At 36.6% G+C, this 48008-nt stretch carries 51 protein-coding genes, 12 tRNA genes, 1 rRNA gene and 2 pseudogenes; 15 read left to right on the top strand and 51 right to left on the bottom strand.

Going from position 1 to position 48008, the window contains the following annotated elements; all coding sequences use genetic code 11:
* From ACFFIX_RS24345 to ACFFIX_RS24280, 14 genes are all read right to left on the bottom strand, one after another.
* Positions 1 to 61 (bottom strand): 16S ribosomal RNA (locus tag ACFFIX_RS24345); the annotation flags it as partial.
* Positions 62 to 174: 113 nt separating this feature from the next.
* Positions 175 to 248 (bottom strand) — tRNA-Gly (locus tag ACFFIX_RS24340).
* Between the two features lie 13 nt (positions 249 to 261).
* Positions 262 to 338, bottom strand: a tRNA-Pro gene (locus tag ACFFIX_RS24335).
* A 4-nt stretch (positions 339 to 342) separates the two neighbouring features.
* Positions 343 to 419, bottom strand: a tRNA-Arg gene (locus ACFFIX_RS24330).
* A 101-nt stretch (positions 420 to 520) separates the two neighbouring features.
* Positions 521 to 606, bottom strand: a tRNA-Leu gene (locus ACFFIX_RS24325).
* Positions 607 to 625: 19 nt separating this feature from the next.
* Positions 626 to 708: transfer RNA gene (locus ACFFIX_RS24320), tRNA-Leu, on the bottom strand.
* A 10-nt stretch (positions 709 to 718) separates the two neighbouring features.
* Positions 719 to 794 (bottom strand) — tRNA-Lys (locus tag ACFFIX_RS24315).
* A gap of 171 nt (positions 795 to 965) precedes the next feature.
* Positions 966 to 1040: transfer RNA gene (locus ACFFIX_RS24310), tRNA-Gln, on the bottom strand.
* Between the two features lie 250 nt (positions 1041 to 1290).
* Positions 1291 to 1366, bottom strand: a tRNA-Asp gene (locus ACFFIX_RS24305).
* 197 nt (positions 1367 to 1563) lie between these two features.
* Positions 1564 to 1640: transfer RNA gene (locus tag ACFFIX_RS24300), tRNA-Met, on the bottom strand.
* A 236-nt stretch (positions 1641 to 1876) separates the two neighbouring features.
* Positions 1877 to 1948 (bottom strand) — tRNA-Glu (locus ACFFIX_RS24295).
* A 14-nt stretch (positions 1949 to 1962) separates the two neighbouring features.
* Positions 1963 to 2053: transfer RNA gene (locus ACFFIX_RS24290), tRNA-Ser, on the bottom strand.
* Between the two features lie 4 nt (positions 2054 to 2057).
* A tRNA-Asn gene (locus ACFFIX_RS24285) sits at positions 2058 to 2132 on the bottom strand.
* A 118-nt stretch (positions 2133 to 2250) separates the two neighbouring features.
* Positions 2251 to 2706, bottom strand: a complete 456-nt coding sequence (locus tag ACFFIX_RS24280; RefSeq protein WP_378938704.1) for a SprT family protein — start codon at positions 2704 to 2706, stop codon at positions 2251 to 2253.
* A gap of 102 nt (positions 2707 to 2808) precedes the next feature.
* Here ACFFIX_RS24280 and cmpA point away from each other — a divergent pair, with 102 nt between their 5' ends.
* On the top strand, positions 2809 to 2922 hold the full coding sequence (gene cmpA / locus ACFFIX_RS24275; RefSeq protein ID WP_378938702.1) for a cortex morphogenetic protein CmpA: 114 nt from the start codon (positions 2809 to 2811) through the stop codon (positions 2920 to 2922).
* Positions 2923 to 2929: 7 nt separating this feature from the next.
* Here the strand turns inward: cmpA and ACFFIX_RS24270 are convergent, their stop codons facing one another.
* The 14 genes from ACFFIX_RS24270 to acpS form a co-directional block, all read right to left on the bottom strand.
* Entirely contained in the window at positions 2930 to 5092 is a 2163-nt protein-coding gene (locus ACFFIX_RS24270; RefSeq protein ID WP_378938700.1) for a Tex family protein, read from the bottom strand.
* Positions 5093 to 5207: 115 nt separating this feature from the next.
* On the bottom strand, positions 5208 to 5807 hold the full coding sequence (locus tag ACFFIX_RS24265) for a PP2C family serine/threonine-protein phosphatase (protein WP_378938698.1): 600 nt from the start codon (positions 5805 to 5807) through the stop codon (positions 5208 to 5210).
* A complete protein-coding gene (gene sigB, locus ACFFIX_RS24260) occupies positions 5804 to 6595 on the bottom strand; it encodes an RNA polymerase sigma factor SigB (RefSeq protein WP_378938696.1) in 792 nt (263 codons plus the stop codon). The genes ACFFIX_RS24265 and sigB overlap by 4 nt, the downstream gene beginning before the upstream one ends.
* The gene (gene rsbW / locus ACFFIX_RS24255) at positions 6561 to 7043 is read right to left on the bottom strand and encodes an anti-sigma B factor RsbW (protein ID WP_378938694.1); all 483 of its coding nucleotides are present in this window, start codon (positions 7041 to 7043) and stop codon (positions 6561 to 6563) included. Before rsbW ends, sigB begins: the two co-directional genes overlap by 35 nt.
* The gene (locus ACFFIX_RS24250) at positions 7040 to 7372 is read right to left on the bottom strand and encodes an anti-sigma factor antagonist (RefSeq protein ID WP_378938692.1); all 333 of its coding nucleotides are present in this window, start codon (positions 7370 to 7372) and stop codon (positions 7040 to 7042) included. Before ACFFIX_RS24250 ends, rsbW begins: the two co-directional genes overlap by 4 nt.
* 57 nt (positions 7373 to 7429) lie before the next feature.
* A complete protein-coding gene (locus ACFFIX_RS24245) occupies positions 7430 to 8437 on the bottom strand; it encodes a PP2C family protein-serine/threonine phosphatase (protein ID WP_378938690.1) in 1008 nt (335 codons plus the stop codon).
* A 12-nt stretch (positions 8438 to 8449) separates the two neighbouring features.
* Positions 8450 to 8851, bottom strand: a complete 402-nt coding sequence (locus tag ACFFIX_RS24240; protein ID WP_378938688.1) for an anti-sigma regulatory factor — start codon at positions 8849 to 8851, stop codon at positions 8450 to 8452.
* A 3-nt stretch (positions 8852 to 8854) separates the two neighbouring features.
* Positions 8855 to 9217, bottom strand: coding sequence for an STAS domain-containing protein (rsbS, locus tag ACFFIX_RS24235; protein ID WP_378938686.1), 363 nt, complete (start codon positions 9215 to 9217; stop codon positions 8855 to 8857).
* A 3-nt stretch (positions 9218 to 9220) separates the two neighbouring features.
* Entirely contained in the window at positions 9221 to 10051 is an 831-nt protein-coding gene (gene rsbRA, locus ACFFIX_RS24230) for an RsbT co-antagonist protein RsbRA (RefSeq protein ID WP_378938684.1), read from the bottom strand.
* A 178-nt stretch (positions 10052 to 10229) separates the two neighbouring features.
* A complete protein-coding gene (gene ndoA / locus ACFFIX_RS24225) occupies positions 10230 to 10580 on the bottom strand; it encodes a type II toxin-antitoxin system endoribonuclease NdoA (RefSeq protein ID WP_378938682.1) in 351 nt (116 codons plus the stop codon).
* A 4-nt stretch (positions 10581 to 10584) separates the two neighbouring features.
* The gene (locus tag ACFFIX_RS24220) at positions 10585 to 10866 is read right to left on the bottom strand and encodes a CopG family ribbon-helix-helix protein (RefSeq protein WP_378938680.1); all 282 of its coding nucleotides are present in this window, start codon (positions 10864 to 10866) and stop codon (positions 10585 to 10587) included.
* 227 nt (positions 10867 to 11093) lie between these two features.
* Positions 11094 to 12266 (bottom strand): alanine racemase, encoded by a 1173-nt coding sequence (gene alr, locus ACFFIX_RS24215; protein ID WP_378938678.1) that lies wholly within the window; start codon positions 12264 to 12266, stop codon positions 11094 to 11096.
* 169 nt (positions 12267 to 12435) lie between these two features.
* Positions 12436 to 13455 carry a LolA family protein gene (locus tag ACFFIX_RS24210; protein ID WP_378938676.1) on the bottom strand — a complete coding sequence of 340 codons (1020 nt, stop codon included), beginning with the start codon at positions 13453 to 13455 and terminating at the stop codon, positions 12436 to 12438.
* Between the two features lie 211 nt (positions 13456 to 13666).
* Positions 13667 to 14029: a holo-ACP synthase gene (gene acpS, locus ACFFIX_RS24205; protein ID WP_378938708.1), complete on the bottom strand. Its 363-nt coding sequence runs from the start codon at positions 14027 to 14029 to the stop codon at positions 13667 to 13669.
* A gap of 154 nt (positions 14030 to 14183) precedes the next feature.
* Between acpS and ACFFIX_RS24200 the strand changes: the two genes are divergently transcribed.
* On the top strand, positions 14184 to 14906 hold the full coding sequence (locus ACFFIX_RS24200; RefSeq protein WP_378938674.1) for a rhomboid family intramembrane serine protease: 723 nt from the start codon (positions 14184 to 14186) through the stop codon (positions 14904 to 14906).
* 251 nt (positions 14907 to 15157) lie between these two features.
* Here the strand turns inward: ACFFIX_RS24200 and ACFFIX_RS24195 are convergent, their stop codons facing one another.
* The 8 genes and pseudogenes from ACFFIX_RS24195 to ACFFIX_RS24165 form a co-directional block, all read right to left on the bottom strand.
* Positions 15158 to 16594: a PH domain-containing protein gene (locus ACFFIX_RS24195; protein ID WP_378938671.1), complete on the bottom strand. Its 1437-nt coding sequence runs from the start codon at positions 16592 to 16594 to the stop codon at positions 15158 to 15160.
* The gene (locus ACFFIX_RS24190) at positions 16584 to 17063 is read right to left on the bottom strand and encodes a PH domain-containing protein (RefSeq protein ID WP_378938669.1); all 480 of its coding nucleotides are present in this window, start codon (positions 17061 to 17063) and stop codon (positions 16584 to 16586) included. The genes ACFFIX_RS24195 and ACFFIX_RS24190 overlap by 11 nt, the downstream gene beginning before the upstream one ends.
* Positions 17064 to 17172: 109 nt before the next feature.
* On the bottom strand, positions 17173 to 17280 hold the full coding sequence (locus ACFFIX_RS28015) for a hypothetical protein (protein ID WP_512700176.1): 108 nt from the start codon (positions 17278 to 17280) through the stop codon (positions 17173 to 17175).
* Between the two features lie 22 nt (positions 17281 to 17302).
* A pseudogene (locus ACFFIX_RS24185) lies at positions 17303 to 17536 on the bottom strand (UV DNA damage repair endonuclease UvsE); the annotation flags it as partial.
* Between the two features lie 236 nt (positions 17537 to 17772).
* The gene (cshA, locus tag ACFFIX_RS24180; protein WP_378938667.1) at positions 17773 to 19257 is read right to left on the bottom strand and encodes a degradosome RNA helicase CshA; all 1485 of its coding nucleotides are present in this window, start codon (positions 19255 to 19257) and stop codon (positions 17773 to 17775) included.
* Between the two features lie 428 nt (positions 19258 to 19685).
* Positions 19686 to 20372, bottom strand: a complete 687-nt coding sequence (locus ACFFIX_RS24175) for an alpha/beta hydrolase (RefSeq protein ID WP_378938665.1) — start codon at positions 20370 to 20372, stop codon at positions 19686 to 19688.
* A gap of 355 nt (positions 20373 to 20727) precedes the next feature.
* Positions 20728 to 22089, bottom strand: a complete 1362-nt coding sequence (locus ACFFIX_RS24170) for a UDP-N-acetylmuramoyl-tripeptide--D-alanyl-D-alanine ligase (RefSeq protein ID WP_378938664.1) — start codon at positions 22087 to 22089, stop codon at positions 20728 to 20730.
* 101 nt (positions 22090 to 22190) lie between these two features.
* The gene (locus ACFFIX_RS24165; RefSeq protein WP_378938662.1) at positions 22191 to 23273 is read right to left on the bottom strand and encodes a D-alanine--D-alanine ligase; all 1083 of its coding nucleotides are present in this window, start codon (positions 23271 to 23273) and stop codon (positions 22191 to 22193) included.
* Between the two features lie 183 nt (positions 23274 to 23456).
* Between ACFFIX_RS24165 and ACFFIX_RS24160 the strand changes: the two genes are divergently transcribed.
* The gene (locus ACFFIX_RS24160) at positions 23457 to 23777 is read left to right on the top strand and encodes a thioredoxin family protein (RefSeq protein WP_378938660.1); all 321 of its coding nucleotides are present in this window, start codon (positions 23457 to 23459) and stop codon (positions 23775 to 23777) included.
* Positions 23778 to 24263: 486 nt separating this feature from the next.
* Here ACFFIX_RS24160 and ACFFIX_RS24155 read toward each other — a convergent pair whose 3' ends face one another.
* Both ACFFIX_RS24155 and ACFFIX_RS24150 read right to left on the bottom strand, forming a co-directional pair.
* Positions 24264 to 25031, bottom strand: a complete 768-nt coding sequence (locus tag ACFFIX_RS24155) for a class I SAM-dependent methyltransferase (RefSeq protein ID WP_378938658.1) — start codon at positions 25029 to 25031, stop codon at positions 24264 to 24266.
* Between the two features lie 72 nt (positions 25032 to 25103).
* The gene (locus ACFFIX_RS24150; RefSeq protein ID WP_378938656.1) at positions 25104 to 26027 is read right to left on the bottom strand and encodes an alpha/beta hydrolase; all 924 of its coding nucleotides are present in this window, start codon (positions 26025 to 26027) and stop codon (positions 25104 to 25106) included.
* 228 nt (positions 26028 to 26255) lie between these two features.
* Here ACFFIX_RS24150 and ACFFIX_RS24145 point away from each other — a divergent pair, with 228 nt between their 5' ends.
* Complete coding sequence (locus tag ACFFIX_RS24145; protein WP_378938654.1) at positions 26256 to 26780, top strand: RNA polymerase sigma factor; 525 nt, start codon at positions 26256 to 26258, stop codon at positions 26778 to 26780.
* Positions 26781 to 27644 (top strand): hypothetical protein, encoded by an 864-nt coding sequence (locus ACFFIX_RS24140; RefSeq protein WP_378938652.1) that lies wholly within the window; start codon positions 26781 to 26783, stop codon positions 27642 to 27644.
* A gap of 48 nt (positions 27645 to 27692) precedes the next feature.
* Here ACFFIX_RS24140 and ACFFIX_RS24135 read toward each other — a convergent pair whose 3' ends face one another.
* Positions 27693 to 28256 carry a peptidoglycan-binding domain-containing protein gene (locus ACFFIX_RS24135; protein ID WP_378938651.1) on the bottom strand — a complete coding sequence of 188 codons (564 nt, stop codon included), beginning with the start codon at positions 28254 to 28256 and terminating at the stop codon, positions 27693 to 27695.
* Positions 28257 to 28372: 116 nt separating this feature from the next.
* Here ACFFIX_RS24135 and ACFFIX_RS24130 point away from each other — a divergent pair, with 116 nt between their 5' ends.
* Positions 28373 to 28624, top strand: a complete 252-nt coding sequence (locus ACFFIX_RS24130; protein ID WP_378938649.1) for a glycerol-3-phosphate acyltransferase — start codon at positions 28373 to 28375, stop codon at positions 28622 to 28624.
* A gap of 132 nt (positions 28625 to 28756) precedes the next feature.
* Here ACFFIX_RS24130 and ACFFIX_RS24125 read toward each other — a convergent pair whose 3' ends face one another.
* The 3 genes from ACFFIX_RS24125 to ACFFIX_RS24115 form a co-directional block, all read right to left on the bottom strand.
* The gene (locus ACFFIX_RS24125) at positions 28757 to 29521 is read right to left on the bottom strand and encodes an ABC transporter permease (protein ID WP_378938646.1); all 765 of its coding nucleotides are present in this window, start codon (positions 29519 to 29521) and stop codon (positions 28757 to 28759) included.
* On the bottom strand, positions 29518 to 30429 hold the full coding sequence (locus ACFFIX_RS24120) for an ABC transporter ATP-binding protein (RefSeq protein ID WP_378938644.1): 912 nt from the start codon (positions 30427 to 30429) through the stop codon (positions 29518 to 29520). The genes ACFFIX_RS24125 and ACFFIX_RS24120 overlap by 4 nt, the downstream gene beginning before the upstream one ends.
* Positions 30430 to 30524: 95 nt before the next feature.
* Complete coding sequence (locus ACFFIX_RS24115; RefSeq protein ID WP_378938642.1) at positions 30525 to 31592, bottom strand: AI-2E family transporter; 1068 nt, start codon at positions 31590 to 31592, stop codon at positions 30525 to 30527.
* Between the two features lie 188 nt (positions 31593 to 31780).
* Here ACFFIX_RS24115 and ACFFIX_RS24110 point away from each other — a divergent pair, with 188 nt between their 5' ends.
* The 3 genes from ACFFIX_RS24110 (at position 31781) to ACFFIX_RS24100 (ending at position 34180) form a co-directional block, all read left to right on the top strand.
* Positions 31781 to 31927 (top strand): lmo0937 family membrane protein, encoded by a 147-nt coding sequence (locus ACFFIX_RS24110; protein WP_378938640.1) that lies wholly within the window; start codon positions 31781 to 31783, stop codon positions 31925 to 31927.
* Positions 31928 to 32026: 99 nt separating this feature from the next.
* On the top strand, positions 32027 to 33532 hold the full coding sequence (gene cls, locus ACFFIX_RS24105; protein WP_378938638.1) for a cardiolipin synthase: 1506 nt from the start codon (positions 32027 to 32029) through the stop codon (positions 33530 to 33532).
* A gap of 189 nt (positions 33533 to 33721) precedes the next feature.
* Positions 33722 to 34180, top strand: a complete 459-nt coding sequence (locus ACFFIX_RS24100; protein WP_378938636.1) for a divergent PAP2 family protein — start codon at positions 33722 to 33724, stop codon at positions 34178 to 34180.
* Between the two features lie 30 nt (positions 34181 to 34210).
* Here ACFFIX_RS24100 and ACFFIX_RS24095 read toward each other — a convergent pair whose 3' ends face one another.
* From ACFFIX_RS24095 to ACFFIX_RS24070, 6 genes are all read right to left on the bottom strand, one after another.
* The gene (locus ACFFIX_RS24095; RefSeq protein ID WP_378938633.1) at positions 34211 to 34819 is read right to left on the bottom strand and encodes a class I SAM-dependent methyltransferase; all 609 of its coding nucleotides are present in this window, start codon (positions 34817 to 34819) and stop codon (positions 34211 to 34213) included.
* Between the two features lie 92 nt (positions 34820 to 34911).
* Positions 34912 to 35478, bottom strand: a complete 567-nt coding sequence (locus ACFFIX_RS24090; protein ID WP_378938631.1) for a PepSY domain-containing protein — start codon at positions 35476 to 35478, stop codon at positions 34912 to 34914.
* Between the two features lie 108 nt (positions 35479 to 35586).
* Positions 35587 to 36312: a PepSY domain-containing protein gene (locus ACFFIX_RS24085; protein ID WP_378938629.1), complete on the bottom strand. Its 726-nt coding sequence runs from the start codon at positions 36310 to 36312 to the stop codon at positions 35587 to 35589.
* Positions 36313 to 36352: 40 nt separating this feature from the next.
* Positions 36353 to 37732, bottom strand: coding sequence for a sensor histidine kinase (locus ACFFIX_RS24080; RefSeq protein ID WP_378938627.1), 1380 nt, complete (start codon positions 37730 to 37732; stop codon positions 36353 to 36355).
* Positions 37729 to 38430 (bottom strand): response regulator transcription factor, encoded by a 702-nt coding sequence (locus tag ACFFIX_RS24075; protein WP_378938625.1) that lies wholly within the window; start codon positions 38428 to 38430, stop codon positions 37729 to 37731. Before ACFFIX_RS24075 ends, ACFFIX_RS24080 begins: the two co-directional genes overlap by 4 nt.
* Positions 38431 to 38562: 132 nt before the next feature.
* Positions 38563 to 39189: a LysE family transporter gene (locus ACFFIX_RS24070; RefSeq protein ID WP_378938624.1), complete on the bottom strand. Its 627-nt coding sequence runs from the start codon at positions 39187 to 39189 to the stop codon at positions 38563 to 38565.
* Positions 39190 to 39477: 288 nt separating this feature from the next.
* On the opposite strand from ACFFIX_RS24070, the gene ACFFIX_RS24065 reads away from it, so the two are divergent.
* The 3 genes from ACFFIX_RS24065 to ACFFIX_RS24055 all read left to right on the top strand — a co-directional run bounded on the left by ACFFIX_RS24065 (position 39478) and on the right by ACFFIX_RS24055 (position 41167).
* Positions 39478 to 39801 (top strand): cyclic-phosphate processing receiver domain-containing protein, encoded by a 324-nt coding sequence (locus ACFFIX_RS24065; protein WP_378938622.1) that lies wholly within the window; start codon positions 39478 to 39480, stop codon positions 39799 to 39801.
* A 145-nt stretch (positions 39802 to 39946) separates the two neighbouring features.
* Positions 39947 to 40144, top strand: a complete 198-nt coding sequence (locus ACFFIX_RS24060) for an IDEAL domain-containing protein (protein ID WP_378938619.1) — start codon at positions 39947 to 39949, stop codon at positions 40142 to 40144.
* 303 nt (positions 40145 to 40447) lie between these two features.
* Positions 40448 to 41167 (top strand): YebC/PmpR family DNA-binding transcriptional regulator, encoded by a 720-nt coding sequence (locus tag ACFFIX_RS24055; RefSeq protein ID WP_378938617.1) that lies wholly within the window; start codon positions 40448 to 40450, stop codon positions 41165 to 41167.
* Positions 41168 to 41220: 53 nt separating this feature from the next.
* Here ACFFIX_RS24055 and ACFFIX_RS24050 read toward each other — a convergent pair whose 3' ends face one another.
* The gene (locus ACFFIX_RS24050) at positions 41221 to 41982 is read right to left on the bottom strand and encodes a MerR family transcriptional regulator (RefSeq protein ID WP_378938614.1); all 762 of its coding nucleotides are present in this window, start codon (positions 41980 to 41982) and stop codon (positions 41221 to 41223) included.
* Positions 41983 to 42504: 522 nt separating this feature from the next.
* Positions 42505 to 42867: pseudogene (locus tag ACFFIX_RS24045) on the bottom strand (GNAT family N-acetyltransferase); the annotation flags it as partial.
* A gap of 262 nt (positions 42868 to 43129) precedes the next feature.
* Between ACFFIX_RS24045 and ACFFIX_RS24040 the strand changes: the two are divergent.
* Entirely contained in the window at positions 43130 to 43705 is a 576-nt protein-coding gene (locus tag ACFFIX_RS24040; RefSeq protein ID WP_378938612.1) for a YkoP family protein, read from the top strand.
* 475 nt (positions 43706 to 44180) lie between these two features.
* Here ACFFIX_RS24040 and ACFFIX_RS24035 read toward each other — a convergent pair whose 3' ends face one another.
* A complete protein-coding gene (locus tag ACFFIX_RS24035) occupies positions 44181 to 45287 on the bottom strand; it encodes an MGDG synthase family glycosyltransferase (RefSeq protein ID WP_378938611.1) in 1107 nt (368 codons plus the stop codon).
* 138 nt (positions 45288 to 45425) lie between these two features.
* Here ACFFIX_RS24035 and ACFFIX_RS24030 point away from each other — a divergent pair, with 138 nt between their 5' ends.
* Together ACFFIX_RS24030 and ACFFIX_RS24025 are read left to right on the top strand one after the other, a co-directional pair.
* Complete coding sequence (locus ACFFIX_RS24030; protein WP_378938706.1) at positions 45426 to 46241, top strand: metallophosphoesterase; 816 nt, start codon at positions 45426 to 45428, stop codon at positions 46239 to 46241.
* A 985-nt stretch (positions 46242 to 47226) separates the two neighbouring features.
* Positions 47227 to 47877, top strand: a complete 651-nt coding sequence (locus ACFFIX_RS24025; RefSeq protein ID WP_378938608.1) for a TVP38/TMEM64 family protein — start codon at positions 47227 to 47229, stop codon at positions 47875 to 47877.
* The last annotated feature ends 131 nt before the right edge of the window (positions 47878 to 48008 follow it).

Below are 48008 nucleotides of genomic sequence, written 5' to 3'. Positions count from 1 at the left end.
CTTGCATGTATTAGGCACGCCGCCAGCGTTCGTCCTGAGCCAGGATCAAACTCTCCAATAAGATTGTTTGACTAGCTCTTCTTTTGCACACGAATGTACGAAAAAAATTTTGTTGCTTTGTTGATTAAATCAACGTTGGCACGCTTGGTTTTGTTTAGTTTTCAAAGATCATATTGGAGCGGGTGAAGGGAATCGAACCCTCATCATCAGCTTGGAAGGCTGAGGTTTTACCACTAAACTACACCCGCGAAGTGACAGATCTGGTCGGGAAGACAGGATTCGAACCTGCGACCCCTTGGTCCCAAACCAAGTGCTCTACCAAGCTGAGCTACTTCCCGTCAATGGCGCGCCCGAGAGGAGTCGAACCCCTAACCTTTTGATCCGTAGTCAAACGCTCTATCCAATTGAGCTACGGGCGCAACTTTTTATTTTTTTATTGCCGTTTCTTTTATTAAGGCGACTTAACTATAGTATCATTTTACAAGATAATATGTCAATACTTTTTTTAAAAACTTTTAATTGGTGCGGCCGAGAGGATTTGAACCTCCACGGGGTTGCCCCCACTAGGCCCTCAACCTAGCGCGTCTGCCGTTCCGCCACGACCGCGAGTCCCAAAATAAATAAGTGCGGATGAAGGGACTTGAACCCCCACATCACAAGGATACTAGATCCTAAGTCTAGCGCGTCTGCCAATTCCGCCACATCCGCAAATGAAAAATGGTGAGCCATGAAGGATTCGAACCTTCGACCCTCTGATTAAAAGTCAGATGCTCTACCAACTGAGCTAATGGCTCATTTTAAAGTTTATAGTTAAAATGAATAGTAATTCTTGTTTCGTGACACCCAAATCTCAGAAAGCTTTTTCAAGTAGCTGCTCAATTTGTGCGCTGACATAAAGCTTCGCAGCTTATTCGATCGCGCTCTACCAACTGAGCTAATGGTTCATCTTAAAAGTAAAAAAAGAATGGCTGGGCTAGCTGGATTCGAACCAACGCATGTCGCAGTCAAAGTGCGATGCCTTACCGCTTGGCTATAGCCCATTGATTAAGCTTCAAGAAATACTTCCTTGAATATGCTTCATGAATAATCACCGCAGGTATAATAACTTAATAAGCTAGAACTTAATGTCATCTCTTAGCTAGTAAATTATCGTAAAAAACAAGTATCCTTAATCACTTACTATTAAAAGTGGTTGGAGCTAGCTTGATCAATACTCATAACTTTCTAACGAAGATATTCATTATAAAGCTAATTTACGTTTTACACAAGAGGAATTATTAAACAAATTTATGGCGGTCCCGACGGGAATCGAACCCGCGATCTCCTGCGTGACAGGCAGGCATGTTAACCGCTACACCACGGAACCGTAAATTTACGATAAGCTTCGAATCTCTTCGTCAGCTTCACTCATTCAGATCCTCACACGTACCAAGAACAAAATGATCTTGGACTAAGTCCCGCACGTCCTGTGCGAACGTCCAAGTCACCACATCCTGTGGTAGTCCGGTCTTCACTCGCTTTGCTTCCTCGACCTTCTCGCTTCTCCTAAATTTTCATTTTAATTGGTTGCGGGGGCAGGATTTGAACCTGCGACCTTCGGGTTATGAGCCCGACGAGCTACCGAACTGCTCCACCCCGCGATAATAGTAATTATTAAGTAATTCTATGCTCTTTGTCTTTACTTGTGAAAAACCATCCTGCTTTCAGGCAGATTATTCAAGGTGTGTCTCAAGCAGTACGCTGAAGCTTCTCGAGGAAGTTTATTCGAGCGTGCTCCACCCCGCGATAATAATAACTAATTCTGTATTCCTACCGTTCTTAGTATCTCTATTTAATAAACCGTTCTGCTTTCAGGTTAATTATTCAAGAACCCGTATGACCCATACGGGATTCGAACCCGTGTTACCGCCGTGAAAGGGCGGTGTCTTAACCGCTTGACCAATGGGCCATGAATAGAAATAATGGCGGAGAAGGAGGGATTTGAACCCTCGCGCCGCTTACACGACCTACACCCTTAGCAGGGGCGCCTCTTCAGCCACTTGAGTACTTCCCCATTATGGCTCCGCAGGCAGGACTCGAACCTGCGACCGATCGGTTAACAGCCGATAGCTCTACCACTGAGCTACTGCGGAAAAATTTTAGACTTCTTTAAGTATATGGAGGATAACATGTCCTGTCAAGCATCTAATTCATATTATCAAAAGCCTTCAACGACAGCTTATATAATTTAACATAGCATCAATTCGTTCGTCAACCCTCTTCGATAAGTTGGATCTTGCCTCCACATTTTCCACATAGATAACGTGTGGTATTTACTCTTTTACGCCTTGTATATTTCTGCGAACAACTCTTACAACAATAAACGAGGATCTTTCTTGGCACTTTTTCTAGCTTTAATGGCGAACAAAATCTTGGCGCGCCCACTTTTGCTAATAATTCTTTAAAGTCTCGATCTCGGTGCTGATAGCCTTTTCCTTCAAGGTGAAGATGATAATGACAAAGCTCATGCTTAATGATTCCTATAAGTTCCTCTAGACCAAACTCTTCATAGTATCTTTGATTGATATCGATATTATGACTTCTTAATAAATACCTTCCACCAGTCGTTCGTAATCTTTTATTAAAGGAAGCTTGATGTCTAAATCGCTTTCCGAAGCTTTTCATAGATATATCTTCTACTAATTTCTGAAGTTGGTTGTTATCCACTATGTGCCCTCCCTTTCCTAATTTTTATCGAACAGGACATCATCTCTGGGCATACATTGTAAATACCCATACTCCATTATAAAGATTAAGGAGGTATGATCAATGCCCTCATGGTTGCAAAGTCAAATTCAGCGAGCCTTTTTTGAAAAAGACCACTACCAGATTAAGCTGTTAAATCAATGTTGGTTTTTCTACAGAAAAAAACACTGCTCATAGGCAGTGTTTAATCTTTTAACATTGTCAATGCGACCCTACCCTTTTTAAAGTCGACATTGTCGACCCAAACTGTAACAACGTTGCCAACCGAGACAACATCTAAAGGGTGTTTTACAAATGTTTTACTTAGCTTAGATATATGTACTAAACCGTCTTGTTTTACACCAACATCAATAAACGCACCAAAGTCGACGACATTACGGACTGTTCCTTGTAACTCCATTCCCTCTTTAAGATCTTCAAGTTGAAGAACATCTTTCTTGAGTAGGGGTTTTGCTACTTCATCCCTTGGATCGCGTTCAGGGCGTATTAGCGCATCACAAATATCCTTAAGTGTTAGTTCTCCAATTGATAGAAGTTCAGCAGTTTCTTTGTTGTCTAAGGTTGTTACCTTATTTTTTAGCGCTTCGCTACCAAGGTCATTTTCAGATGAATTTAATTGTTTTAAAAGCTTATTTACTTCTTTGTAACTCTCTGGATGGATGCTTGTACGATCAAGCGGTTGGTTACCATCTATTATTCTTAAGAAGCCAATACATTGTTCATACGTTTTTGCTCCTAGTCTTGGAATATCTTTGAGTTGTTTTCGATTTGTAAATCTTCCAAGCTCTTCTCTTTTTGTAACAATGTTATTTGCTACTGTCTTACTTAATCCAGCGACGTATTGCAATAAAGATGATGAAGCAGTATTTACATTAACCCCAACCCGGTTAACGACTGTTTCTACAACGAAAGTTAAAGAGTCGTTTAATTTTTTCTGAGAAACATCATGCTGATATTGCCCAACACCAACAGATTTTGTGTCGATTTTAACCAATTCTGCTAACGGATCTTGAAGTCTTCGAGCGATGGAGATAGCACTTCTTTCTTCCACCTGCAACTGAGGGAATTCTTCTCTCGCTAAGTCTGATGCAGAATAAACACTCGCTCCGGCTTCATTAACAATAAGATAGGAAACCTCTTTGTCTAGCTCTTTTAGAATTTCAGCTATGAATTGCTCTGTTTCTCTAGATGCTGTTCCATTTCCAATTGCGATGACCTCAACTTCAAAATTCTTAATTATTTCTTGAACTTTTTGCTTAGCGTCTTGTCGCTTATTCACGGGTGGATGAGGATAGATCACACCAATATCCATAACTTTACCAGTCTCGGTTACTACTGCTAGTTTACACCCTGTTCGGTATGCAGGATCTACACCTAAAACCATCCGCCCCTTTAAAGGGGGTTGAAGCAACAGGTTTCGGAGATTCTCAGAAAATATGTGAATCGCACGGTCTTCTGCTTTTTCTGTGAGTTCTTTTCGAATTTCCCGCTCAATTGATGGCTGAATAAGTCGCTTGTATGCATCCTCAATCGTTTCATTCAATAGCACTTTTACAAGAGTAAAGGAATCCTTGATTTCTTGTTTTTGCATGTAGGCTATAATTTGCTCAGCTGGAGGGTTAATCGAAACTCGTAAAATTTCTTCTTTTTCTCCACGGTTTAATGCTAGGACTCGATGAGGGACAACCTTTTTCAATGGTTCCTCATACTCATAGTACATTTCGTAAACATTCTTTTCATCTTTTTCTTCGTCTTTTGACGAAGAAGAAATTGAGCCTTTGTTAAAAGTAAGCTCTCGAATCCATTGGCGGTATTGAGGTTTGTCTGATATTAGCTCTGCAATGATATCTTTTGCACCTTGAATCGCCTCATCTTCTGTTGTAACTTCCTTTTCCTCACTTAGAAATTCTTTTGCTTTATCAGTAATTGATCCAGACTTCGGCAGGCTTTGTATCCATTCTGCAAATGGCTCAAGACCTTTTTCCTTCGCAACCGTAGCTTTCGTTCTTCTTTTTTGTTTGTATGGACGATATAAGTCTTCTACTTGTTGTAGTTTATTTGATTGTGTTATGTTCTTTTTTAATTCTTCCGTTAGTTTCCCTTGCTCTTCTATTGTACGAATAACTTCTTCTTTTCGATTTTCAAGATTTTGCATGTATGTCCATTTTTCTGAAATATCACGGATTTGCACTTCATCAAGAGCCCCCGTTTGTTCTTTACGATATCTCGCAATAAATGGTACCGTGTTTCCATCTTCTAAAAGGTCAATTACATTATTGACTTGTTTATATGTAATGGCTAATTCTCCACTTATGTTCCGCATTATCTTTTCTTGTTTTTCAATCATGAGTAGCCTCCAAAAAAATCTATATGACAACATATTACCAAAAGTATCCGATTTATTAAAACCTTTCCCACTTATTAAACAAAAATAAATAGTCAATCAACTTCTTAAAATCGCCTTAAGATAGTTGACCGACTATGTAAGTTAAATCATCAATTCTTAATTTTGTATAACTTTCTAAGTGATTCGAAATTTCTTCAACAGATCCATGATCCCTTAATAAGGATTTAATGGCCGGAAGAACTAATCCATCTGTATGAATCATAAATCTCGATCCTCGTTCGTACGGAAACGTATCTGTGCGGTATTTCTGTGGTTTTCCTGACAAGTAACCTAGAATTGGCAATGGGTAGATAAACTTACCTGATGGTGAGTAAAGAACAAAGCGGATGTTTCCGACAGAACTATAGGTGAATTCTCTTTTTTCATAGTTTACTTTAAAAACAGAAACTGTTGCACCCCGTTTATCTTTCAAGACGTGGTTACACCGGTCGATTAAATGATCTACCTCTTCATGATGGTAACGCTCGACAACTTCACTAATTGCCGAAGAAGAATCATTTGCTCGCTCACCACTCCCAAGTCCGTCTGCTACAGCACAAATAAAATATTCAGCTGTTGCTTTCATAAAGAAGCTGTCCCCACAAACCAACTTGCCCTCTTTTTGAACTTGATAGGCTAATGCGTGTACATAATTATTGGTTTCGATTTCAATCATTGATTTAACTCCGTTGGCATATCTGCAGCAAGCGCTTCTCTTAATTTATGAATAGCTCTCCTTTGCAGACGCGAGACATGCATTTGTGAAATTCCTAAGAGTTCACCAGTTTCCTTTTGACTCTTGTTCGCAATAAATGTGCAGTCTATGATTTCTTTTTCCCGATCTGAAAGAACATGAAGAACACTTTGGAACATTAACTTTTGATTAACTCTCTCATAGCCTTCCTCTTTGGAACCGACAACGTCTAAGATCGTCACTGTGCTCCCATCTGCGTCAGCTTCTATTGAATGGTCAACAGATAAAGCTTGATAGCTTTTACCCATTTCCATAGTCTCTAATACTTCTTCCTCTGTTACTTCTAAGTAATCTGCAATTTCCTTCACAAGTGGTGACCGTTGATATTGGTATGTTAGCTCATCTACTGCCGCTTTAATTTGTGGTCCTAACTCTTTAATGCGCCTCGGTACGTGCACACTCCAAGTCTTGTCTCGAAGGAAACGTTTGATTTCTCCAATGATCGTTGGAATTGCAAAAGCTTCAAAGGATTTTCCAAATGAGGCATCATACCTTCTAATTGCTCCAAGTAGCCCAATCATCCCTACTTGGCTCAAATCTTCATGGAAGCTTTTCCCTCTTGAATACTTTCTAGCTAATGATTCTACAAGGCCTGTAAAATGATCAACAAGTATAGATTGTGCTTCATCACTCTCTGTTTGTTGATATTTATAGATAAGTTCATTTACTTCTTCTTTAGTTCGCTTCATAGTTCGAGATGGTTGTACCATGATCTATTCGCTCCCCATTTAAATACTTTGTCATGAAGACCGTTACTCCGGAATTCAATAGAACTCGGACTTCATCCATGAGCGTTTCCATCAAAAATAGACCCAACCCTCCTTCTGATACCTCATCTAAATCACTTGAAGCGGAATAAGGGCCTAATTCACTTTTCGTTTGCTCAAAATTAAAGCTTTTACCGCTATCAGCAACCATAACTTCTAAACGATCTTCATATAATCCAAAGCCGACGACTACTTCTCCGCCCTCAGTCTTTTTATAAGCATGTTGGACCGCATTTGTGCAAGCTTCACTTGTTGCAATCTTTAAATCTTCAATTTCATCATACGCGTAGCCCATTCTACTTGCGATTCCAGACAATGTTAACCGAATAATGCCTACATATTCCGGCTTAGCAGGTATCTTCATCTCAATGTAATCGACTAATTGTTTCATTGTACCCCACCCTCTGATTTTGAAGAAATATCAATGATGTCATTTAAACCCGTAATACTAAATAATCGTTCCAAACGATCAGACAGCTCAACCAACTTTAATTCTCCGTTGTTTTTTCTAATAACCTTTAGCAAACCGACAAACACACCTAACCCTGTACTATCCATATAATCAACATTTCTCAAATTGATCGTTAATCTAGGATTAGCTTCTTCTGCAAATGCTATGAGTTCTTCTCTTAGCTTTGGCGCTGTGTAAGCATCTATTTCTCCAGCTACATAGATAACTGTTTGATCAACGATACGGTTTACTTCTATTTTAAAATTCATCCGCTTTCACCTCAGGAATTAATAAGTTACTAGGTTAATACCCGTCTCAGACCCACTCTAAACATTTCGTCTTAAAATGATTAGTGTAAAATCATCCCTTAATTGGAAATCTTGCATTTTTTCAAAATCACGGTAAATGTTTTCAACAATTTGTTGAGAGGCTAGGTCTTTATACTTGCGGATATAGTCAGTAATAACGGACCGTTCGATGAATCCTTCTTCCGTTCGTGATTCTGTTACACCATCTGATAAAAGAACGATCATGTCTCCATGCTCAATCTGCTTTTCGTATTGATAATATTTAATATTTTGATCAACACCTAGAACTAAACCCTTTGTGATAAGATCCTCAAATGAATCAGTGGATGAGCGATAATAAAAACCCGGTTCATGGCCGGCAGATGCATATGAGAAGCTGTTCTTCTCGGTATGATAAATACCATAAAACATCGTGATAAACATGCTTGCATCAACATTTTGTTCAACTACTCGATTTAAATTCTCAAGTACTTGATTTGGACTTCTTCTCGCTTCAGGCAAACTGTCCATCGCATACTTAATCATCGACATACAAAGCGCCGCAGGTATTCCTTTTCCTATGACATCTGCAATCGCGATACTTATACTTTCATCATCTTGAACAAATCGGTGATAATCTCCATTCATTTGCCTTGCAGGAACACTAATAGCTCCTATGTCTAATGAACTTAGCTTAGGAATAGACGTTTCCAAAAGTGTTTGTTGAACATTTGCAGCAATTTGAATTTCAGATTTAATTTCAAATTGCTGATCGCGAAGACTTTGATGCTCTTGATAAGCTAAACCATATCCCATCATCACTTCTAATAAAAAATCAAGCGATGTTAAGACATCTCTCTGGATATCTGGAAATAATTCTTGCAGAACTTTTCTGTGCATACTGATGATTTCTTCGGGTGGAATTTGCTGTTCAATTGATTTTCTACTAAACTTTTGCCCCTGATAGAGGGCCGTTTCAGTTAATTCATTAAGGTAATTATTTAGTATTTCTCTATATTTTGCTTCTAACGTGTCCAAAAGCTCCATACTAGCATCCTCCTACCGAAGCCACTTCACCGCTTGGATATCCGTGCCCTCACCAACTGCAGAGGTAATATCAAAATTATCCATTAATCTTCTGACTCCCGGTAAACCAGCACCTAAACCACCTGATGTAGAAAATCCATCTTCCATTACTTTTCGAATGTCTGGAATTCCTGGTCCCTTATCAATCGAGGTAATTTTCAGGCCCAATTTACCCATTTCATGTATACGTTCAATACGCATTTCACCTTGACCTGCATATAAATAAATATTTCGTGCAAGCTCGGAAATAGCAGTTGTTATTCTCGCCTGGTCCACGGTACCAAACCCAAGCTCTTTCGCCACATTTCTGCCAAGCTGTCTGGCTGCAACGATGTCCCATTCGGTGGCAATTTTAACACAGGATTGGTTTTCCATACTTTACTCCCCCAACTCCTGCTGTAATCTTTCAAGTCCCTTTTCTAAATCTAATGCAGTCTGAACATTATCAAGATGAATCCCTAGTTCAATTAATGTAATAGCAACCGCGGGTTGAATTCCTGTTAGTACAACCTTCGCCCCCATTAACCTCGACATGCTAATTACATCTCCAATTACTTTTGCAATAAAAGAGTCAATCACATCAACTGAAGTTAAGTCAATAACAACTCCATTTGCTCCAGTTTCGTGAATTTTATTAAGCAGATCTTCTTGAAATTGAAGAGCAGTTTGATCATCCAGCTCCCACTGAATGGATATGAGTAAGCAATTATATAGCTTTAATATCGGTATTCTCGGATTCACTTGCTATTCCCCCATCAAGACAATTTTACGATTTGTCATTTCTAACGCAGCTTCAATCCCTTTTTGTAGACTATTCTTTGTAATGACTTGATTTAAATTAATCCCCAAGTTTACAATTGTTTGAGCAATTTCTGGACGAATGCCAACAAGTAAACATTGAGCCCCAACTAAACGGACTGCTTCAGACGCTTGAATAATATGATGTGCCACCATCGTATCAACAACAGGAACTCCCGTAATATCGATTAAAACGACTTGTGAACGATGCTGTACAACACCATTCAATAAATTTTCCATAATACGCTTTGCTCTTTCTGTGTCAATCGTTCCAACCAATGGCATCACAGTAATGTTCTCGAAAATCGGAATAAGTGGTGCGGACAATTCTTGCAGTGCAATCTTTTGTAAAGAGACTGTATGTTCCCATGATGAAGCATATTGATTAAGAACTTCTCTATTTACTGGTGAAATCCATTTATCGAATTGCCAAACAAGCTGCATCTTTTCTTCTTCAGAAGAGTTTTCAGTCATCTTCTCAAAAAGAATTTTATTTAATTCATTTAGTCCAGTAGATATAAAACTAAGTGACCAGCCTAATTGAACAATCTTATGAGAAAAATCACCGATTTTATTTGAAACATCTTCATTAGAGATTAATAAATTGTCTAATAGTATATTAAGGTATTCATTGCAGATATTTGTATAGGCTTGATCTGAAATCACACTCGAAACCTTTTGATCATCCATGCTTTTCATTTTTTCAGGCCACTCTTTTAATAGCTCTTCTCGGTGCGTTTGAATAAATTTGATAAAAGGATTTATTGCTTGAGTCATTCTGCTGTTTTCCCCCTCAAATATCTGAGTTTTTCTTTACGGACAAGCTCTCCAATCCTTATTATACTGATTTATGCATTTAATAAAAAGACATATACTAACTTGCCTATACTATCCTTTTACAAACGCAAAAAAGCTGCTCAGCTGAGCAACCTATCGGCATGTTCGTATGATATTTTTAAAAATCAATAAGTCCTAGGCTTATTTGCAGACCTTCATCCACTTTATCCATCATCTCGTCGTCAAGATGAGTAATCTTATCTGTTAGTCGCTGTTTGTCAATTGTTCGAATTTGTTCTAATAAGATGACCGAATCCCGTTCAAATCCATAACGCTTTGCATCAATTTCAACGTGAGTAGGTAGCTTCGCTTTTTGAATTTGGGCTGTTATTGCCGCAACAATGACTGTGGGGCTAAAGCGGTTTCCGATATCGTTTTGGATAATTAAAACTGGACGAACGCCTCCTTGCTCTGAGCCTACAACAGGGGACAAGTCAGCAAAATAAACGTCGCCGCGTTTGACAATCAAGAGATTAACCCCCGCTTACTAAGCGTTCAACGGTATGATCAGCCTCAGACTCTGCAAGGAAAGCTTCTGATGCAATGTTTAAGTTTATTTTTGCCATCTCCATGTAACCACGTCTCATGGCCTCGCGAATTTGGCGTTTCTTCCGCTCACGAATGTACATTTTAGTTGCCTGATAAATAAGCTCACTTCGGTTTCCGTTCTCTTGTTTAACCAGCCCGTCTAACTCAGAGACTAAGCTTTGTGGTAAACGAATTAAGATTTCTGTTGTTGCGCTGGACTCAGACACAAACATACACCTCCACACAAACTTTCCACCGTATAACTATTCCATATTCAATAATAACATCTACGAATCAAGATGCAAAGCCATTTTAGTGAATTGGCCCATTTATATATTTTGTTAATAGATAACAATACTGTTCCTTGCGAATATCACAACATCTTCTATTATCGGCTTGACAATTGCTGTTTTATTCATGTTTTCGTCAAGTTTACTGTTTTAAGAGGTGTTGCTTACTTAAAGGATCCTCTTAATAGCTCATTCCTGACCTCAACAACACCCTGATTTCTTAGAAATACCCTTGGTACTCTAGAAGTAATTATACAAGGCACCTCGTAGTTGATTGTATCAAGCCTGCTTGCTACCTCATCAACTGTAATTTTTTCTTTATCCTGCGAGCCTATAAGTGTCACTTTCGTCCCAATTGCTTTCTCGTTAGGAAGCTTGATCATCAATTGATCCATACAAATCCGTCCAATAATCGGGACTCTCTTTCCATCTACAAGCACTTCAGATTCGCGCAAACGCCTGATCCATCCATCTGCATAACCAATTGGTAAGGTCCCAATCCATTGATCCTCATCTGCCACATATGTTGCACCATAGCTTACCTTTGCACCTTTTGGTATCCGTTTTACATGAACGAGTTTAGAATGCAAGGAGAACGCCTCCTTTAATTGAAAAGGAAGTTGATTGATTATTTCTAGAGATGGCGCGAGACCATACATTGAGATTCCGAAGCGAACAGCATTAAAAACGTTTTCCGGAAAGCGAAGGCCTGTTGCACTGTTTGCACAATGAATCATGATTTTTTCTATGTCAATATTTTTTACAAATAAGGTGAATTTGTGTAGCTGTTCTTCAAAGTAATGGGTATCGAGTTCATCTGCAGTCGCAAAGTGTGTATAAACGCCCTCAAGATTAAAAAAAGTACTTTCACGAATAAATTGTAAAACATCCTTGAATTCTTGTTCTTCTCTAATTCCTAGTCTGCCCATTCCTGTATCTACTTTTAAATGAATGGACACCCTTTTGTCTTTAGCCTCTTCTTGATTAACAGCTTCTTTCAGCCATTTTAAAGAAAACACCGTTAAAGCTAGATCATATTCCAAGGCGATTTTTACATCCGTTTGGCGAGAGGCTCCCATAACTAATATTGGGACGGTAATACCCGCATGACGTAATGAAATTGCTTCATCTAAAAAAGCAACAGCCAACTGCTCCGCCCCTGTTTCAATTGCCGCTTTTGCAACTTGAACGTCACCATGACCATATGCATTTGCTTTCACAACTGCAATGAGTTTTACATGAGAGCCAAGATGCGTTTTCATCGATGAGACATTAGAGGTAATTGCATCTAAATCAATTTCCGCCCAAGTATCTCTATAAAAACCTAACTTCTCCATCCTTACACAACCTCTTTTCACACAATTCATTATCAAGATTATCACGCTTAGAAGACAGATATGTCAAACATTGAATGGAGGGGAAATCAGGAGAACATTTAAGAAGAGGTTCAAAGAAAGGGTGATAGGGTGGTGGGAAAAATTCGGGTGGACATCGCCACCCGATTTATCACTTAGCAGATTGACCTTGAATGGACTTCGCAACCATTAACATTTCCTCTTCTGATAAATCTTCAGAGGCTAACATGTAATCAACACCCTCATGTGTCCATGTTAATGATGTCTCCGTTAGAGCACCTACGGTAAATCCTAAGTCCGCAGGATCACCACTTACATATGTGGAAGTTGAAGCAGATGCAGGAGTTGCAATTTCCGCACTTTCCTGAATGAGTGTAAATGATTTTTCCTCCCCCTCAAAAGAGAGAATAACTCGCTTCCCATTCTCAGTTTCTATCTCTTTTTCTTCAACCAATTCTACGCCAGCTGGCTGTTCAAGTGGATATTTAACTGCAAACGGTTCTCTGTTCCCCATCGCTAAAGTCGGTACTTCAATTTGAGCGTGCGACATATTCTTTTCTACATCAAATGCATTTTTATCAAAAGATGAGTTAAATTCAAATTTTGAAAACTCGACAACAACAAGTGGATTGCGGTCTGTGTCCAACACTTTTACAATAGAAGGGGACATATCGTTATTAAAGGTAATTTCTTGGGAAGGGAGCATTTTGTTATTTTGATAATTTGTTTTTGTTTCAAAAACATATTTACCTTCAGTTGCTTTAAATTTCGCAGCAGAGTCCTTTAAAATATCCTTTACAAGTGACTCGTAAAGATATGCCTGACTACTATTTTGCGGCCAATCACTTTGAAAGCGGAAACTCTTGTTTAATGCAGGTGTTAACACGAACACACCTTCATCGTTTCGCAAAATCATTTGACTTTGATCTTTCTGGGCATTTTTTAAATTGACACGGTAGTACGTTGGGTCTTTATACCAAATTTCCACATCATATACTTGTGGTTCACTACCTGTTTGAAGCGTCATTTTGGCTTCAGCTTTATACCCAGTCATTTCTGTTACCTTCTTATTCAACCCTTTAACAACATCAGCTTGTGATTTTTCGCCACATCCAGCTAGCAATAAGACGGCGAATAATCCCACTACTAAAAAAAGAAAGCTTTTTCTCACCTTTTTTCAACCCCTTTGTCTCGAATGAATTAAAAAGGAAGAAATCACTTGTTAGACTTCATCAGTGCTTACGAAAAGCATTTTAGCAATGCTTCCCTCTAATGAAAGCCTCAAACAACTTGTCTCCCCATCGCATTACCAAATATATGAGACAAGGTATAACAATATGCGAAAGAAATAAGACTAGCTTCAAACAATTTACTTGTTAAGGTTAAGACAAATGTTCAATGATGACTTGAGCTGCTGCGTATTCACGACTGTGCGTAATCGAAATATGTATGGTTTGCACTTTTTCACTTTGGACACTTATGTAGGGCTTTCCACTCTTTTCATTTTTGACTTCAATATCTTGAAAGCTTAAATCTTCCCCGATACCAGTTCCTCGCGCTTTTGCATAGGCCTCTTTAGCTGCAAATCTTCCCGCTAGGTATTCTACTTTTCGCTCTCTAGTCAGGGTCATAAATGTCTCAATTTCATTTATAGTTAAGATACGCTTAATAAAACCAGGCTGACGATCGACAATTCTTCTTATTCGATCGAGTTCTATAATATCTAAACCAATTCCAAGGATCATATGCGTCACCTTTCCATTCTTATTATTGGTGTATACAACTTTTGGACTGACGAAGCAAGTCTTGCATGTACTAAACTCCTCTTCACAAACATATTCGTGATAATATAAAGTTATCTACTGTTTATGTCATTTGGAAGCAAAGGAGATTTAGACTATGTTCACTCGCTCAGAAAGTTTACGAACATTTATTCAATTGTATCCTGTTGTGTCCTTTATCGTTGCCATTCAAGTCGTTTTTTGGCTATTATTTTCTATTCCACTTTCACCATTAGTCTTACTATTTAACTTAATGGATGGATATAACGCTGCGATAGCAGACGGTGAATATTGGCGACTTCTAACACCCATTATTCTTCATGCAGGCTTAGGTCACGTTTTTTTTAACACGATCTCGCTCATTTTGTTTGCACCTGCATTAGAAAAAATACTAAAAAAAAGCAAATTCATCATTGTCTACTTAGGAACAGGAATTTTTGCTAATATTGCAACCTACCTGTTTGAACCTCTACAATATTCACACGTAGGTGCTTCGGGAGCAATATTCGGGTTATTCGGTGTTTATCTTTATATGGTTTTATTTCGAAAAGAATACATTGATCAAGCAAACTCACAGGTTGTTATCAGTATTTTAGTCATTGGAGTGATTATGACCTTCTTAAATAGCAATATTAATATTATTGCCCATCTTTTCGGTCTCATAGGTGGTTTTCTGATTGCACCACTTGTTTTAGGCAAAAAAGAACGCTTTATGCATCAAACCTTTTATAACACTCAATCACGAACCAGGGCAGTTAAACAGTGGAAGCCTAAACATCTTCTATGGGTTATCTTAGGGTTTCTAATAATTGTTGGTGCACTTTCTCAATTAGCTCGATAAAAAAAGCGCAAGCGCCTTGGTCAGTCCCGACAAGCATAAGGCGCTCTGAAATTGAAGGCGCTCTTGCCTTCAATTTCAGAGCGCCTTATGACCTCGAGGAACGAGACGTCAATCGCCATGACTGCACTAGTATGTCCTGTGCGTCGGGGCTAGGCGCTGGGGCTGGACTTGCGAAACGCTTACTGTGTCTTAGAATTATATAAATTCGATAGTATAAAAAAGACGCTTTTGAGGCGTCTTTTTTATTTTCTTCACTCATTTTTTTCATATGAAAACCAATTATAGATCTTCTCACTGTCTTTTTGGTCGATATCTTTTAAAGAAAAGTGTTTTCCCATTAGTCCAGATTTAATAGATGTTATGACCGTTTTTAATGCTAATCGCTTTTGTAGAATTGACGTACTATTTTTCAACACTTGCATCCTCTTTTTATGAATTAAAACGGTTGTCTTTGTAATAAATCGAAACGATAAAGACAACTGTAGCTCATGTATTTTCCAACCAGCATCTTTAAACGTAAGAACTCCATAAAGAATTCCTATTGGAATAAGTAAGAGTGAGAAAAAGCCCCATGGTCGTAAAAAAATACAAGCTAAAGCCCCTACTATCACAAATGGTAAGGTATAACGAAAGATTGATCGTTTTAGCGCCCTTTTAGGCAGAGGGTGAAATTCTTTTATATGCTGGAAATCTGGGGTGAACTCAGTTAAAAATTCTGTAATTTGATCTTTTTTAATTAATGGAAAAAGAATGGTTGAAACGCCATCATCACCAGCGCTACCACTGGCACTTTCAATAAAAACAGTTGCATAACCCAGTGGTTGACGAATGAGATTCTCCGAGATTCTTATCGCTTGAATCCGATCATTCGGAATCGTAAGCTGATGCTTTTCAAATATTCCTCTCGAGATCATTAGTTCCTTTTCACCTTTTTTCACTGTGAAGAACGCATACTTAAGAAGCACGCCCACAATACTGAATATCCAAGCAATGAAAAAAGCAATAAAAGCTAATACAGCATAAACAGTTATACTCGCATTTGCCAAAAATTCAAATCTATCGACAATTCGATCATAAGGTATAAGTTCATCAAACTGAGATAGAAAGGCAAACGAAGCCGATAAAACAACTCCTATCCCACTTGAAGTAGAGGCCGCAACGACTAATTCCTTCATTCCCATTTTATACACTTTACTAGATGAGGTCTCTTCATCTACAATCTCTTCTTTATTAGGTGTTAGGGTTTGCTTATGAAGTGCAAGTGCTTCACGTATTCGGTCTGCTTCCTTTTTTGAAATTGCCGTCAGTTCTGCTTCAGCTTGAAGGTCTCCCCCAGCAGTTTCTATTTGCAGTTTTACTAAGCCAAACAACTGCTGAATGATCCCAGCACTACTGTTGATTGTTTGTATTCTCTCAATCGGGATATAACGTTTCTTTTTGACGAATAATCCATGCTCAATTCTTAATTCTCCACTTTCAATTCGGTATGTAAATTTCCACCAGCTTATAATACTACTAAGGATTAATGCAATAATAATAACACCAAAACCCAGTATTGCATAAAACCTATAAACCCCATCATCTCCAATAAATACGAATAAAAGAGCAGGAAAGATTAAGTCCTTAAGATGTTTAATAAAATTTAAAATTGCTCCAGCCGGATGCATTCGTTTTGGTTCAGAGATCATCATCCGTCACCCTTGCTAACTTCGATATATAATCACGCAAAACATCTGCTTCTTCTACATTAAGCGCTGGAATTTCGTGGGTAGTCGCAGCGGTTGAAACGGAAACACTTGATAAATTATATTTTCGTAATAAAGGACCTTGGTGTGTGTCCACATGTTGCACCCGAACCATCGGTACAAGCACTCTTTTAACAATAAAAATCCCATATTGCAGATCAATCTCATGCTCATGAACCTCATAGCGCCAAAGTCTATGTCTAATTTTCGGCATCACTAAAATCGTAATAACCCCATATATAACCCATATGGTTAAGCCAATCGCAGTCGTCCATAACGGTAATTCTAGAAAATAAACCCCTACAGATAAACCAACCACGATAAGTAAAAAAATAAGCGAGCCGATACATGCACTTATCTTCCATACTGTAAGAGCCTTTTCACTAATCTTATTCTTAGGTATCTCTCTCATGTCCCTCACTCCCCAATACAACATATGGTTTTCTAGATTATTTTTTTCATTTTTTAAGAAATTCTTTCCATTTTCAAGTATAACAGAAAAGCTAAAGCTGTAAGTAAAGTTAATGTATTTTGAAAGATGCACGATCTAAGAGCTCAATTTCATCATAGTTTTTTAACTGATTAATCAAGTGAAAAAGCGCATTATCCTTCTGTTTCGCTTCAATCATACAATCAATTTGTTTGACACTTGGCTAGCGGAATTAGTTTAGAGCTAAACCGAAAAAAATGAACATCATGTGCAAGATTATGCTTTAACAGCCTTAAGCAATTTTCAAGATTAGTTTGAGCAATTCTTTCAAGCTTCACTATCGCCGCATCGCGGTTTTTAATTTTTTGAAATTGAGCAAATGTCATTGTTTTTGAAGGAGAGCAATTATGGAGATTCATACTCATTGCGACATATCCTAATCGTACGATGGTCAATTAGAAACTCCGCCCTTTCTTATTTAAGAAGGTTATATGGGTTAGTTTGCCCAAAGGATTTGAGGATTTATGAATGGGTGAAAAAGACATAAATTAATTGAAACTCCTACTTAGGAGCTTGTTTCCAGGCTCTTTTTGGTCATGTCGTGCGTTTATCCACACTATTTTTGCCTTTATAATTCACACCATAAAAAAAAGACCTAATGAATAAGTCATTCAATAGGTCTTACCTCTAATTACTTAGAATTGTTTGAGTAACGGCGCTTTGTGCTACTTTTACCTTTAGAGTCTCTGTCTCTTTGTGAAGAGTGAGATCGATTGTTTTTCATTGTACTGCTACCACCACGTCCAGAATCTCTGCGTCTTGAATTAGACGAAGAAGAAGAACGGTTCTTCGAACGCATTGGAGCTTCATCTGTTAATTTAACCTCAACAGCGCTAGTATCTTTTGTCGTTAATTTAATTGCAGCGGCTACTACAGTTTGAGCATCAAACTCTTCTAGTAGTTCTTCAGAAGTACGCTTGAATACTTCCAAGTTTCCAGCTTCAATTGTAGAGCGAAGTTTCTCAATCGTCATTTGTTGTTGACTTTCAATTGCTTCATCTAGAGTTGGTGGATTCATACGATCCATTTTGCGGTTTGTTGTACGCTCAATGTTCTTGATTATGTCTATTTCTCTAGGAGTTACGAATGTTAATGCCATACCATGTTTTCCTGCACGACCTGTACGTCCAATACGGTGAACATAGCTCTCAGGATCTTGAGGTACATCAAAGTTATAAACATGTGTAACACCGGAAATGTCAAGACCACGTGCAGCAACGTCTGTCGCAACTAAAATTTCAACATTACCCTCTTTGAATTTACGAAGAGTAGACATACGTTTTGCTTGTGTTAAGTCACCATGAATCCCTTCGGCTGCATACCCTCTTAATGTCAAGGCTTCAGAAAGCTCATCAACACGTCGCTTTGTACGACCAAAGATAATTGCTAATTCTGGTGAGTGAATATCTAATAGTCGAGTCAGTACATCGAATTTCTTTCTTTCGTGTACATCAACATAGAATTGTTGAATATTTGGCACAGTCATTTCTTTTGCTTTTACTTTAACTAATGAAGGGTCATGCATGAATTTTTCTGCAATACGACGAATCGGATCCGGCATAGTCGCTGAGAATAAAAGCGTTTGTCTTTCTTTTGGAACGTTCGATAGAATTGACTCGATATCCTCAATAAAGCCCATATTTAACATTTCATCTGCTTCATCTAGAACAACTGTGTGAACAGATGAAAGACGGATTGTTTTACGGTTAATATGGTCAATTAAACGTCCTGGTGTTCCAACGATAATATGTGGATTTTTCTTCAATGATCTCATTTGTCGGTTAATGTCTTGCCCACCGTAAATTGGAAGAACACGAGCACGCTTGTGATAGCCAATTTTGTATAATTCTTCTGATACTTGAATGGCAAGCTCACGTGTTGGTGCAACAACAATCGCTTGGATTGTGTCGTTATTTAATTGAATTTTCTCGATAAGTGGGATACCAAATGCAGCTGTTTTACCTGTACCTGTTTGTGCTTGGCCGATAACATCTTTGTTCTGTAGGCCTAACGGAATTGTTTCAGCCTGGATCGGTGATGGTTCTTCGAAACCTAATTTGTTAATTGATTGCATGAGCTCTGAGCTTAAACCGAAATCTTCAAACTTTATTGTCAATGTTTTCATACTCCTTTTGTACTTTTGCTGTAATAAATATTTACAAGCTTTATAGGTAACTTTGATGGTCCAAGTTGCATGCACAGGTAGTCCCTGTTACGCTGTTATTTTTCCCAGTTGTGCGAAAGAAAAACAGGAATTATCTATACGAGTATATTTTAATACGCTCATTTTCTTGGGCCAAAATTTGCCCTCCACTACTATATATGAAAGGACGTCCATTTTTGATCAACGATTATGCTAATGTCAGATGTAATGATTAATCTGAATGTTAAGCAACAAAAAATACCCTGTTTCAAAAACAAAGGGCAGCAGTTTACCTTATTTAAAGCCCGCAAACACTTTAAATCTTATCATACCACTACCGTCTAATTATTTCAACTAGAGCCGTTGCTCATTAAAAACTTTATAGGATTACAATAGCGATTTTATCCGATTAAAAATTGTTCCACCCGCTTCGTTAATTCTTTAAAATCCTCGCCATAACAAACCTGATGCTTGGAGCTTGGTAAAAAACAAAGCTCTTTTTGCTCTGAAGATACTGTTTCGTATAAAAAATGAGCACTTTTAACCGGGACAATTCCATCACATTCCCCTTGAATGATCAGAACAGGTATTCCGACTTCTCTAAGATATGGGCGAACTATCTTTACTAATTTACGGAACTCCAAGGTTGCACGTATTGGTGTATCCCCTATTTTCTTTTTATAGCGTAAGAATAACTCATTTTCTTTAATGTTCCCCTTAATTGAATCTTTTATCATCGTGCCAACATCTAGAAATAATTGTTTTGGATTAACATAGTACACAGCAGCACTTAAAAGGACCAGTTTCTTAACGGGATATTTAACTGACAGGTACGTCGCAATTAATCCACCCATGGAAAAACCGATAACATAAACTTCGTCCACTTCTTTAAGAAGTTCTTTTAATTCCTCTTCCGCATGATTGATCCACTCCTGATAAGTTAGCCCTGATAATGAAAGATCTTCACCATGACCTGGGAGCGTAGGAGTTCTTACTTCCCAGCCAGTAAGCTTCCTCAGATGCTCTGCTAAAGGCTCAACTTCATAAGGCGCTCCGGTAAAACCATGAATACACAAACAGCCAATCACGTAAATTCCTCCCTTTCTTCATTGTTCTCTTTTTACATAGTTTTAAATTCCCGCAACTGGGTAAATAAAAACTACCAGGCAAAATAAATCTAAGGAGAGGATAAAAGTGAATGTACTAGGCAATAGCATGAAAGAAATCGCAACGGAATTAACACCTTATTCTCTTGGAGTTGGATTGATTGTATTATGTATTTCACCTTTTATTTTTTAGATCAAACGAAAAAAAGCTGTCTTCTTAGGTATTAGATCTCTTATCCAACCAGAGAGAGTCCTGTCACCAAAACATGACTCCTTGCAGGAAAGAGACTTATTGCTTATGAGGCAGCTTTTTGTGTCGAAGAGAGCGTATTCACCTCTAAATAAAGACGTTGACTACTTCCTCGAGCTTCATACCGCGTGAAGCTTTAACTAGAATAATATCACCAGCTTTTGCAACTTCTTTTACTCGTTGGATTAACTCACTTTTATCCACAAAATGGTGTACTCTTTCTTCTGGGAGATTTTCCTTTGCACCCTTTGCAATTTCTGCCCCTAGTTTTCCATATGTGAGAACATGTGAAATTTCTTGTTCGAGGATGGTTTTCCCAACTTGTTGGTGGAATAAAATTTCTTGATCACCGAGTTCTAGCATGTCTCCTAGTACAACAATTTTCTGTTTATACCCTTTTAAATCCTCTAAAAGTTGGATTGCTGCAATCATTGACGTCGGACTTGCATTGTATGCATCGTTAATAATAGAAATATCATCTTCTGATTTTAAAAGCTCTAACCGCATCCCGGTTATTTCGATTTCTTGAAGGCCTTTCTTAATTGCTTCATCATTCACTCCGAAGTATTGTCCAATTGAATAGGCAGCAAGAGCATTGTATACGTTATGCTTTCCGAGAACTGGTATGAAATAGTGATTGTTCTTTAGTATAAAAGAAGTCCCATTAGACTCTTGAGTAATAGAGGTTGGAAAATAATCATTCTGGCTTTGTTCTCCGAAAGTCTTAGTGAGGAATTGAAAGCTCTTCAAACGATCTTGAAGAAGTGGCTCATCACCGAAGTAGGTAAAGTATCCTTTTTCTTTTAATCCTGCGACAATTTCTAGCTTTGCCTCGGCTATCCCTTCCCTTGAACCTAAATCAAGTAAGTGGGATTCACCAATGTTTGTGATTACAGCTGCGTCTGGTTGAGCAATTTCTGATAAAAGCTGAATTTCTCCTTTCCCACTCATCCCCATTTCTAAAACGGCAATTTCAGTTTCTTCAGACATACTTAAAAGAGTTAATGGTAAACCAATGTGGTTATTAAAGTTCCCCTTCGTTTTATGTACTGAAAATGTTGTGGCAAGAACAGAAGAAATCATATCCTTTGTTGTTGTTTTTCCGTTACTCCCTGTTACTCCAACGACTTTTACATCTACCTGCTCTCGGTAAGCTTTAGCTAATTGTTGGAGTGCCTTCAAAGTATCCTCAACAAAAATAACAGGTATATTTTCTGGCGGGTTTTCTTCATTTATATCCCACACAATTGCTGTTGCACCAAGTTCTAGCGCTTTTCGTGCAAATTGATGCCCATTAAAATTTTCACCCACAAGTGGAAAAAATAGATTCTTCGGTTGAACCTGCCTAGAATCAGTTGTGACTCCTTTAATACCAATTAATTCACTCTCTGCTTTTAATCCAGTTCCATTCAACATTGTTTGAACTTCCTTCAATGTTCGTTGAATCATGTTAAACGCTCCTTTTTCCTTACTATAGTATGTATCCTTAACTTTACCGTTTATTTTAAAAGAAAGGGGCTGACCATTTATTGTCAGTCCCCTCTTTTCAATTAAAATGTGTGTTTAATTTGTTGTTTTACTTCATGACGATCAAGTGCTAACTGTACTAGTTGTTCGATTAGGGCAGGATACTCAACCCCGGTGTGCTTCCAAAGCAATGGAAACATGCTGAAAGGAGTAAATCCAGGCATTGTATTCACTTCATTAATCAACGCGTTGCCATCCTTCGTTAAAAAGAAGTCTGCTCGTACTAAACCTGATCCATCAATGGCTTTAAACGCTTTAATCGCCATCTCACGAATTTGCTCGTACTCTTCCTCTGTCACTTCTGCAGGAATAATTAGGTCCGTGTCTCCATCTTCATATTTTGCTTTGTAATCATAAAATTCTTTTTTTGGTGCAATTTCACCCACTACCGAGCATATTGGCTCATCGTTTCCTATCACACCAATTTCAATTTCACGACCAACAATTGCTTCTTCAATTATAATTTTTCGATCATATTCAAAAGCCTCTACGAAGGCCTTAATTAAGCTATCTCGATCATTACATTTGCTGATCCCTACACTAGACCCTAGGTTAGCCGGCTTAACAAAGCAAGGATATCCCAATGTATCTTCAACTTTTTGAAAGCTAGCTTCAGCTGCTTTTTCCCAATCAGACTTAATGAAAGATACATAATTTGCTTGTGCCAATCCCGCTTGAGCAAACAAGCTTTTCATAACAATTTTATCCATCCCTGCAGCAGAAGCTAACACACCATTTCCAACATACGGTATATTTAATAGCTCTAACATGCCCTGAATAGTCCCGTCTTCTCCATTAGGACCATGCAAAAGAGGAAAAACAACATCAATTTTATCATCATCTTGAGATTTTGCAGGAAATAACTCCTGGTTTAACGATACTGGCGAAATAGCGGTGCCCTCACCATTTAATTGAAGGGCTTTCACATCTTCAACCGGTCCTTCTAACTGATTACCACGGATCCATTCGCCTTGATCTGTGATATAGATTGGATGTATAGCAAACTTACTCATATCTAATGCTTTAATGACCGCAAGTGCCGTCTGTAAGGAAACTTTATGTTCAGCAGATTTCCCTCCATAAACGAGGCCTAATTTTATTGTCATCTGGTTTTCCCCCTCAGTTTCATTCATCCTTCTCATTTTATCACTTTCATAATAACTGGTATAGTAGCCCGTACCCCCCAGCCCTTATTCAGGTAAATTATTCGTAATCCATTCTTATTTATTGAGCAGACTAAGGGTAAGTTTGATTATTTTATATTAAAATAGAGGTAAGGAGGGTTACACATGAATTCAATTACTTCAGAACAACAATTTCAAGAGCTTATTAACGGTGACCAAGCAGTACTGGTGAAATTTTTTGCTGGTTGGTGCCCTGATTGTACAAGAATGAACATGTTTATTGATGAAATTATTGAGGAGTATAGTCATTACCAATGGTTTGAATTAAACAAGGATGAACTCCCTGAAATCGCTGAGAACCATCAGGTAATGGGAATCCCGAGTATTTTAATATTTAAAAATGGCAAAAAGCTCGCTCACCTTCATAGTGCACATGCAAAAACTGCCGATCAGGTGAGAGAATTTCTCCAAGACGTTACATTTTAACAACAATCAAATTATTGACATTTTACGCGAACACCTTATGATCATACTAAATTCAAACAATTCAAAACCCTTCTCTTCTCTAATGAGGAGAAGGGTTTTTAAAACCTTTAATCCGAGTAAACCAGTGGGATAAATATATTAAATTCAAAATGAACTCATATGATAAAAATTATGATAGAGAAGTGATCTGCAATGAAATTTGGCTTCTGGTTACCTATTTTTGCTGGTTGGCTACGGAATGTAGAGAATGAAAACATGCCAGCAACATTTGATTATGCAAAAAAGTAATACTCTGCTGAAAAGTGGGGCTATGACACAACCTTAATTGCAGAATTGTAAGGACCAGAACAAGATTCCCTTGAAGCTTGAAGAGATGGAGCGATATGCGAAGGAAGTTATGCATTTAGTTAAGTAAAAAAAGTCTTTTATAATCAGTAGGTGCTATAGATGATAACTTCTCCAACTACCACGTTGGAGAAGTACACCTTAACGAATCGGTCTTTGAGCCTCAAATGTGAATATCTGACTCGCATTACTTGGTTTTTCGCCATAACGATAGTCAGCAGAAACAACTACTTCGGCAAATCCAATTCGCTCAAGTATCAATTTAAATTCTTTTAGGCCGTACCACCGTTCTGTTAAGTGATAAATCTCACTGCTAACTAATTTGCCTTTTTGAAATTTTTCATAGGTTTTTCGTGAAACTACATATTGATTTAATAGATCAGTCTCAATCAGTTTTTTTTCTTCGATAATCGTTATTCCTTCTGCTCCTTTTTTCCAGGTCTGATAGGTAGTTTTGTTTAAATGGATTGGCGGTAGTGATAATTCGATGAAGACTGTTCCACCAGCTCTAAGTTGATTAAAAACTGCTTTTAAAGCTTGAATGGATTGCATTCTGTCATCTGCATGCAAATAATACTCCTTTGAAACGATGATTGTTTCATACAAATGATTAATTTTATCTACCTTTAGATCTTTTTCATATAAAATAGCTTCCAAATCTCTTTCCTCACAACGATCTCCACATTTTGCTAGTCTTTCGCTAGAAACCTCTACTGCTTCTATCTTTAATCCACTCTCTAGAAGGCTTGAATAAATATTTCCGCTCCCAACACCTACCTGCAAAATGCGACCTTTAGAGGATATAAGGCGCTCGTTGAAGTAGGACATTGCTGCATTGACTTTTGACGAATTATCTAATTGTTCAATATCCTCAATTTCTGCCAATAATTCACTATAATTAGGATTCATCTTGCCCTTCCTCCCTAAGTTTCTATTATTAGCTTTTCACTTAGGTGAAAAATATATGTAAAATAAACCATTTTAGTGCAAGTGTCTATTTATCCAGTTGACTACATCCTCATATACCTCTAACTTATTCAATTCATTCAGCATTTCATGTCTTCCCTCTTTATAAATTTTAAATTCGACATCTTCAATTCCTACCTTTTTGTAAGAATGATAAACTTCTAATACACCTTTTGATTGATTTCCGACCGGATCCTTTTCACCAGAGAATAAATAGATTGGAAGGTCTTTTGGTATCTTTTCTAAGTTGGCTTTTTGATGAATATTTCCTATTCCCTCGAGTAGATCTTGGAAAAAGCCTGCTGTAAATATTCCGCCACAGTGTTCATCTGCAATATAACGATCCACTACTTCTTCATCTCTAGATAACCAGTCAAAAGAAGTTCGATTCGGTTTAAAGGATTTGTTATAGTTTCCAAAGGTTAATTTATCAAGAAGTGGACTCTCTGCTCTTCTACCTTTTTTCTTTACTTCATTTCTAGCAAGAGCCAGCCCGATCTTACCGATAAAACCAGGGTCACCACCAGTTCCAGATAGAATGACACCGTGCAATCTGTTACCCTCTATTTGAATATAACGTCTTGCAAGGAAAGAGCCCATACTATGACCGAATAATATAACCGGGACATTCGGATGTTCGTTTTCAATGATATTTGTTAACGAAAGCAGGTCATACACAATAGTAGTAAATCCATTTTCATCAGCAAAATAACCCCGTTCATCTTCTGTTTTAGCTGTCATACCATGGCCCCGATGATCATTTCCATAAACAAAGAAATCCTGCTTTAGGAGGAAACTTGCAAACTCCTCATACCGCTCAATATGTTCAGCCATTCCATGGGAAAACTGAATAATCGCTTTGGGTTTTCGATCACTATCCACCCACTTTTTAGCATGAATTACTTGTTCTCCAACCGTATATGTAAATGCTTCACTCACAATAATACCTCCCTTATTTGTCGTGCTTTAATGAAAAATGAATAATTCCTTCCAGCTACCTAAAAGCTTATAGTAAACTTATATTATATTCACGAATATCTATGACATTCATCCAGCTCTAGACATGGGCTGGATGTTTTTATTATTTTTTTTTACCTTTTTTGTCGAATTAGAAACAACTGCGCTTCTGGAGCGTCTTAAATATGAAGCTTGGGAGGGAAAAGAAGGATGGAAAACCCAAACATAACAATTATCATCGAAAATCATCGTACTAGAATCGAAAAAACAATCAAAAAAATGATCAAGAATCCTTCTTTAGTTGATGACATTGTTCAGGATGCCACAATTAAAGTTTATACCTATTTTCAAGATCATACCCATGAAGTCCCTCAGAACCTTGAAGCTTGGGTTACCACGATATCTAAAAACACGGCTTACGATCACTTAAGAAAATTGAAAAGAAACCAAAACATCCTCTCAACTGCACAAGAATCTTTTAAACAAAATCTCACCCAACCTCATTCAGATGATCCTGAAAGGGCAATGATTTCAAAAGAGATGATTAGTGAAGTAAAAGAGGTCTTTCATATCCTTGATCAAGAAACGAAGGACATCTTTATCTTAAGGAACCAAGGGCTATCCTACCAGGAAATTGCCAAGTTGAAAAAACTTTCTCTTGGCAAGGTAAAAACCAAGATATTCAGGGGCCGTAAAAAAATGATGGACTACCTTTTAGAGAAAGGGGTGCTATAAATGAGTTGCGCTAGCTACAAAGACCAAATCCTCAAATTTGATCTTCTTTCACAAAAAGAACAAGATCACTTGTTAGACCACATCGAAACCTGTGATGAATGTCAACATGCCTTCGATCATTATCTAACTTTAGAAGAAGCGTTGGATGCTGTATTGCAGGATGAAACAATTGATCTCTTTACATTGAGAAAGCAATCAAGAAGACAAACCTGGCAACGTGCTTTACTCGTTTGTGCTTCCCTTTTACTCTTAACTGTTGGTGCATGGTATACTCCCCCGGTGAAAGCTGTGATTGAGAAGACACTTAATTTAATACTGGCCGACACATTTACTGAAATGACCGAGCCTTTAGATCAAGAAGAAGATTCGGAAACTATTAAGATAATATATGGTGAGGAAATGAATCTAGACGGAGAGTTAACGAAAATATATATTTCTGGCCAAGAGATTAGGCAGGAATATGAAAATGGTAACTTTTCAGTTTCTAACCCCAAATTAAGCGGTAGATATTATAAGGAAGAAAATATTTTTCATATTATAACTAATGACCAACCTGTACCCTACTCCATTGAATATTTCAGAAAAATGGATCCTTCTAGAATTGAAAATTTAGGTGAAAAAGAGTACTTAAACCGCACTGCAGATGTGTATCTTATTGATGAATCAGAAAGTCGAGACTCTTTTATTGAACTTTGGTTTGATACTGAAACAAAGCTCTTAGTGAGGGAAATACAAATTATTAATAATCAAAGAATCGAACGAAGTGAACTAATGAAATTCGAAGTCATCGACATAAAAAGAGATCATACCTTATTTGATCTTACACCGCCAAAAGGAGCAAGGGTCTTAGATCGTTCAACTTAATGCCTGTCCCCCGCTCTTTAAAGGAAGTGTTGGGGGACAGACATTAGGTCAGTATGTAGAAAAAGATAAATAGTGGTAGGTTTGTTTGCCGACAATGCCATCAGCACTAATTCCCTTTCTTTGTTGAAAAGCTTTTACTGCAGCTTCTGTTTGTGCACCAAATACACCATCTATACCGCCGACACTATAACCTAAACAAGATAAAGTGGATTGAACTCCTGTAACGTAAGAACGATTGTTGCCGGAGTTTCCTTTCTTTAATAGGTATCCATGATCAAAGTCGATAATTTTATCCTTTAATACAACACCAAGAGTAGCACCACCAGGACCTCCATCCTGGATATATCCCTTTACACCAGTTCGTACAATCCAATTGTATCCTTCACTTTCAAAGGTAGAATTTAAGGTCCAAGAACTTTTCCCATTACATGAAAAGGCTCTTGCATAACCTCTTGATAAACTCAGCAATTCCATCCTTTGCTCAGGCTTTTCTTCGTCTATGTAGGATGCGGATGGTACATCTTTTGGACCCTCTGCAGATGCAGTTACAACTAAAAGTCCTTGAACCAAAAACATCACGATGCAAATTAAACCAACCAGGAATTTTTTCACGTTGTTGCCCCCTATTTTTTCTTGATAGGTTCAATACGATTACCCTATGAGAAAAGTTGCGTAAATTTTCAAAAAAAAGGAGATTTTTCTTATCACTCGTTTCTCCCCATGATAAAATGACTTCATTTAAGGGGTTTTTAACAATTATTATTATACTCTCACTCTCTTATTTAATTGGCTCTATTTTATTCGGATACATCGTTAGTTCTACACTTGGAAATCTAGATCTTCGCACTGAGGGCAGTGGAAATGTTGGAGCTAGAAATGCTGGAAGGTTGTTAGGAAAGAAAGGTTTAACATATAAAATTGCAGCAACACAAGAAAAAGAGAAAATCCACAAAAAAAGATTAACCTCTCATCCAGGTTAATCTTTTTTATTACTATCTATTTTAATTTCAATTCCAAATAAACACGTTCATCTTTTGAGTAGTTATACGTTGGATAATACCTTTTTTTCCTGTGTAAAACATTTGCTGCTTTCGCTTGATTACTAGCCTAAATTATATTGATACATCTCTTCTCACAAAAACCATCCACGCTGATCCCAAAAATAACATTAGGTACATCAGCAGCATTACAATTGAAAAACCTAAGCTACTTCCCTCAAACAGCGGGCGTCCATCAACATATTGACCTAGGTTTGTATTGGCAAACAATACATACCTACCCCACTGAAAATCAAAGTGAGCTAATACTTGCACAAATGTTTTTCCTGTTAAGAGTAGTAAAATCGAGATTCCTGTTGCGAGTGCACTGTTTCGAAAGATCGTTGAAATGGAAAATGCTAGCGTTGAAATCATGATGACCTCAATAGCACAAATTAAGTAACTCATTAGAATTTCTGAAAGCACTCGTGAATCTTGGTTAACCCCTTCAAATCCGAAGAGTAAAAACCCTAGTAGTACAGACACTAAAAAGAAAACGACAATAAAATAGACGCTAAATAATAAAACAGTTATGTATTTTGAAAGTAAAATTTTCGACCGTTTTGCTGGTCGTATTAACAGAAACTTAATTGTTCCCCAATTGTACTCATTAGAGACAATCGATCCTGCAATAGCGATCACGAAAAATGGGAGTATCATTAAAAATCCTGTGCTAAACGATACATATCCTAAAAAGTTCTCTCCAATTCCAGCACTATCTAATAATTTCCGAGTAGCTAAAGCAATTACAAAGAGGACGCTAAGATAGGTTAGAAACAAAACGAGATTGCTTCTTTTATAGTAGATTTTCATATGTTCATTTTTAATGAATGAGATCATTTGCGACTCCCCTCCGTCCACTCTAAAAATGAATCTTCTAATGTTTTATAAATTGGATTAATTGCATAAACCCCAACCTCTTGTTCGACTAGTTGCTTAGTAACTAACGGGATTTGTTCATAAGGGATTATTAATTCAATACTATTGTCGATTACAATAGGTTCATATCCGTGTCCTCTTAAAATATTTTGGGCAACCTGACTCGAATCAACTGTGAAGTGAACTTTTATGTTACTGTCATCCACACTATGCCCCAAATCTCTCACAGTGAGAATCTTCCCAGCTTTAATGATTGCGACGCGATCACATAGGTCTTCAATTTCCTTTAATAGATGGCTCGCAATGATGACTGCTACGTTTTCCTCTCTGGATAATCTTAGCAGATAAGTACGTAACTCTTTTATTCCAGCTGGGTCTAAGCCATTTGTAGGTTCATCTAGGATGAGCAGGTTTGGCTTGTGTAGAATGGCTTGAGCAATGCCTAAACGCTGCCTCATTCCTAATGAATAGGTAGCAACCTTTGTATGAATTGCCGATTGCAAATTTACTAGCTGTACTACTTCATCGATCCGCTCTTTTGTTACTTTTTTATTCATGTTGGCATATTGAGTAAGATTTTGATAGCCCGTTAAAAATGGGTAAAATTCGGGATTCTCAACAATAGCTCCGACATGATGTAACGCTTTTTCAAAGTGTGTTTTTATCGATAACCCATCAATCTGTATTTCACCTGAGCTTGCTGTCACTAGACCTACAACAGCTCTAATTAACGTGGTTTTTCCGGAACCATTCGGTCCTAATAGTCCAAACATTTCTCCTTGCATAACCTCTATGGAAACGTCCGAAAGAATTTCCTTATTGTTGATTTTCTTATGTAAATGGCTAACTACTAATATAGGTTTCTTCATCAGATCCTTCACCTCACATATTCCATACTAAATGAAAAAACTTTGTTAACACAATAAAAACCCTCAAAAAAAAGTGAGGGTCATGACTTTTTTTCTTAAGCATTACGAAGCATATAAAACCCGTAAAAATTCTTTATCGTTACCTTTAATACGGAATAGGCAGGAATGGCAATAAGAATACCAATAAAACCGTAAAGGCTTCCTGCAACTAATAGCAGTAGCATGACTGTTAAAGGGTGAATTTCCAGTTTGTTCCCAATCACTAAAGGTGAGACTAGACTTCCTTCTGTTTCTTGCACAATGATGAGAAGAATCAGTATCTTCACTACTATAAAAGGTTCCATCATAAGTCCAACAAGGATCGCGGGTAAGACTCCTAGCGCTGGACCTAGAATTGGAACAACGGCTGTAAGTACTACAAAAAAAGCCAAGAGTAGGGCATAATCTAATCCAATTATAAGATAGCCGATATACATTAATACGCCATTTACTAATGCCACAATCATTTGTCCGACAATATACATTGAAAGTGTTCGGTCAATATCACTAAGTATCCGTTCTCCTTCGCCTTTATGTTGATCTGGAAGAAGTTTTAATAAAAATGGCGAGAACCGACGATCATCTTTTAATAAATAAAACAAAATAAATGGAACGATTAATAAAACCGTCGCAATACTTGTTATTGTAGAAATGATATTCATTATGTTATTTCCAAAGTTTTGCCCGACATTGCTCAAATAAGTGATTACATTGTTTTTGACTTCGCCATACGACAGAAAACCAAAGTTATTTTCTGAGATTATCCTCGCCGTTTCGCCTTCAGCATCTTCCAGTTGTGATGGCAAATCTTCCATCAGTGAATTAACTTGCTTTTCAACGGTTCCCCCGAGAGTCATTCCTACAAATGAAGCCCCACCAATGATCACGAGAAAAACCAAAAGAATTGCGACTGTACGCGGAATATATTTTGACTTTGATAAGAAATGAACAACGGGTTTTAGTAGATAATATAAGAACCCAGAAATTAATAGTGGAAAAAACAAAGTCGTAATAAAACTTCTGATAGGATCTACAATAAAATCCACTTCACTTAATAAATGAAGAGCTAGTAATACTAAAATGAAAGCTGTTAAATACTTAAAAAAGGGGTGTTTAATCCACATAATGTCCTCCAGAGTTCATTTTTTGATTGATTCCTTTAGACTTTATTCCCTTTCATGACTAGAATCAATCGTTTGCTTTATTACTTTCTATTCAATGGAGGTGTTTTAGGTAAAGTTTACTCCCTACCATTATGGGTAAATAACTAGTAGGACGTTAACGAACTTATTTTTAAAAGGAGGACTTTACCATGCTTTGGACAATTATTTTGGTATTACTAGCACTTTGGCTAATAGGTGCTGTAGCAGGGTTCTTAGGCAATATTATTCATATCTTACTGGCAGTGGTATTAATTTTAGTTATTGTACGACTCGTACAAGGAAAGAAAATCGTTTAGCAAGGTAATATCCTATTAAACCAAAGGCAGTAGAAAGCACCAGTATCAACCTGGTGCTTTTTCTATAGCCTTAAATAATAAATGAATAGAGGAATTTAGATGAAGCGTTCTCGGCAGTTTATTCTTTTTATTTTACTGGTAATTTCTTTATATCTTACTGTTTTTCCAGGCTACTCAAGCCTCGTGAAAGTGATAGCATTTATTGTTTATCTGACTATCCTGTTTTCTATTTCGTATGTATTGATGCTAGAAAACCGATCACCTTATAAAACACTTCTTTGGATATATGCTCTTTTCTTCTTTCCGATTGTTGGTTATATCTTTTATATCTACTCAGGTCAGCTAGAAGTAAAGGGCCACCTCTTCCGAAATAAGCGTGAGCAAGCTGCTGAAATGTTGGAAAATAAGTTCTCATTTAAGCCCTCTCCACATTGGAATAACCTCACTGAGACTCAACAAAGCTTTTCACAGCTAATTGAGAAGTTTAGTAGAAACCAAATTAGTTTTCATACATCTTCAAAAATTTTAAAAAATGGCGATGAAGCCTTTCCTGCAATCAAAGAGGCAATTGGACAGGCTAAAGATTATATTCACTTAGAATATTACACATTTAAATCCGATCAAATTGGCCAAGAAATTATTGATATGCTGTGTGATAAAGCAAAGGACGGAATCGAAATTCGATTTATTTACGATGCAGTGGGAAGTTTGTCATTATCTACGAAATCCATCCGTCAAATGAAGGATGCGGGGATTGAAGTTCATTGTTTTCTTCCAGTTAAGCTAGGATTCATCAATCAAAAACTAAACTTTCGTAACCATCGAAAAATCATCATTGTTGATGGTGAGGTTGGGTTTGTTGGTGGATTAAATGTAGGTGACGAGTATTTAGGAAGAAATCCTCGGTTTGGATTTTGGCGAGACACTCACCTTGTTTTAAAAGGAGAAGCCATCAAGACATTACAAACTACTTTCTCATTCGACTGGGCTTTCGTTTCCGGAGAAACATTACTAAATCCAAAGTATCTTGCCACAAAATATATTGACGGTGATCAAGGTGGAGTTCAAATTGTTTCAAGTGGTCCAGATTCGACCATTCAAGGGATAATGGGTGATATATATTATGCTCTATTAACTTCCGCGAAAAAATCAATCCTAATTGCAACTCCCTATTTTGTTCCGAATAAAGCAATTCGTACTGCATTATCAATGGCAGCTTCAAAAGGCATTGATGTAAAGATCTTAGTACCTGAGATAAATGACGGCTTTTTAACTCAATATGCAACAAGGTCTTACTTCTCCGAAATGCTCTACCATGATATTGAAGTCTATATGTATAAAAAAGGATTTCTACATGAAAAAGTTATTATTATTGACGAGCAATTTGCCTCTGTTGGAACGGCCAATCTCGATTTAAGAAGTTTGCATTTGAATTTCGAGGTGAATGCTTTTCTTTTTGACACAGAAAGTGTGAAAGACCTTGTTCAGCATTATAAAGAAGATCTATCGGATAGTATCAAAGTTGATAAGACTTCTTATAAAAACCGTGGGCTCGTTTTACGAACAAAGGAATCATTTGCGCGACTTTTTTCACCTGTTTTATAAATTTTTAAATTAACTGATTATTCTATGGGAAATATCGATCTTTTCCCTTGGAAAATCACGTTTTCTATCATTTTATTTCAAATTATTTCCTAAAGTGTCCGAAGCTTTCCTTTATTTCTCTTTAAAAATCCCTTCACACATTGCATAGACAGTGGACTTTGATGAAAACTACTACTAGAGGTGAGATAGATGAATCGTGGAATTTGGACAGCATTATCTGGAATAGGAATTGCTCAAGGGTTGAAGGTATTTACTTATAAAGGTCTGACTGGAAAGTGGGATTGGAAACCGATATTTCAGACTGGTGGGATGCCAAGCTCTCACTCTGCAGGGGTTTCCGCATTGGCTACCTACGTTGCGGCTAAAAAAGGATTGGACTCAACAGACACGGCACTTGCTGTTATATTTGGAATCATAGTCATGTATGATGCTCAGGGAATACGCCGTCACACTGGAGAAATTGCAAAAATAGTAAACGATATTGATGCAGATATTGAAGTTTTATCTGGTCATATGCCTGGTCTTTTTCATGTTAAGCAGGAAAAGGAACTGAACGAGCTATTAGGCCATCAACCAGCTGAGGTTGCAGGTGGGGCATTGTTAGGTATTATAATTGGACTTGTTAGTTCGTGGTTAGATCCAGATTGAAAAAGCAGACCATCCTCGGTCTGCTTTTCGTTAGTTAGTTGGTTTCACAGCTGTAATACAGACCGTTAATTCTGGACGGACATTTTTAAAATCCATTTTAATCTCATGAAACCCACATGCAACTAGATCATCATGAATTTGTTTTCCAAACATTCTAGTCTTACCTGAACTTGCATTTTCTTCTCTCGGTTGCATGGTAATTGCAACTTTACCACCTGGTTTTAATGACTTCATTAAAACTTCAAGACCTCTGCGTGGGTAATTCCAAATGGTGTAGTTATTAACGGAGAGAATTTTGTGATAATGTTCTTGCTTTAATTGCGCTTTTTCAATATCACTTACATAAAGTTCAACAGTGCCTTCAATCATTTCTTTTTCAAGTTTACTCTCCGCTAAGTTTTTCATTGCTTCTGAAACGTCAATCCCATCAATTTGCACATCCTGATATGTGTTTAGAATGAATACCATACTATAAGCAGGTCCGAACCCCACTTCTAGGATGTTGTCACCTCTTTGAATGTGTAATTGTGCAATCGTCCATTTGTTAATCGTTTGGTTTTCCCATGCCATAATCTTACCTGCAACGATTCCTAAAAAACCTTTAGGCTTGCTGAAGCTTTTTTTGAATTTTTTTAACATACGTTTTTCCCTTCGAAATAAGTGATATATAATAGTACTATCACCTTTGACCTAACTGTAAACATTTATTAGGATTTCCTTCAGGGAATTTCTTAGTCTTCGAAGTCTATTTCTTCCACTTCCCCCGTTGAGGCATCAATCTCGACTTCTGCTTCACCACGATCGGTCTTCAATTTTATCTCATATGTTATGCGACCATCATCTTCGTCTTTTTCAACTTCTGTCATCTTACCTTTTGTTGCATTTTCAGCAATGGCTACTGCTTTTTCCTTAGAAATTAATTTAGCATCGTTAGTGCTGACGTCTGACATTTTATCTTGGTCATCATTATCATCACTCGAGTCATCATCATATACATCGTCGTTAAGTGATTGAACCTCTCCAGTAGCTGCATTTACATAGATATCATAATCCTCATTATTCTTTTCAACTTCTACTTCATAAAAAACCTGTTCACCATTTCTTTCGCGATCAATCCCTTCAACCTTACCGTCTTGTACTGTTAGAGCAATCTTTTTTGCCTCATCCGCCGTCATTAATTGTTCTGAAGGCTTACTTAACTTTTCTGTTGAACTCTCCTTGTTAACTGCTCCGACAGCTAACGCTCCACCTAACAGGACGCTGGTAGTCAATACACCGATTAAAATATTTTTTTTCATTTTGAATTCCTCCTTAAGCAATTTTCTTCTACACCTTCACTATAGCCAGTGAATATGAGAACAAGGAGATAGGAACATTAGAATTTGCTGAGAGTCACCTCTATTACGTTAATCTGTCTCATTTTCATCCCATGTAACAGACTTTACTTCTCCCGTAATCGCATGGATTTGGATTGTAGCCTCTCGCTCATCATCGGTTTCAATTTCGACAAGGTAATACGCTGTATTATTAATATTTTCCAATTCTATATCTTCTATTTCACCTTTTACTTGCTTTGATGCAATATCAGTTGCTTGTTGTTCTGTTAGTCTTTTTGAAGGTTCTATTACTTCATTCATTACTTTAGAAAGAATTTTTCCGGACTTGGCATCGACTTTTATCGTTGTACGTTGATTTTCCTCTTTCACTATCGCCGTGTATGTGATGCTTTTATTCTCTTCCTGCCGCTTCAGGGTTTCTACAGTTCCACTTACCGAAGACAAAACAATCCCTTCAATCTCCTCTTCACTCATTTCTTTTTGACTGATAATGTCTCGATTATCCGCTTCATTTTCTTTCATTCGCTTCAAGGATACGATCTCTCCATTTTTAGCATCCACTCTAATCTCATACAAACCTGATGGTCTATCTAGCTCAATTTTAAAAAGATCTTCATTTCGTTGAACTTCTGTAATATTTCCTGAGTATTTCGAAACGATCATCTCTCTTACTTCTTGCTCCGATAAAAGTTCAGTTGTTGAAACAGGTTTTAACACAAACTGTTGAATAATAAAAAGGATGAATAGCACCACGCATATCCCACCTGCAAGCGATAGCATAAGCCTCTTTTTCATCTCTTCACCTCACTAAATCAATGTATCTCCATTTTTCCATTTAAATATGAGAATTTGGTGAGAACCCAGTATCATCGTTAGAAAAACTCATTGTAACTGTTGTTCCTAAGCCTTCAAGGCTATCAAGATGAATATGTACACCTATTGCATCAGCAATTTCCTTTGCTAAAGAAAGGCCCAATCCGGTTCCTCCGCGCTCCCTGCTTCTAGAGGTATCAACACGGTAGAAGCGATCAAACACTTTAGGTAGATCTTGTTTAGGAATTCCTATCCCTTTATCTATTATTCGTACCTTCACAGCTTCTCTATCTTTCTCAATCACGATTGCAAGTTCATCTTCACTATATTTCCTCGCATTATCTAAAAAGATAAAAAGGAGCTGCTTCAGCTTTTGTCCATCTGTTTTGATTACAATATTTTCTTGCATTGTAACTAAAATTTCACGATGATAGGCATTTTGAAAGGACTTCACTGTTTGTTGAACAAAATCACCAAGGTCTATTGTAGTCAATTCTATATTCCATCCTTCTCTGGACCTTGCCAACAATAATAGCTGCTCTGTCAGACCCTTCATCCTAATAGCTTCTGAATGAATGGCATCAATTGACTCATTAAATAAGTCTGGCTCTTTCAATCCTCTTCTTTTCATCAAACTCGCATAGCTCTCAATGACAGTTAAAGGTGTCTTTAATTCGTGAGATGCATTTGAAACAAACTGCTCCTGTTTTTCATAGTTGGATTCTAACAAATCGATCATATGGTTGAAGGTATCACCCATTTGATATAATTCATCCTTTGATTCTCCCTTTAGTTGAAGACGCTTGAATCGTCCATTCATCCTTATATCTTTCATCGTGTCGGTCATGGATCTAACAGGCTTTGTAATTAAATTACTTAGAACTCTGCTAGATATGATAACAGGTATCATTGCAATCACTGTTACGGTAATCAATACAATGCGGAGGATATTAAGATTATCAACTGCAGGCTGAATGCTTCGGGTAATTTGAAGATTTACAATGCTTCCATCCGTCCAAATAATTGGAATCGATTCGAAAGCATAGGCTTTTTCCATATAGGTAACGTTTTCTCTTCTTTCTCCTGAATAGAACTCTATTTTTGTTTTGGTAAGCCCTTGTTCAGTTGGAGAGGTTACCTGTGGCAGACCTTCCCCATCTTCAGTTACAAATCGTATCATCCCATCGATTGGGACATATGCGCGCAAAAGCTCTTCAGGAGGAATGGCCCCCAATGATTTGTTTACTCCATCTACTATTTTCACAGTTTCTGCTTGTACATTATCCAATTCACTAGTAAGAATCAATTTATTAAATACATAATAAACGGAAACATTCATGATGATGAGTAAAATAACAAACAAGACCGCTGTGTAAAGGTGGATCTTATTTTGAAGTCTCATTTCGTTTCCTTCATTACATAGCCAACACCACGAACTGTATGTATGAGAGGTGGTTTCTCTGGCTGATCTATTTTTTTCCGAACATAGCGAATATAGACATCTACTACATTTGTATCTCCATAAAAATCAAATCCCCATACGGCTTCTACAATTTGATCTCGGTTTAGCACTTGTCTCTTATTCTTCAACAAATAGACGATGAGATCAAACTCTCTAGGTGTCAACTCGATATGATTTTCTCCTCTAACCACGTCTCTTGTCATCAAGTTGACTTTCAAATCACCCAAGACTAGGAAAACCTCATCCTCTAGTTCTTTTTGTTGTTCCAATGAGCGTAACCTTAGCGCTGCACGTATCCTTGCCAACAATTCTTCAATCTGAAAAGGCTTCGTAATGTAATCATTAGCACCTAAATCCAATCCAGAAACCTTATCTTCTACTGAACTTTTTGCAGTCAATAACAAAACGGGAGTCTGAGAGTCATTCGTTCGAATACGGCGTAGAAATTCAATCCCACTCAACCCTGGTAGCATCACATCTAAAAGAATAAGATCAAAACTTCCAGAACGATACGCTGCCAATGCCTCTAACCCGTCCTTGGCTTTGATCACTTCATATCCTTCAAATTCTAGTTCAAGCTCAAGTAGTCTTAAAATTTTTTCTTCATCTTCAACGACAAGTATTGATTCCTTTTTCATGAACTACCTCCACAAAAGCTTTTCATTACTTGTAATCATACCCACTTTAGATCAGTTTGTGTACTAAATCACTTCGCAAAAAAAAGAACAACCCTTTGAAGGTTGCTTACTTTCCAATAATTCCCCATCAGTTCATCCAAACAAAACATGCACTGCCTGAACACCAAAATATATACCAAATCCAATAAGGGACAAACCAGATAGAACTGAAATACCAACTAGTAGTTTATTTGTTAAGTATCTTCGAAAGCTACTGGCAACACATGCCATCGTCACATCCCAAATTAATACTCCAAAAAGTATTGCTCCACTACAGAGCAGCAATTGATTCATCCCATATGATGTAGTCATGTTTGCTAATGCAGAACCATATATGCCTAGCCAAAATAGAATCGTTAATGGGCTAGATAATGACATGAAAAAACCAGCAAAAAAGGATCTTGTAAGTGACTCACTAAATTGTCCTTTACTCCTTGTTATTTTTCCCGCTCCAATCATGCTCTCAATCCCCGTGTATACAAGCACAAAAAATCCAAATAACCAGAGAAATGTTTGCATGAATGGTGTTTCGAGAAAATGAACGACACCGAGGTAAACCAAAACCATATAAATCGCATCTGCTATCATTGCTCCTAACCCGACTAACCAAGCATGAAAAAAGCCACCCTTAATTCCCCTATCTAGCTGTGCCGCATTAATAGGACCAATCGGCGCAGCCAAAGACAAACCTAAGAAGATATAACTGATGTATACACCCATGAACGAAACCCCCATCTCACTATGTAAAGCTGCTTGTACATTCTATTCAGGGATGGGCGCTTGTACCACTGTTTTTTGCTAACTACATCTCCATTATGCTCTTTACACATGTACCATTTTTAATTGTAAAATTCCCCTTTTATAAAAAGTTACTAATTACCTACGAATGCTCTCCTAACCCTTGGGAATTAAGTATTTCCTCTACTATTAACTCATCTACCAAACAAAACCAGAAATAAAAGTGTGCTAATCTTATAGTATGTCAAGCAGATAAAGGGAGTTTTTATCTTGAAAATAAACGTTTTTCTAGATGATAATCGTACATGCCCTAATGATCATATCCTTGTCGAAAACATTGACGAATGCATAAATTTACTCGAAACATTTCATATTGAACATTTATCTTTAGATCATGACCTTGTAAACAAAACGAGAAATGGACTCATGCTCGTACACCATATGGTTTCTAATAAGCTTTTTGCAGAACGGATCACTATTCATTCAGCCAATTCAGGGGCAGGTCGGGCAATGTATAAATATTTTAAACAAGCTCAAGTAGATCTGTTGATGCCAGGTACAATTAAAGTTCTCTTACGACCATTACCAATCTAAGAAATCATGTTTTTTCTATTAGCGTTAACCTAGGACTTAGAGAATTCTAAGTCCTTTTTTCTGCATTTTATTTAAGAGGTAAATATTATTTGAATAGTCTGATTAATTGTGATATAATAGAAAAAAGGTCAAGGAGTTGATCCCGTTGGAAAAGTATTTGCTAAATGCACCCAAGCAGTCTGAAGTTAACATCATTGATTCCCTATTTGCAGAAATGTTCATAGAAAAAGCTATCCGTGATTTCAGAAAAAAGGAGATCCAAAAGGAAATTGACCACTCATTAAAGGTTCGAAGTAAGAAAGAGTTTATTCGATTAACAGAAGAATTAAAGAGTATTTCTTAATATAGTAGAAAGACCCCTTTCATAGTGTGGAAGGGGTCTTTCTATTCGTACATAATAGATTCATTTCAATGCCTATAAAGTTATAAACGAACATTGAAATACCTTCTTATGAGGTACATAACTTGTCTTTTTTTGATTATTAAACTCGTAAGCGATTATGCACTTAGGTTATAATAGAATCAAGTGAATGTCGTAACATCTTCAATTAGCATTGTATGTTAGACAGTATTTCAAGAAAAGTTGAAGAATTAGCTTTATTTACATTATTTTGTGTAGATTTAACATTGAAAGTGAGTGTTCAATATGGGCCGTAAGTGGAACAATATTAAAGAAAAAAAAGCATCAAAAGATGCCAATACAAGCCGTATTTATGCAAAGTTTGGACGCGAGATTTATGTAGTAGCAAAGCAAGGTGAACCAGATCCAGAATCAAATCAGGCGCTAAAGGTTGTACTTGAGCGTGCTAAAACATACAGTGTACCGAGAGTGATTATTGACCGTGCAATTGAAAAAGCAAAAGGTGGTTCAGAAGAAAGCTATGACGAACTTCGTTATGAAGGCTTCGGACCAAATGGATCAATGGTAATTGTAGATGCACTAACAAATAACGTCAACCGTACTGCATCAGATGTGCGTGCTGCATTTGGTAAAAACGGTGGAAACATGGGAGTTAGTGGATCTGTAGCGTATATGTTTGATGCAACAGCTGTTATCGGGATTGAAGGTAAAACAGGAGATGAAGTGCTCGAATTATTAATGGAAGCAGATGTAGACGCACGTGACATTTTAGAAGAAGATGAGTCAGTAATAGTTTATGCCGAACCTGATCAGTTCCATGCAGTTCAAAATGCATTCAAGGGTGCTGGGATAACTGAATTTACAGTTGCCGAACTAACAATGCTTGCACAAAACGACCTCCCACTACCAGAAGATGCACAAACTCAATTTGAAAAAATGATTGATGCATTAGAAGATTTAGAAGATGTTCAACAAGTTTACCACAATGTAGATTTAGGTGAATAATACATAAAAGCAGACCTTTATATTTCATGAAAGGTCTGCTTTTATATCAATTCTTACTTCTTCCCTAAATAGATCAAGATAGCATCTCGTAAAAATTCCGTACCGCCTGATACAATCTTGTCATAGTAGCTTGTGAAGCGCTCGTCTGCAACATATAATTCTGCCAGGCCTGCGTGTGCTTCTTTAGAATAGCTTGGCCATGAGTACATGAGCCATTGCTTATGCTTTTCGGCTGCTTCTTGTGCTAGTGGTGAGGCAGGGTCATTGGTTGCGTAAGCTTGTTTCAGCAACGATAGCACTTCTTTTTCTAAGTTATTCATTGCGGAGAAATCTTCTTCAGACATTCCTCTTAGTTTTGCATTGGCTGCGTCTATTGTATCATTTCCGTATTTTCCACGGATTTCGTCCCCATATTTTTCTTCGTTCTCATTAATCATCTTTTCTTTAAACCCTGCAAATTTCTCCTTGTCTTTCATGTTAATTACCCCTTCCTTATTGCCAATCGTCTTCTCAATAGTTGCAATTAGTTTGTCTAGGCGGGTGCGTTTTTGCTTCAGCTTTGTGTAATGCTGTTTCAAGGCAGCATTTTGATCAAAAGTAGGCTGGCTCACGATATCCATAATTGTTTCTAAGCTTACATCTAACTCACGGTAGAATAAAATTTGCTGGAGAAGGTCAACTTCCTGTTGCCCGTAGATGCGATAGCCGGATGAGTTTACTCTTGCTGGCTTGAGTAACCCAATTTCATCATAATAGCGCAGTGTTCGTGCACTAACATTCGCTAGTTGAGCCAACTTGGTTATGGTATATTCCATATTAATCCCTCCTGACTCTTTGATCATAAACCTTCACGCCACGTGAAGGTCAAGGGAAAAAAAGCATTTTTTGAGTTAAATTAGGGTTTAATATACATTTCTTTTATTAACATTGTTATTTATGGTCATTTTTAAGGTTATCTATTAATTGACTTGCTCAAGCTTGGAATCACATAAACACTTACCTGTTTTGAAGACATTTATTTTACATTACCTACTATTTCAATCAGTTTATATAAATAGCACGATCCACGAAGCAGTTCCATAATCAAAGAATCCATATAAATTAAAGAGTCTCTAGCAATTTTGTTCCTAGATTTTACTACATTATTATGTGTTCGTATAGAGTTTACTTAGAATGAACAGAACCTCTACAAAGAACCCCTCAATTAAAATTGAGAGGTTCTACACGTTATTCCATTAAAGCGCCCGATTGTTGAACAAGGTTTCAATTAATATCCCCTAAATAAATTAGAGACTTTTCATTATTAAAATGCTTTATTATGTATTTTCTTATTTCTTTAGGATCCTATGTGATTTCACTTTCTCAAAACCATATTTTAATGTAGCTTGTGCTGCTTCAGAAGCATATCCTTTATTATGATATTTAGGATTGAACACCCAACCAATCTCATAAGTATGCTCACCAAAATACTTATGAAAGGCAATGTGACCAATCAGGATTTTTTCGTCCATTAATACCACAGGAAATTTCTCAGCTATTTCACCAATGTTATTATTTACAAACTCCTTTGTATCTTCTTCAGAAAAAACCCCTTCAGGTATATACTTCATAACGTTGGAGTCTGATGTATACTCATGTACAGCTTGCCAATCTTTGGATTCAAATTTTCGTATTAATAATCTCTCAGTTTTTATATACATTGACTTTTCTCCTATTAAAAATATTAATTAATTTTTATTTGTTTCGATAATAGGAAGTAAATACCCTTTAAAAATAACAGCTTATTCTTCAACTAAATGGCCCTTTAAATAAAGATAGAGCGCAATTCTTTACTGCAGAATTACGCCCTTTAATGATACAACTATAAACTCTCTGGTAAATGATGTTTACCTCTATTTTTCCCAGTTATATTTTATTAATAATATTGACAAAATATAATTGAAAATTAAGGAGGTTAGGGATATGCGAAGTTATATTCTTTCATTTTGGAATGTTCTCGATCCTTTATATTACTTATTAACAAGATTAGAATACATTGATCGTCACTCTGGTATTTTCCGTGTACGGTTAACCAAGTATAAAGGTAGAACTGTTATTTTGAGTGACGGAACATTAATTAAGAAAAATGATAAGTTAGTAAAGATTCATTTACACAACAGTAGAATTTTAAGCGAATTGCAATATGTCCCTTGCTCTGTTAGAAGAGGGAGAACTATTTTTAAAAGAATATTTAAGTCAATGCCGACCCTTGCAGAATATATTCACAACCATAAAAATAGTAATGAAATAAAAGGTGCTATAGGGATAACCATGTTACATAAAGGGGCAGAAAAGCTTGGATTTGAGATTATCCAACCTTGCAATATGTTTTACAGATTGTTTAAAAGTATGTCACAGTTCCCTATTTTTTTACTGTCTTCAGGACGGCCAAAAACTTTAAAAATACCTGATACTTATTACTTATTCATTTCCAAAGAAAAGCTCCTCCAGACTTATCAAAAGTTAACCGAAGAAGATATTAAATATCGAGATCAGTAAAAGGAACTATGTTTTGTTTGGTTCTCAATTAAAGGAACAAGGTCCTTTAAATCTTAAGGTATGGTGTTAACTTGTTTATTGCTTCTTCTACTTAATGCCTTTAACAATTGTTATGATATATCTTCCATAATTTGGTGTTAACATTAATAGAATGCGTGAAAACGAAAAAATTATTCATTATTTTTTTATAATGCGAGTTAAGAAGGAAGACCAAGGACCGATAAATTCTGAAACGATGTAAATGTCTTCGTGCTAACCAATACTATTGCCCTTCGTGGGACTTTCAACCATAAAGACTGCACCTATGTAGGCGCACTTAAAACAAGACCGTCTCTTGACGGTCTTATTTCATATTTGTTTTCGTTTTTCTTTGTCAATTAGGCGGTATGCGAATAATAATCTCGTAACCATCCCAAATTTTATATACTATAAAGGGTTCAAAAAAATTGGAAAATCATTTAAAATGAATAATCTGTTAGATACTCGTTAGTATTTTTACAAATGTATCCCGTAATTTATTATTTTCTATAGAAGTTAAATAACTTTGAACCTGTTTTCTTTGATGATTTATCCATACTTGAGATGTTAAGTAAGAGAGAATTTTATTCTCAATCTCTTGAGGCTCGAGCAGAAAAACAAGCTCTTTATTTTTTAAATTGTGTAAATTGATTTCCTCCTGACCAGGTAAAACAGAGTAAATGAAAATCGGTAACTGTTTCCGTAATGTTTCACTAATTGTTACTCCACCGGGTTTCGTGATAATCCCCGAGGCTTTGGAATAAAGTGCGTTCATTTCTTCTTTACATGTTATATAAGGTAATGGTGTAATATAGGGACTGCTAATCGATTGAACAAACTGAAACAACTTTTTATTTTCACCACATAATACCTTGTAATGTATCTTCCCTGACGGTTTAATTCTTTTTATCAGCTCTTTTATGTTTCCAGTCCCCAAACTACCTCCAGAGATAATGATGGTAAATGGGTTACGATCTTTCTCTTTAAAATGTGAATCATCTTTCATATAGTGAGGATGAACAGGGATACCAGTTACAATTACTTTTTTATCTTGAACACCCTGATCACATAGAAACTGTTTCACCTCTTGAGTAGGAGCAAAGTGAAAATCAATATTAGACAAACCCCAAAGTTGGTTAACAAAAAAATCTGTATAAACATTAAAGACTGGAACCGAATTAGTAGATTTCTGTTTCAGCCTATTTAATAAATAAGACGGTAATACATGAGTACAAATAATGAGGTCTGGATTTGTTTCTTTAAGAATTCTTTCCATAAAACGGAGAAAAATTAGTTCATATAAAAAGTATCGCTTTTTTTCATATGTATCATTAAAAGAAACTTTACGGTATAACCAACTATAGCTATTCGGGCATAACTTAATCGACTTTAAATACATGCTTGTTACAATCGTTTCGATAAATCCAAGACTATATGATAATAGTTCTATTTTCTCAAATTTCCATTCTCTGTCTTCTTCTTTTAATGTTTCGATAATACTGTCTGCAACTTGATGATGTCCTGAAGACATTCGTAGCAATGGCATAAATAAAATTTTCTGCATACCCTTCCCTCAGTTCTAGTTATTTTAACTATATTGTCCTAGTAATAAGAAGAAAATATAAGCATTAATAACACATCCATTACTTACCACTATGATTGCCCCTGCTCCCTTACTATACTTTGTTAGTATGGGGAGGAGATTTTATTGATATTATTTATTCTATTTGTTATTTTACTCGTAGGAGTTTTATATAAAGCTAATAAAAATACTAAAGATGTCGTTATAAATAATATTTTACTCGAAGAAACAGCAGGAAAGTCCCTAAGTAAACCGCTCAGGGTACTTCATCTTTCAGACTTACATTTAGAAAATATCTCTGTTTCACCTCAAATGCTCAGTAAATCCATTGAAAATTACCCAATCGACTTAATTACGATAACTGGTGACTTTTTAGATCGTAAAGGAAGTATTCCTAAGTTAATTCCCTATTTAGAAGTATTAGGAAATTTAAAACCTCGTTTTGGAATGTATGCTGTGTTTGGTAATCACGATTACGTGTTAAAAGGTGAAAGTTTTCATCGCCTAAAGAAAACGTTAGAGGAAAATGGTTGTAAAACCTTACAAAATGAACACCTTACAGTCGAAGTTGAAGGTTGTAAGCTTAATATTATTGGGATCGACGATTTTAGTACGAATCGAAGCAACCTTCTCCGTTCATATGAAGGGGTACAGGATGGCTACAACTTAGTATTAACACACGATCCGAATATTGTGTTAAAAATGAAAGATTTTCACTTTGATTATCTTTTGTCTGGACATTTTCATGGTGGACAAATTCATTGGCCAAAGCCATATCACTTAATCAAAATGGGGAAATTGGTTCGGATGAAGATGGTAAAAGGTTTGCACTATCACAATGGCAAACCGTTCTACATTAGTGAAGGTTTAGGTCAGACAGGTATAAACATTCGTATTGGAAGTCGTCCTGAAATTACGCTTCATCAAATATCGTGAATTGATAGAAATAACTTTAATAGGTAACCCCACTCTATGCTTATGTAGAATGGGGTTTCATTTATTTATAGAAAAAAATAGTATAAGCTGGTTTCTTAAAATCAATATTTAATATCTATCTAAAGCTGTTGATAACAGAAATCGCAACAAAATGTACTTAGAGAAACACTATTTTATACTCTAATGAAAAATAAAACATCAAATACACCCCGTTTCAAGTAAAAAAGCCTTTTTATTTAAATTTATAGGCACCTTTAATACCGTTGGCTGATTAGGTAAGGCAGTGGAGTATCGTCATTTTTCCATCTCCTTTTTTGCACCATTTCCTTCGTATGGTTGGGAGCTAGGAATTAGAAAAATCCCCAGTGAATGGGAAATCAATTTCAAATTCACCTTATCCTTGAGTAACATTTTTATAATTTGAAAATTTTATGAGTTATAGTGCGGTTATTAATGCCAAATTTTTTTTGTATAATGCTTTTTCTCTGAGTAATAATATAATTAGGACTAGTGAGCCAACTATTCTTATGTTTTTAAAACCCACTTATATAAAAGGGGGTTTAAAATAAGTATTATTATTTATTAAAGCAACTATCTCATATTTTTTAAAGGATTTATTAGTGAAAAACAGCATGGGGGATGGCTATTGGTAAGCTAATACATACTTGTTTTAACCTTTAATTCCCTTTAAGCACACTGCATAGCAAACATCACCAAGTTATTTTTCCTATTCATCTTAATCTTTTAAAAATGGAAGGTGATACACTCTTCATTTTTAATCATAACCTCAAAAAAAGCATTAATTGTGATTTTTCAATAATTTGTTTTTTAGACTGGATTTTTTTGTTAATATTTGTTTAAACATTTTACTTGTTAGTTTTATCAGTGACCCTTTGTAATGTGGTTATATCCACTAATACGTAAAGATTAATTACCGAAAAAAGCAGGTTAATTTTAACCAAAGTTTAAGTAGGGAGGTTTATCGATGAGAAAAGGGGTATTTTTTTTAATAACATATGGAGCCATCCTCTTTACTGTCTTTTATTATAGAGATTTTTTATTAAATTGGCTTAATGACAGTGACTTTTCACAAATTCCTTTTATGTTTTTTCTATCGATAGTGTTAAGTGTGGTTCCTATTATTCCATTTTCAGTTTTTGCTGGAATAATGGGAGTAAAATATGGGATTTGGATAGGTAGCATGATTAACTGGTTTGGGTCCGTAGGAGCCGCAATTATCTTTTTTATTCTGGCACGTTATTTTTTTATTAATGAGTTTAAACAATATGTGAGTCGTTTTAAATCTTTTAAAAAATTGAATGGTATTGTTAGCAAAAATAGTTTTATTACCGTATTGTTCGCTCGGATTATTTATATCGTCCCTCCACTGGTAATCAACATCTATTCTGGGCTAAACTCTATGTCATTTAAAACATATTTTTTTGCAACTGCCATTGGTCAAGTTCCTGCAATGATTGTTTATGCCTATTTAGGAAATCAATTATTTACTTCTGTTCAAATGTTTATGCAAGGTCTTGCATTATACTTAGGATTTATTCTAGTTGTTTTGTTGATTTATCGAAGACGGATTAAAGGAAAGTCAAAGGTTGCTCTAGAGTATCCTAAAGGCAAATGAACTAGATTCATTGAAAGTTTTAAATGCAGTTTAATTTTCTAAGTCTGATTTCACTTTCTTTTCGATTTTCTTTAATCGAAACCGATCAAATTGGTCAACTTTTACCGCCAATAACAGCTCCTTATCTGTAT

Source organism: Metabacillus herbersteinensis (assembly GCF_042433335.1).
Classification (GTDB): Bacteria; Bacillota; Bacilli; order Bacillales; family Bacillaceae; genus Metabacillus; species Metabacillus herbersteinensis.
Note: the sequence above shows the minus strand (reverse complement) of the source record. Positions and strands in the feature narration are given on the sequence as shown.

What these genes read in the sequence shown, in the direction of transcription:
- ACFFIX_RS24195 (WP_378938671.1), bottom strand. Translation starts at nt 16,594, where the DNA reads ATGATCTCTGAACCAAAACGAATGCATCCGGCTGGAGCAATTTTAAAT.
- ACFFIX_RS24075 (WP_378938625.1), bottom strand. Translation starts at nt 38,430, where the DNA reads ATGAAAAAGGAATCAATACTTGTCGTTGAAGATGAAGAAAAAATTTTA.
- ACFFIX_RS24270 (WP_378938700.1), bottom strand. Translation starts at nt 5,092, where the DNA reads ATGATTGAAAAACAAGAAAAGATAATGCGGAACATAAGTGGAGAATTA.
- ACFFIX_RS24140 (WP_378938652.1), top strand. Translation starts at nt 26,781, where the DNA reads ATGAGTTGCGCTAGCTACAAAGACCAAATCCTCAAATTTGATCTTCTT.
- sigB (WP_378938696.1), bottom strand. Translation starts at nt 6,595, where the DNA reads ATGGTACAACCATCTCGAACTATGAAGCGAACTAAAGAAGAAGTAAAT.
- ACFFIX_RS24115 (WP_378938642.1), bottom strand. Translation starts at nt 31,592, where the DNA reads ATGTGGATTAAACACCCCTTTTTTAAGTATTTAACAGCTTTCATTTTA.
- rsbRA (WP_378938684.1), bottom strand. Translation starts at nt 10,051, where the DNA reads ATGACTCAAGCAATAAATCCTTTTATCAAATTTATTCAAACGCACCGA.
- ACFFIX_RS24050 (WP_378938614.1), bottom strand. Translation starts at nt 41,982, where the DNA reads ATGGAATATACCATAACCAAGTTGGCTCAACTAGCGAATGTTAGTGCA.
- ACFFIX_RS24070 (WP_378938624.1), bottom strand. Translation starts at nt 39,189, where the DNA reads ATGGGTGTATACATCAGTTATATCTTCTTAGGTTTGTCTTTGGCTGCG.
- ACFFIX_RS24080 (WP_378938627.1), bottom strand. Translation starts at nt 37,732, where the DNA reads ATGAGACTTCAAAATAAGATCCACCTTTACACAGCGGTCTTGTTTGTT.
- ACFFIX_RS24110 (WP_378938640.1), top strand. Translation starts at nt 31,781, where the DNA reads ATGCTTTGGACAATTATTTTGGTATTACTAGCACTTTGGCTAATAGGT.
- ACFFIX_RS24190 (WP_378938669.1), bottom strand. Translation starts at nt 17,063, where the DNA reads ATGAGAGAGATACCTAAGAATAAGATTAGTGAAAAGGCTCTTACAGTA.
- ACFFIX_RS24120 (WP_378938644.1), bottom strand. Translation starts at nt 30,429, where the DNA reads ATGAAGAAACCTATATTAGTAGTTAGCCATTTACATAAGAAAATCAAC.
- ACFFIX_RS24090 (WP_378938631.1), bottom strand. Translation starts at nt 35,478, where the DNA reads ATGAAAAAAAATATTTTAATCGGTGTATTGACTACCAGCGTCCTGTTA.
- alr (WP_378938678.1), bottom strand. Translation starts at nt 12,266, where the DNA reads ATGGAGAAGTTAGGTTTTTATAGAGATACTTGGGCGGAAATTGATTTA.
- ACFFIX_RS28015 (WP_512700176.1), bottom strand. Translation starts at nt 17,280, where the DNA reads ATGATTGAAGCGAAACAGAAGGATAATGCGCTTTTTCACTTGATTAAT.
- ACFFIX_RS24095 (WP_378938633.1), bottom strand. Translation starts at nt 34,819, where the DNA reads ATGTTAAAAAAATTCAAAAAAAGCTTCAGCAAGCCTAAAGGTTTTTTA.
- ACFFIX_RS24240 (WP_378938688.1), bottom strand. Translation starts at nt 8,851, where the DNA reads ATGGAAAACCAATCCTGTGTTAAAATTGCCACCGAATGGGACATCGTT.
- acpS (WP_378938708.1), bottom strand. Translation starts at nt 14,029, where the DNA reads ATGATCCTTGGAATTGGTTTAGATATTATAGAACTCGATCGAATAAGA.
- ACFFIX_RS24055 (WP_378938617.1), top strand. Translation starts at nt 40,448, where the DNA reads ATGGGCCGTAAGTGGAACAATATTAAAGAAAAAAAAGCATCAAAAGAT.
- ACFFIX_RS24155 (WP_378938658.1), bottom strand. Translation starts at nt 25,031, where the DNA reads ATGAATCCTAATTATAGTGAATTATTGGCAGAAATTGAGGATATTGAA.
- rsbW (WP_378938694.1), bottom strand. Translation starts at nt 7,043, where the DNA reads ATGAAACAATTAGTCGATTACATTGAGATGAAGATACCTGCTAAGCCG.
- ACFFIX_RS24160 (WP_378938660.1), top strand. Translation starts at nt 23,457, where the DNA reads ATGAATTCAATTACTTCAGAACAACAATTTCAAGAGCTTATTAACGGT.
- ACFFIX_RS24145 (WP_378938654.1), top strand. Translation starts at nt 26,256, where the DNA reads ATGGAAAACCCAAACATAACAATTATCATCGAAAATCATCGTACTAGA.
- ACFFIX_RS24085 (WP_378938629.1), bottom strand. Translation starts at nt 36,312, where the DNA reads ATGAAAAAGAGGCTTATGCTATCGCTTGCAGGTGGGATATGCGTGGTG.
- ACFFIX_RS24125 (WP_378938646.1), bottom strand. Translation starts at nt 29,521, where the DNA reads ATGATCTCATTCATTAAAAATGAACATATGAAAATCTACTATAAAAGA.
- ACFFIX_RS24265 (WP_378938698.1), bottom strand. Translation starts at nt 5,807, where the DNA reads ATGATTGAAATCGAAACCAATAATTATGTACACGCATTAGCCTATCAA.
- cmpA (WP_378938702.1), top strand. Translation starts at nt 2,809, where the DNA reads ATGCCCTCATGGTTGCAAAGTCAAATTCAGCGAGCCTTTTTTGAAAAA.
- ACFFIX_RS24250 (WP_378938692.1), bottom strand. Translation starts at nt 7,372, where the DNA reads ATGAATTTTAAAATAGAAGTAAACCGTATCGTTGATCAAACAGTTATC.
- ACFFIX_RS24035 (WP_378938611.1), bottom strand. Translation starts at nt 45,287, where the DNA reads ATGCAGAAAATTTTATTTATGCCATTGCTACGAATGTCTTCAGGACAT.
- ACFFIX_RS24245 (WP_378938690.1), bottom strand. Translation starts at nt 8,437, where the DNA reads ATGGAGCTTTTGGACACGTTAGAAGCAAAATATAGAGAAATACTAAAT.
- ACFFIX_RS24040 (WP_378938612.1), top strand. Translation starts at nt 43,130, where the DNA reads ATGCGAAGTTATATTCTTTCATTTTGGAATGTTCTCGATCCTTTATAT.
- cls (WP_378938638.1), top strand. Translation starts at nt 32,027, where the DNA reads ATGAAGCGTTCTCGGCAGTTTATTCTTTTTATTTTACTGGTAATTTCT.
- ACFFIX_RS24130 (WP_378938649.1), top strand. Translation starts at nt 28,373, where the DNA reads ATGACTTCATTTAAGGGGTTTTTAACAATTATTATTATACTCTCACTC.
- ACFFIX_RS24170 (WP_378938664.1), bottom strand. Translation starts at nt 22,089, where the DNA reads ATGATTCAACGAACATTGAAGGAAGTTCAAACAATGTTGAATGGAACT.
- ACFFIX_RS24025 (WP_378938608.1), top strand. Translation starts at nt 47,227, where the DNA reads ATGAGAAAAGGGGTATTTTTTTTAATAACATATGGAGCCATCCTCTTT.
- ACFFIX_RS24100 (WP_378938636.1), top strand. Translation starts at nt 33,722, where the DNA reads ATGAATCGTGGAATTTGGACAGCATTATCTGGAATAGGAATTGCTCAA.
- ACFFIX_RS24200 (WP_378938674.1), top strand. Translation starts at nt 14,184, where the DNA reads ATGTTCACTCGCTCAGAAAGTTTACGAACATTTATTCAATTGTATCCT.
- ACFFIX_RS24165 (WP_378938662.1), bottom strand. Translation starts at nt 23,273, where the DNA reads ATGACAATAAAATTAGGCCTCGTTTATGGAGGGAAATCTGCTGAACAT.